We start from the raw sequence: 45,056 nt of genomic DNA on the forward strand, positions 1-45,056 counted from the left end.
GTGCTTTTGCCGTTACGCACCACCCCGTCAGTAGCTGAACAGGAGGGACAGCTGATAGAAACAGAAGCCACTGGAGCACCTCAAAAACACCATCATACACTAAATCAGTAAGTTGGCAGCATCACCCTGAATTTCGGGCAACATATAAGCAATTTGTGGACCTAATAACACGACATCGGCGACAGGACCTTTTTCTCCGGCCAGCGTTTCAGGAAATGCTTCAATAATAACCGGTACTTCGTATTTTTCGGCCTGAGCACGCATCTTCGAAACCAACAATGAAGTCGACATGCCCGCAGAACAAAACAGATAAATGTGTTTCTTTTCCATTAAAACGATCCTCATGTGCGATTATCTGTCAACCAGACACTCCGCAAGCCATAACCTGCATCCATGCTCTGGGTAACTTGCGTCAGCTAAATTACTTTTTTAGGTGGCTGAAATGAGTATACGGGATTGCACCGGTGGATGGTATTTCCTTGACCAACTAAATTGTCTCTCCTTGACCTGTCGTTATGACCCCCCTCACATTTCGGGTAAATAATTCGCGGCAATAAATAAGATCGTTCGGCACAAAAAAACCGGCACAATGGCCGGTTCTTCTGAATGCTCAGGCAATAAGCAGTTGTTACTTCTTCGCCGCCTGCGGGTCAGTGTCGTACTCTGCGCAGGTCTGGTAACCGGAGTTAATCACATGTCCGGTGTCGTCTAAAGCAACAAAATAGGTTTCAGCTTTACCATCTCGTTGACCCAGGATGTAGGTCTGGCATGTCCCTCGCGCATGAATCATGCTGACTTCAGAAGAAGGTTTACCGGCAATCTGCGCCACCTGCGCCCGGCTCATCCCTTTCTTCACATCTTTCACCACGGGCTGAACAAATTGGTCTTTAGTACGATCGTAGGCCGTACACCCTGCCAGCATAGTCAAAACAGCCGCTGCACTCAGAATTCCTGTTAGGTTCTTGTTCATATTCCGTCCTCTTGTATTTCAGCGTGTTATATAAGCCTGGAGCACAACAACACATTTTTCAAGCAATCAGATGATACTTAGGTCGTTTCGGAAAATTCTATTAAAACAAAATGATGTTAGATCAGGCCTGCATCCCTTGTCGTTTGGGTCCCAACGCGTTAGCTTTAACACATCATTTTTTTGATCATTTCATTTTTCGGAGGGGGTTAAATGACTCTGCAGCAAGAGATAATCCAGGCGCTTGGCGCAAAACCGCAAATTAATGCAGAAGAGGAAATTCGCCGCAGCGTGGATTTCTTGAAATCCTACCTGCAAACGTACCCTTTTCTGAAATCACTGGTATTAGGGATAAGCGGCGGACAGGACTCAACGCTCGCGGGAAAACTTTGCCAGATGGCTATTTCCGAGCTTCGCGAAGAAACGGGGACTGACGCGTTGCAGTTTATTGCCGTACGTCTGCCGTATGGCGTTCAGGCTGATGAACAGGACTGCCAGGATGCCATCGCCTTTATCCAACCTGACCGAGTGCTCACAGTAAATATTAAGGGTGCGGTACTGGCCAGTGAACAGGCCCTGCGTGAAGCGGGTATTGAACTGAGCGATTTTGTCCGTGGCAATGAAAAAGCCCGTGAACGTATGAAGGCCCAGTACAGTATCGCCGGAATGACCAGCGGTGTTGTCGTGGGTACCGATCATGCAGCAGAAGCCATCACCGGATTTTTCACCAAATACGGCGATGGCGGTACTGACATTAACCCTATTTTCCGTCTGAACAAGCGTCAGGGTAAGCAGTTGCTTGCCGCGCTGGGTTGCCCGGAGCATTTATATAAGAAAGCGCCAACCGCCGACCTCGAAGACGATCGCCCTTCTCTGCCGGATGAAGCCGCATTAGGCGTCACCTATGACAACATCGACGATTACCTGGAAGGAAAAACGCTGGCTGCCGACGTCGCGAAAAAAATTGAAGGCTGGTATCTGAAGACCGAGCACAAACGTCGCACACCGATTACGGTGTTTGATGACTTCTGGAAAAAAGCGTAATTCTTTTAGTCGCATATTGCCGGATAGCACTGGGATCACCGCTGTCCGGCCCCTCCTCCTGGCCTGATGCCGCTTTTTTAATCGGTTTCAAACTGCTATACTGGATGAATAACCAGCACCCGGAGTGAGAAGTGGTACGGCGTCAATCAGCCCCACGCCTGACATTTGAGGCAGCGGCAATCTATGAATATCCTGAACACCTGCGTCCATTTTTGAGTGCGCTTCCCACCGCACCAGGCGTCTATCTGTTTCACAGTGAAAGCGACACTATGCCGCTCTACATTGGTAAAAGTGTCAATATTCGCAGCCGCGTGCTGGCACACCTGCGTACCGCGGACGAAGCGGCAATGCTGCGTCAGGCCAAACGCATTAGCTGGATTTGTACGGCGGGAGAAATTGGTGCCCTGCTGCTGGAAGCGCGGTTGATCAAAGAACAACAGCCGTTGTTTAACAAACGACTGCGGCGCAATCGTCAGCTTTGCGCCTTGCAGCTTACAGACCGAACTGTTCAGGTTGTCTACGCACGAGATATTGATTTCTCCAATGCACCCAATCTGTTTGGCCTGTTTGCCAATCGTCGCGCAGCGCTACAAGCGTTGCAAAACCTCGCGGATGAACAACAGCTGTGCTACGGCCTGTTGGGGCTGGAACCCCTGAGTCGCGGGCGCGCCTGTTTTCGCTCCGCGCTTAAACGCTGCGCCGGAGCGTGCTGCGGGAAAGAGAGTCATGAAGCGCATCATTTGCGTCTGTTAGCGGCGCTGGAAAGAGTGAGAGTGATTTGCTGGCCATGGAGCAATGCCATTGCACTGCAGGAAACCGGCGCTGAAATGACACAGTACCATATCATCAACAACTGGCTGTGGCTGGGAGCTGTTTCAACGCTGGATGAAGCGACTACCCTGGCGCGTATGCCAGCAGGCTTTGACCATGATGGCTACAAAATTCTCTGCCGGCCTGTTCTGTCTGGTCAATATGACATTATTGAACTGCATCCGGAGAATGCCCCGGCATCCAGTTAATCTCGCTGAACAGCAATTTTCCCTCGCGTTCCAGCAGTCGTAATGTGTGTTTGCCGTCATGCCAGCTCGCACCCTGGTCGGCCGTCAGCAGTTTATCGCCCAGTTGCCATGCACCACTGATAACAAACACCACGCCGCCGCGTGAACCAAAGGTCGTAAAGGTGCGATCGGCCACTCTGACTTTTGCCTGGCAAACATCTCGTCGGGTCATGATATTAAAATCCATCGACATCTGCCCTTCCGTCAGCTTTGCTTTTACCACCTTGTCACCGGCAAAGGTAAAAGGCTGATGCTGTTTCAGGGTATGCGTAAAGATGTTCGTTTCTTCCAGGGTCACTTCTCCACCTTCCAGCAGAGTAATCACACGTTCTACGCCGGGATAAAGAGAAAACTCACCGTTTGCTGCAATGGAGGCGATACTCGCCCGCCAGTGAAAATCTCGTGTTGCTGGCGGAAAACAGCAAATCTCACGCGTTTCTCCCGCACCATTCCGCCAGAGGTTAACCGGCATTTTGCGGATATCAAAGTATTCCATCATCCCTCCAGAAAGGAGCAGCATGGCAGCCTGCCGTAAACAGACAGCCATAAATCATCATTATTATGTTCACCCTGCAGATTATTGTTATCGGCAGCAGAGTTGATTTGCCTTAGCGATGAACCCGGCATTTTGCAAAAAAGAATAACGCGCTGATCCAGGTAGAATTTTCGCGGGCTTCAGGAGAATAGCGTGTCGTGCGTCCGGTGCAATAGGCAGAAATGAAAAAACCGCCGATCCTGCCCACATCGTTATACGTGTTGTGGACAAGAGCGGCGGTCTTGAGTTTGGTTTCACACTGTGCGGCAATCAGCGCGACACAGTGTGAATGATTTAGTGTAGACGCTGATCGATTACTCGGCAGCTTCCGGCATTTTACCTTTCTGCGCTGCACGTTCTGTCAGACGCTTCTCAAAATTGGCATTAAACTGCTTTTTCTGTTCCGGGGTCAGAATGTTGTAAATTTTGTTCTGAGTTTCCATATGCGCCAGCATGTTGGCTTTGCGCTGTTCTTCCATCTTCGCAATCTGCGCTTCGGCTTTCGCTTTATCGAAGCTATCGCTGGCGATGATGTCGTGCATTGCACGGCGTTCTTCCAGCGGCGGACGTTTCATCTGATCGCGCTGGCCTTTCATGATTTCGCGGATCTGCTGTTTCTGTGCGTCAGTCAGGTTCAGGTCTTTAAACATCATGTCGTGATGCGGGGCAAATTTGCCGTTGTGATGCATCATCGGTTTAGCATCCGCTGGTGCAGCTGTTGTAGTGTCAGCAGCATGAGCCAGGTTCGCAGCACCCAGCGCCAGAGTAGAGGCAACAAACAGAGCAGTCAGTTTACGCATAATTTCTATCCTTTCTTTCAGTTATTTTTACGACACTCATGCGACTCTTATGCAATGTGATGTCGTGTTGACGAGATTAACTTTACCGGCTTAAGCGTCAATTAATCAGAGCAACGGTAAAACAGTGAAAGTGTAAAAAACAAACTTTCATCAATTATGAAGAAAAAAAGAATAAATTGCGGAGAGTTGCAATAAAAAATTACAACAGGATGATTTTGAACGGATTATGAAGAACTATACCTGAACCCTGTTTATTAAGAAAGCAATTCACCAGGAATAATCCGTAATAAATAAAAACAGCACGCAAAAATAAGCCCTAAAGGATAATCCTGCAGGGCGAATATATTGATCACAACTTTTCGAGCATCAATCCGGCACGTAAACCACAGGCCACGTTAGGGTTGGGAAAGAGAACGTATTCAACATCATGGGTGACGATAAAACGTTCATCTCCGTCCTGCGCCAGCAAGGTGCCTTCTTTAAAGGGGGTAAAGTTTAGCGTCTGGTTATCCATGTGGAGAATGAAATCATTGCTACGACGCGTGATTTGCGACACCACGCGATAACGCAGCGGGGATATTTCTCTCGTCGACACCCGTTCACCCCGCAGCAGTTTTTCCAGTGCGTCTGCCGTTTGTGCAAACTGGGTGAGATCGTTTTGTCCAAACGGCAGCGCTTTACCCAGTTCCAACGTACAGGCCAACGCACCAAAATGTTCCCCGCTAAAATGGGTGAACGTGCCGCCAGGCGTCTGATGGAAAACCAGCGCTTCCAGTCCCGCGTCTCCCAGCCATTCAAGGAAATCCTCGTCCCAGGCAACGTTGCGTTGTGGCAATACGCCAAAGCGCAGATGCTGTGAACCGCGAATCGCGGTGTGCAGATCCAGATGCCAGCGCACAGGCTCCTTTGCGCGCGAATAAAAATCTTCCAGACACAGCTCAAGCCCATGGGCTCGGTGCGTTTCTTCACTTGCGGTAAAAATCTGCCACCGACCGCCAAACATACGATTAAGGTCGCTATGACAATATCGTTTTCCCGCAGCCAGCGCCTGCGGGTTTCCCAGAATCACCAGCAGCCGCCATGTCAGTGTCAGCTCGCCGCTAAACAGCCTGGAAAGCAATGAATCGAGTATCTCTACCGGCGCGGTTTCATTGCCATGGATCCCCGCAGACAGCACCAGAGAATGTTCAACGGGTGCAAGCGGCGTCAGTTCCAGAATTCCGTGACCGATCCACTGCCAGTCAAAACCATGAGTGGTTCCTTGCGTTTTCTCTGGAGTGGCGCCTGCGAGCGTGATCGCCAGAAAGTTATCCATGGCGCATCCCCTCCTGCTGGAAAGGATACACTGAGCCGAGGTTGAGCAATTGCGTCAGCGTATCCAGCGCTTCACGCCCCTCGCGCAACAGTTGTGGGTCGGCAAGGTCGGCAGCGGTAAGACGATCGCGATAGTAACGGTCAACCCAGTTATTCAACGTGTTAAACAGCGTGTCGTTCATGATAACCGCCGGATTCACCGCCTGCTGTTCCTGCGGAGTGAGCACCACTCTCAGGCGCAAGCATGCCGGACCACCGCCGTTGGACATACTTTCACGCAGATCGAATACCCGCAGGTCATCGATCGGATTGTCTTCCTCGAGAAGCCGGTTCAAATACCGCCACACGCCAGCATGCTCCCGACACTCCTGCGGCAGGACCAGCATCATCGAACCGTCACTACGACTCAGCAACTGACTGTTAAACAGATAAGTGGTCACGGCATCCTGCACCGACACTTCCGCTGTCGGGACTTCCAGCGGGGTAAAACCTGCCACCTGGCTGCGCAACTGCTCTAACAATGCCTGCTGTCTGACAAACGCCTGCTGATGACAAAACAGCACCTGGCGATTCGACACCGCAATCACATCGTTATGGAACACACCAAGATCGATAACGTCCGGGTTTTGCTGAGCAAAAATGCGCTGATGTGGGTTGACCTGATTCAGTCGCGCGACCGCCTCGCTGGCCTCACGGGATTGCCTTGCCGGATAGCGCTTCGGTTGGGATGCATTGCCTTCTTCACGACCGTAAACAAACAGCTGTACGCCGGGGTCACCGTAATCTCCACCCAGGCGGTTATGGTTTGCCGCCCCTTCATCGCCAAATAGCGCAACCTGGGGTAACGCACCGTGGACCGCAAAGCTATTCTCATCACGGAAAATCGCCCGTAACAATGCTTCGGTAGTAGGCGCTTCCAGTGAACGGTGGAACTTATTATTCAGATTCGCCACCGTCAGATGCACTTTCCCGTCCAGCGAGTCTGCCGAAGGGCAAACCGTCGCCGCATTCGCTACCCACATAGGCGATGCGGAGCTGGCACTGGAGAGCCAGTGAGGCGCCTGACGCGACACTTTATCCAGCACCTGTTCGTCACTGCCGCTAAAACCCAACTGACGCAGAACCGGAATATAAGGCCGCTCGTGGGGCGGGATCACCGCCTGAGGAAATCCTGCATCCGCCAGTGCTTTCATCTTTAGCAGACCTTGCTTTGCCGCCAGACGCGGGTTCGACACCTGAAATCGATGTTTGGTTGAGGCCTCATTACCAAATGACAATCCAGCATAGTGGTGAGTCAGTCCCACCAGACCATCAAAATTTACCTCACGGGCTTTCATAGCTTATCCTCGCGAGAAAAATCCAGTCCGGGGCTAAGCGCCGTTGGCAGCGTTAGGGCCGGGGATTCCAGACTTGCCATCGGCCAGGCGCAATAATCTGCGGCATACCACGCGCTGGCGCGATGGTTCCCGGAAGCGCCTACACCGCCAAACGGTGCGGTACTCGCAGCGCCGGTTAACGGCTTATTCCAGTTGACGATCCCTGCCCGCGCCTCCAACAGTAGCTGTTCGAACTGGCCGCGATCGGGCGAAACTAACCCACACGACAATCCAAAGCGAGTGTTGTTCGCCATACGAATCGCATCATCAAAGCTGTCATAACGCCAGACGCCGAGCAGCGGACCGAAAACCTCCTCATCAGGTACGTTCCCCGCCCCGGTCAGTTCGATGATTCCAGGGGTCAGCAGTGACGTTCCGGCATTTACCAGACGTGGCGCTAACAGCGTACGGCCGCCCAACGACGCCAGACGCTGCCAGGCATCATAGACGTGTTGCGCTGCTTGTTCGGAAATTAGTCCACCCATAAATGGCTGCGGTTGTGCATCCCAGTTGCCGGGCATTAAACGCTGACTAACCTCCACCAGACGCGTCAGGAACGCATCACCCTGCGCGCCTTTTTTTACGAGCAGGCGGCGGGCACAGGTACAGCGCTGTCCGGCGGTGACAAATGCGGACTGAATGGTCAGATGCACTGCGGCATCAATATCTTCCGGATTCTCAATAATCAGCGGGTTGTTGCCCCCCATCTCCAGGGCAAGGATTTTTTCCGGCTGGCCGGATAACTGCTTATGCAGCTGATAACCGGTATTCGCACTGCCGGTAAACAGCAGGCCATCGAGGTCTTCCAGCGCACTCAGCGCCTGCCCCGTTTCACGTCCGCCCTGCACCAGATTCAGCACGCCCGGCGGCAACCCCGCCTGCTCCCACAGTTTTGTTACTGCTTCACCGGTCCACGGCGTCAACTCGCTGGGTTTGAAAATCAACGTATTGCCTGCCAGCAATGCCGGAACAATATGACCATTGGGTAAATGACCGGGGAAGTTATACGGACCAAAAACCGCCAGCACGCCGTGTGGGCGATGGCGCAACGTTGCCGCACCATCCGGTAGTTCACTGTGCTGCTCACCGGTACGGGCATGGTAAGCTTTGACGGAGATGGCGATTTTATTGATCATCGCCGTCAGTTCAGTCGCGGCTTCCCAATGAGGTTTTCCGGTTTCCTTGGCGATAATCTGAGTTAGCTCGGCTTTATTGCTTTCCAGCAATAAAGCAAACTTTTCAACAATAGTCTGGCGTGCGCTGAAAGGCTGTTTAGCCCAACCGGCAAAGGCTGCGCGTGCGGCCTGGCACGCTTGCGTCACCTGCGTTGCATCTGCATCATTACCGTGCCACAGCACATCACCGCTTACCGGGTTGGTTTTCACCCGACGCTCGCCCAGCCCCGTCACCCAGTCACCGTTTATCCATAGTGTCATGCTGTTTTCTCCTCTGCACAAAGACGTACAAAACGTACATGGTCGCCAGCGTGGCATTTTAGGGCGTCCAGTTGCGCCGCCGTCAGCACCAGACGTTGGGTATCCGGGTCTGCGCGAACCAGCATGACGCGGAAGTTTTGATAGTTTTCATTGGCAACCAGACAGGCCGGATATTCGCCGGTTGCTGGCTGACCTTCCGCCACTTCCACCAGCCTGCTTTTACGAATAGCCCGAACCCGGTCAATATCGCATTCCAGCGTTGGCCCGCCGTCGAAAATATCGACATAGTTGCGGTAGCGAAATCCTTCTTTCTCCAGCACCGCCCGCGCCGGGGCAGTTTGCGGATGCACCTGACCAATCACGCCTTGCGCTTCATCAGACAGAAAATGGGTATAAATAGGATGCTTGGGCATCAGTTCAGCAATAAAGGCTTTCTGTCCTGTCCCGCAGAGAAAATCCGCCCGGCTGAACTCCATTGAGAAAAAGCGTTTACCGAGGCTTTGCCAGAACGGCGAGTAACCGTGCTCATCAATCACGCCGCGCATTTCGGCCACGACTTTCTCATTAAATCGGTCGCGAAAGGCCGCCATAAACATAAAGCGCGATTTTGACAGCAAATAGCCGTTGCCTTCTTTTCGCCAGTCCGGATCGAGAAACAGAGTACAAAGCTCGCTGCTACCTGTGTGATCGTTACTCAGAAACAACGTCGGCAGCGCGTTATAGACATTCAGCTCTTTCGAGGCGTGGACCAGGGTACCAACCCGGTAGTTGTACCAGGGATCGTTAAGCCCTACCGCCACCTCAATGGCGCAAATCCCGGCCACGGTTCCGCTGGTACTGTCTTCAAGCACAAACACATATCCCTGCTCACTTTTTGGCAACTCACCGCGCCAGGTTTGGAGTGAACGTTCGATACGCGCCATCAGCGTAGCTTCATTCGCCGGTAGCGAGGTCAACCCGCCGCCGGTCTTACTGGCAAGCTGCATCAACGCGGTGATATCCGCGCGTTCAATGGGACGAATCACCATCATGATGAACCCCCTGCTTTAATGCGTTCGCAGGCCAGCGCAAAGCGATCCAGTCCGGTGGCGACTTCTTCTTCGCTGACGTTGAGCGCTGGCGCAAAACGCACCACGTTAGCGCCAGCGATCAGTACCATCACCCCGGCAACAGCCGCTTCTTGCGAGATGAGTTTCGCTTTCCCGGCAAATTTCGCGTTCAGCACGCAGCCGATCAGCAGTCCGAGTCCACGAATTTCACTAAACAGTCCAAAACGTTCGTTAATGGCGTTTATACGCTCCACAAACCAGTCGTGGCGCTGTTTTACTCCGTTGAGCACTTCTGGTGTATTCACAATTTCCAGCAATTTACCTGCCACCGCCGTCGCCAGCGGGTTTCCGCCGTACGTTGTACCATGTGTACCAACCGTCATCACACTGGCGCAACGCTCTGTCGCCAGCAGTGCGCCGATGGGGAAACCACCGCCCAGCGCTTTTGCTGTCGTCAGCAGATCCGGAGTCACGCCGTAGTGCATATAGGCATACAGCTCCCCGGTACGGCCAACGCCGGTCTGAACTTCATCAAAAATCAGCAGCGCATTATGGCGATCGCATAACTCACGTAGCCCCTGCAAAAAAGCTTTTGTTGCCGGTACCACACCGCCTTCACCCTGCACAGGCTCCACGATAACCGCACAAGTAGTGTCATCAATCAGTTGGCTGGCAGAATCGAGATCGTTGTATACGGCATGACGGATATCCGGCGGCAGCGGCGCGAAATCCTGTGAGTAGGCAGGTTGTCCTCCGGCGCTGACGGTAAACAGCGTGCGGCCATGGAAAGCATTTTTAAACGCTACAATCCCGCTCTTCTGGCTGCCAAAACGATCGTGGGCATATTTACGCGCCAGTTTTAGTGCCGCTTCGTTGGCTTCTGCGCCGGAGTTACAGAAGAAAATACGCTCGGCGAAGGTGGCGTCAATCAGCTTTTTCGCCAGACGCAGTACCGGCTCGTTGGTGTAGCCATTTCCCGTATGCCAGAATTTGCTCGCCTGGTCGTTTAATGCCTCGCGCAATGCCGGGTGGGCGTGACCCAGCGCGTTAACCGCAATGCCTCCCGCGAAATCGATATACTCTTTACCCTGTTGATCCCACAGACGTGAACCTTCACCCCGCACCGGAATAAAAGGGGCCGGAGCATATACGGGCATCATCCATTCATCAAAATTTTCACGCGTAATTGACAGAGACATAGCGACCTCAACAGTAAATAAAAGGTTATTTATATGTTAATAAATATAGTGTTTGCGGTGTAAATGTAGATTGCAGGGTTCGTGCCAGCCAGCGAAAAAAGTGCATAAACGGAGGTCGATGACGGAATATCAACAGGTTACAACGTGGCGATATTCACTGCATGTGCATATAAAGTGAATATGTTTGCGCATCAGGCGACTAAACAGAGGAAAAAACGCAGTTTTATTCAGTCGCCAAATATAATTCTGGAATTGTGATCGTATACGAAATTTTTCGGAAATTATTGCTCCATTCCGACGCGCTTCGCGCCAAAACGGTGCAGTTTTTGCTCCATCGTTAACACCATTAGCAATCATTGTTGGAATCAGGTGACAAGAAGCAGTCAGCCTGCAGAAATTCTGCTACCATCCTTGCACTATTCATCTTGCAAAGTGGCAGCGACTATGAAATTTGTCTCTTTTAATATCAACGGCCTGCGTGCCCGTCCCCATCAACTGGCAGCCATTGTCGAAAAACACCAACCGGATGTTATTGGCTTACAGGAGACAAAAGTCCACGACGATATGTTCCCTCTCGAAGAGGTAGCAAAGCTCGGTTACAACGTCTTTTATCACGGCCAGAAAGGTCATTACGGCGTGGCGTTGTTAACGAAAGAAACGCCAATTGCGGTACGTCGTGGCTTCCCGGGCGATGACGAAGAAGCGCAGCGTCGTATCATCATGGCAGAAATTCCGTCCCCTCTGGGCAGCATCACGGTGATCAACGGCTATTTCCCGCAGGGCGAAAGCCGTGACCATGAAACCAAATTCCCGGCCAAAGCCGCGTTTTATCAGAACCTGCAAAACTATCTGGAGACTGAACTGAAGCGCGACAATCCGGTATTGATCATGGGCGATATGAATATTAGCCCAACCGATCTCGATATCGGCATTGGCGAAGAAAACCGTAAACGCTGGCTGCGTACCGGTAAATGTTCCTTCCTGCCGGAGGAGCGTGAGTGGATGGAACGCCTGCTGGGCTGGGGTCTGGTGGATACTTACCGTCACGCAAATCCTGAAAAGAATGACCAGTTCTCGTGGTTCGACTATCGCTCAAAAGGCTTTGACGATAACCGTGGCCTGCGTATCGATCTGCTGCTGGCGAGCAACCCATTGGCGGAACGCTGCGAAGAAACCGGCATCGACTATGAAATTCGCAGCATGGAAAAACCGTCCGACCATGCGCCTGTATGGGCTAAATTCCGCGTCTGACCTTCTGCGTCTTTTTACTCTCCAGGCCCGGTCTGGAGAGTCTGTTTATTCTGTGCAAAATCAATAAAGTGACGGTAATACATTGTTACGGCCGGGAATTTATTATATCTTCGCGCGCGCTTTTCGCTGACGAAAATGCTCCATTGCACTCGGTTTTACAGGAGAACCCCCATGAAAAAGAAGTTCGCATAAAGCAGAATACCGGCTGCTGATTGTCGCGGTCCTGTTCTGCGTTCTGGCGGGAGTTTTCCATCATTATGGTCTGACAGACCTGATAACCAATTTCCATCATTTACAAGACGTCATCCGCCAAAGCGGTATGTTCGGCTATACGCTTTATATCCTGCTTTTTATTGTTGCTGCGCTGTGTCTGATTCCAGGCAGCATCCTGGTGATCGTCGGCGGTGTGCTGTTTGGCCCCGTGGCTGGGACGCTTATCTCGTTAGTGGCTGCAACCGTGGCCTCAGCGCTGTCGTTTTTGCTGGCTCGCTGGCTTGGACGGGATCTACTACTGAAATACGTTGGGCACACGGCGACGTTTCAGGCTATCGAAAAAGGCATTGCCCATAGCGGAGTAGACTTTCTGATCCTGACCCGGCTCGTGCCGCTGTTCCCCTATAATATTCAAAATTACGCCTATGGGCTGACGGCCATTCCGTTCTGGTCATTTACCGTAATATCGGCACTTACCACCTTACCCGGCATCTTTATCTATACGCTGATGTCGCATGAACTCGCCAGCGAAGGCATTACCCTGGTATTCATCGGTAAGCTCAGCGTGGCAGGGCTGGCGTTATTCGCCCTCGTTCAGGCAGCCAAAGCCTGGGCCCGATATAAGCATATCGATCCGTCAGCCAACCATGAGTGTACAGGTAAATGATAAAACGGAATAAAGCGCGGCTGGCTCGCTATTACCGGGTGGGTTTGATTGCTCTGCTACTGCTCGGGCTAATGGCATGGGCATGGATACCTGGCGTGAGTGATTTTCTCCACGGCGGCCTGGCAGCATTTACCACACTCGATCAGCATGCTCTGGAAAACTTTATTCGTTCTTATGGAACCCAGGCGGCGGTGGTGTCGTTCTTCCTGATGATCTTACAGGCCATCGTTGCACCGCTTCCTGCGTTTGTGATCACGTTTGCCAATGCCTCGCTGTTTGGCGCATTTTGGGGCGGCGTACTATCCTGGAGCAGCGCAATGGCAGGTGCGGCGCTGTGCTTTTTTATTGCCCGCATTTTAGGTCGCGGTGCGGTAGAAAAGCTGACCGGAAAAACGGTGCTGAACAATATGGACGCTTTTTTCGAGCGCTATGGTAAGCACACTATTCTGGTCTGCCGCCTGTTACCTTTTGTGCCGTTCGACCCGGTAAGCTACGCGGCAGGCCTGACCTCAATTCGTTTTCGCCATTTTTTCATCGCCACCGGCATCGGACAGTTACCCGCCACTATCGTCTACTCATGGGCGGGAAGCCTGTTAACCGGCGGCACATTTTGGTTTGTGACGGGTCTGTTTGTCCTGTTTGCCCTAAGCGTGGTGATATCGGTGGCGAGAAGCCTTTATCTTGAGCGCCAACGGAAAAAAAGCTGAGACCTTCCCCCATTTTTAACCATGGAGATATTATGCGTTACTGCTTATTGTGTCTGAGTTTGTTGCTCTGCCCGCTGGCGACGTTTGCCCAGGACGCCAGCTGGCAACAAATCAAAAATGACGCCCGTGGTCAAACGGTGTGGTTCAACGCCTGGGGTGGCGACAATGCAGTTAACCAGTATCTCGACTGGGTTAGCGGCGAGATGAAAACGCACTACGACATTAACCTGAAAATCGTGCGCCTGGCAGACGCTGCCGATGCCGTAAAACGCATCCAGACGGAAGCGGCATCCGGGCGAAAAACCGGCGGCTCTGTCGATTTACTGTGGGTTAACGGCGAAAACTTCCGTACGCTAAAAGAAGCCGGGCTACTGCAAACCCAGTGGGCGCAAACGCTGCCTAACTGGCGCTATGTTGATACACAAAAACCGGTGACCGAAGATTTCTCCGTTCAAACAGAGGGGGCTGAATCACCGTGGGGCGGTGCCCAACTCACTTTTATTGCCCGGCGCGATCTTACCGCGCAGCCGCCACAATCTCCGCAGGCACTGTTTAAATTCGCGCAGGCGCACCCTGGCACGGTGACCTATCCACGCCCGCCCGACTTTACTGGAACGGCTTTTCTTGAGCAGTTGCTAATTTCGCTCACCACCAAACCACAGGCATTGAAAGTTGCGCCAGATACAGCGACATTCGCCGAAGTTACCGCGCCATTGTGGCAGTATCTTGATACTTTGCATCCTGTACTTTGGCGTGAAGGCAAAGATTTTCCGCCCACGCCAGCACGAATGGATGCACTGCTCAATAGCGGTACCCTGCGTTTATCATTGACCTTTAACCCGGGCCACGCGCAGCAAAAAGTGGCGAGCGGCGAATTGCCTAAAAGCAGTTACAGTTTTGGTTTCTCACAGGGCATGCTCGGCAACGTGCACTTTGTTGCCATTCCGGCGAATGCCCACGCCAGTGCCGGAGCAAAAGTCGTGGCAAACTTCCTGCTTTCTCCTGAAGCACAACTGCGCAAAGCTGACCCGGCTGTCTGGGGAGATCCTTCGGTGCTTGATCCACAAAAATTGCCTGACGAACAGCGTGATGCGCTGCTGGCGCGGATCCCACAGGGGCTCCCTGCCGTGTTGCCAGAACCGCATGCAGCCTGGGTAAACGCTCTGGAACAAGAATGGTTACGCCGCTACGGTACGCATTAATTCTGCTACTCTGGGCCATCATGGCGGCAGTTTATCTGCCGTTGGCGCCAGCGGCATGGTCTCTGATAACACCGGCGCTTAGTACCACACACTGGCTGGCGCTCTTTGCCGATCCTCAACTCCCGCAGGCGTTACTGGCAACACTGGTTTCCGTCGGCCTCGCGGCTGGGGGCGCGCTGATCATCGCGCTGCTGGCGATCCTCGCCTTGTGGCCCGGCGCAGGCTGGGTACGTCTGTATACGCGTCTTCCGTGGCTGCTGGCAATTCCGCACGTTGCCTTCGCCACCAGCGTGCTGTTGGTTTTTGCTGAAGGCGGCATACTTTGGCAATGGCTCCCGTTCCTCAGCCCACAGCCGGACCGCTACGGCATTGGACTTGGCGTAACGCTGGCGGTGAAAGAGAGCGCTTTTTTGTTATGGATTCTCTCGGCCCTACTGAGTGAGAAACAACTTTCTCAGCAGGTTATCGTATTGGATTCGCTGGGTTACAGCCGACTGCAATGCCTGAACTGGCTGGTTCTGCCCGCTATCGGCCCGGCATTAGGTAAAGCTATGCTGGCGATTGTTGCCTGGTCACTCTCCGTTGTTGATGTGGCAATCGTTCTTGGCCCCGGCAATCCGCCAACGCTTGCCGTATTGAGCTGGCAGTGGCTCAGTCAGGGCGACGTAGAACAGCAGGCGAAAGGCGCACTTGCCAGTCTGTTACTGGTGCTGTTGCTCCTTGTTATCGCGCTGGTGGGTTATCTGCTCTGGCGTGCCTGGCGACATACTATTCCGGCAGTAAACGGTGAACGCCAGCATTTTTCATCTATGACAATCGCACGCCCGCTGGTACAGATTTTGCCCGTCAGCGGTGTGGTATGCGCGCTGGTACTGGCGCTTATCGCCAGCTATTCCTCGCTAAACAACGAGGCGCTCAACAATAGCCTGCAACTGGGGCTCCTTTCCAGCGTGCTGGCGCTACTGATACTTTTTGCCTGGCTGGAATGGGGTCCACAAACCGGACACCGCTGGGTCTGGCTACCGCTCATTTTGCCTGCGCTACCACTGGTAACCGGACAATATCTGCTGGCGTTAGATGCCGAACAAGATGGACTGATGACGACCATTATCTGGGGCCACCTGCTGTGGGTGATGCCCTGGATGCTATTTGTGCTTAAACCGGCTTGGCAGCGCATTGACCCACGATTAATTTTGATTGCGCAAACCCTGGGCTGGACGCGGGGGCGGATATTCTGGCTGGTGAAATGCCCGCAGCTGGCGCGCCCGGCATTGATTGCCTTCGCGGTTGGCTTCTCAGTTAGTATCGCCCAGTATATGCCAACGCTGTGGCTAGGTGCCGGACGCTATCCCACGTTCACCACCGAAGCGGTGGCATTAAGCAGCGGCGGTAGCAGTGCGATTCTGGCAACACAAGCGTTGTGGCAGCTGCTTTTACCACTGCTCGTTTTCGCACTTGCAGCCTTTCTCGCCGCGTGGATCGGCCGCTTTCGACAAGGACTCCGCTAATGCTTACCGTACGAGGCGTTTCGTTGTACCAGGGCGTGAAAGCGCTGGTGAAAGACGTTAATTTTCAGGTTAACAAAAGTGACATCGTCACAATTATGGGACCTTCCGGCAGCGGGAAATCTTCGCTGTTTTCATGGATGATCGGGGCGTTGCCTCCCCAGTTTCAGGCCTCAGGCGAACTGTGGCTTAATGAACGACGCATCGATACGTTACCTACCGCGCAGCGCCAGATTGGTATTTTGTTCCAGGATGCGCTGCTGTTTGACCATTTCAGCGTTGGGCAGAATTTACTGCTGGCCTTACCCGCCAGCCTGCAAGGTCCCGCCAGACGCCATGAGATTGAATGCGCTCTCGCACGCGCTGACCTGGCAGGTTTTTATTCGCGCGATCCGGCGTCACTCTCCGGCGGACAACGCTCGCGTGTCGCCCTGCTCCGTACACTACTGGCGCAGCCCCAGGCACTGTTACTCGATGAACCCTTTAGCAGGCTGGATGCGTCGCTACGCGATAACTTTCGCCAATGGGTCTTCACCGAGGTGCGTAAGCTGGGGATCCCGGTGGTACAGGTGACCCATGACGCGCAGGACGTGCCGCCTGCAGGCCGCGTATTTCAGATGGAAAACTGGGTGTGAATGTGGCGATATGCTGCATTAACGCAAGGTTTTTACGTAACTGGCGGCACAGAATGTCGTCTTCTTTTTTTCAATGTCGGGCTATTCGATGAAACGTGTTTCTCAAATGACCGCGCTGGCACTGGCTTTAGGGCTCGCTTGCGCTTCTTCCTGGGCTGCTGAAACAGCACAGGCGCTCACCCTCAACCAGTTACAGCAAAAGCAAGGCGCGGCAATCGATACCCGTCAGAGCGCTTTTTACAACGGTTGGCCACAATCGCTCAATGGTCCTTCAGGACACGAACCTTACGCACTGAATCTGTCTGCCGCCTGGCTCGACAAGATGAATGATGAACAACTCAGCGCCTGGGTTAAGTCACATCAACTTAAGACCGACGCTCCGGTGGCGCTGTATGGCCGTGATAACGACATGCAGGCCGTTAAATCCCGTCTGCAAAAAGTTGGCTTTAACCATATCTCAACCCTCAGCGATGCGCTGACAGATCCTGCGCGTCTGCAACGTCTGCCGCACTTCGAACAGTTGGTTTACCCACAGTGGCTGCACGAACTTCAGCAGGGTAAAGACGTGACTGCCAAACCAGCGGGTAACTGGAAAGTGATTGAAGCCGCCTGGGGCGCGCCGAAGTTGTATCTGCTCAGCCACATCCCCGGCGCGGGTTACATTGATACCAATGAAGTTGAAAGCGAACCGCTGTGGAATAAGGTTTCCGATGAGCAGCTTAAAGCGATGCTGGCGAAACACGGTATCCGTCACGACACCACGGTAATTTTATACGGCCGCGATGTCTATGCCGCCGCACGCGTGGCACAAATTATGTTGTACGCAGGCGTGAAAGACGTTCGTCTGCTCGACGGCGGTTGGCAAACCTGGTCCGACTCAGGTTTACCGGTCGAACGCGGCACTCCGCCAACGGTGAAACCAGAACCTGATTTCGGCGTGAAAATCCCTGCCCAGCCGCAGCTGATGCTCGATACGGAACAGGCTCGCGGTCTGCTGCATCGCCAGGATGCGTCTTTAGTAAGCATTCGTTCATGGCCAGAATTTGTCGGTACTACCAGCGGCTACAGCTACATTAAGCCAAAAGGTGAGATCGCAGGCGCACGTTGGGGCCACGCGGGCAGCGACTCCACCCACATGGAAGATTTCCATAACCCGGATGGCACCATGCGCAGCGCGGATGACATCGCCGCGATGTGGAAGCAATGGAATATCCTGCCGAATCAACAGGTCTCTTTCTATTGCGGTACCGGCTGGCGTGCTTCAGAAACGTTTATGTATGCCCGCGCGATGGGCTGGAAAAACGTCTCTGTTTACGATGGTGGCTGGTACGAGTGGAGCAGCAATCCGAAAAACCCGGTCGCCAGCGGTGAACGGGGTCCGGACGCCAGCAAGTAAGACTGGCATTATTGCCGGATGCGGTGAGAACGCTTTACCCAGCCTGGATATATCATCGTTGTAGGCCGGATAAGCGAAGCGCATCCGGCAACGCATTACCTTACGCCTGACGCTGAACGGTTTTCAGCGTCAGATATCCGCTCCAGATCCGGGTGAACGTTGTCATCCAGCACAGCGCGCCAAAGACCCACGCCAGCACGGCAAAATAGTCCGGGAACAGACACCCCAACACAAACAGCAAAATCGTCTCAGTTCCTTCGGTTAATCCACCCAGATAATAAAACGATTTATGCGCGTAACCGGGGTTATCAATCTGATGTTTTGCTGCCAGTGCGGCGAAAGCCAGAAAGCTGCTACCGGTGCCAATAAACGCGAACAACAGCCAACTGCCTGCCAGCGCATTCTGCGCCGGAGCGGCAAGAATAAAACCAAACGGCACAAGGGCGTAAAACAAAAAATCGAGCGAGATATCGAGAAATCCGCCGGCGTCTGATAGTCCTCTGCGCCGCGCCAGCGCCCCATCCAGTCCGTCAAACAACCGATTGAGTACAATGGCCACCAGCGCCGCCAGATACCAGCCTAACGCCAGAAATGGCAACGCCAGCACGCCAATGGCAAATCCGACCAGCGTAAGTCCGTCCGGGGTAATCGCCGGTTTATCGATAATACCTACGCACCGATGCAACAGCGGTTTTAATCGTGGATGAAGATGGCGGTCAAGCATGCGGGCGTCCTTTAAAACTGTCACACAGTCCCTGCGAGGGAATATCGAGAGCGGCATTAAAACGCGCCGAGAGATTTTGAAACGCAATCAGCGCGGTCATTTCCGTAATGGCAACATCGGTAAAATGCTGCTTCATCTGAGCTTTCAGCGCATCGTCAACCTGTGGAGGCGTTGCGGTAACCGCATCGGCATAGGCCAGCGCGACGCGTTCTTCAGCGCTAAACAGCGTCGAATCTTGCCAGTTGACAACCTGCATGACTTTATCCAGCGCGCCACAGCGTTCTGCCAGCCGTAAACTATTCGCATCAACACAGAAAGCACAGTGGCAGACCTGAGAAACGCGGGTCATCAACAGCGCGCGCATCACCGGCGTTAAGCGCGCCTTTTTACGCTCCAGAAACCCGACAAACAGCGCCACCAGCCAGAACAGAAACGGCATCCGCCCCCACCAGCGCGTGGGATGCAGCACATCGCCATAATGTTTTTTCTGCGTGGCAACGAGCGGTTTTAAACTGGAAGGGATACGCGTTAACGGCTTTACCCACGACTGAGGTTCGTTCAACGGTGACTCCTGAATACTTTAGATAAAACAAAGATAACGATAGTATGTCATTTTCTGCTGTTAGATCTTGATGAATATGATGAAAACCCTCGACGTGGTCGCCGCTATCATTGAACGTGATGGCAAAATTTTACTGGCTCAGCGTCCGCTTCATGCGGATCAGTCAGGCATGTGGGAGTTTGCCGGGGGTAAGGTTGAGCCGGGCGAAAGTCAGCCCGAGGCGCTGATCCGTGAATTGCGTGAAGAGTTGGGCATTGAGGCGGTCGTGGGGCGCTACATTGCCAGTCATCAACGCGAGGTTTCAGGCCGATTGATTCACCTACACGCCTGGCATGTACCGTCTTTTCAGGGGGAATTGAGAGCATTTGAACATCAGGATATCGTCTGGTGCTCACCCGAAGAGGCGCTGCGTTATCCGCTGGCACCCGCCGATATCCCGTTGTTAGAGGCGTTTATCCTTTTACACGCCGCCAGACCAGCGGATTCGTGCTGATCGTTTTATCATCGCGCTGGCACTGCAACAGAACGCCATCGGCTTTAATCACCGCCCCTTCAGAGTAGTTTTGATCCTGATAAATACAGCACTGGCTACAGGGCTGTGCCCGTTGACCGCTGGAACTGAACACTTCCGGCGGTACATTCACCTGCACATCCGGGCGATAAAGCTGATTTGCCAGCGTCGCGCTGGACACCAGAACCAACGCTCCTGCCATGATTAAACGGCGCATTGTGTTTCCTTTTTAACTGACATTTATGCTCAGTATAACGGTATAAATCGGCAGAAACTTTAGTCCCTTCCATCATCGTTTTTGGTTATGACCCACGGCGCAATATTAATTTACTTAGCGGGGTTAATTTTTTCTTGCGTCACGTCACACTGCTGATGGTATAGTCAAAAACTGCACAACACATAACATAAATATCAAAAATATAACCATATCAATACATAAGAGGTTCTTATATCTATGGATCAGACATGTTCTCTGGAGTCATTTCTCAACCATGTGCAAAAGCGCGACCCGAATCAGACCGAGTTCGCGCAAGCCGTTCGTGAGGTAATGACGACGCTGTGGCCCTTTCTTGAGCAGAACCCGCGTTATCGTCAGATGTCGTTGCTGGAACGTCTGGTTGAACCGGAGCGCGTGATCCAGTTCCGCGTAGTTTGGCTGGACGATCGCAATCAGGTGCAGGTCAACCGCGCGTGGCGCGTACAGTTTAGCTCTGCCATTGGCCCGTACAAAGGCGGTATGCGTTTCCACCCTTCCGTGAACCTGTCTATCCTGAAATTCCTGGGTTTCGAGCAGACCTTTAAGAACGCCCTCACCACGCTGCCAATGGGCGGTGGTAAAGGCGGGAGTGATTTCGATCCGAAAGGTAAAAGCGAAGGCGAAATCATGCGTTTCTGCCAGGCACTGATGACCGAACTGTTCCGCCATTTAGGTCCTGATACCGACGTCCCGGCGGGCGATATCGGCGTGGGTGGTCGTGAAGTCGGCTTTATGGCCGGGATGATGAAAAAACTGTCCAACAACAGCGCCTGCGTCTTTACCGGTAAAGGTCTCTCTTTTGGCGGCAGCCTGATCCGCCCGGAAGCCACCGGCTACGGTCTGGTGTACTTCACCGAAGCAATGCTCAAACGCCATGGTCTGGGCTTTGAAGGCATGCGCGTGGCGGTTTCTGGCTCCGGCAACGTGGCGCAATTCGCCATTGAGAAAGCCATGGAGTTTGGCGCGCGGGTAGTTACCGCCTCTGATTCCAGCGGTACCGTGGTTGACGAAAGTGGATTTACTAAAGAAAAACTGGCGCGTCTGTGTGCGATCAAAGACAGCCGTGACGGTCGCGTGGCGGATTACGCCCGTGAGTTTGGTCTGACCTATCTGGAAGGCAAACAACCGTGGTCGGTTCCGGTCGACATCGCCCTGCCGTGCGCCACTCAGAACGAACTGGATGTCGATGCAGCGCGCGTACTGATCGCCAACGGCGTGAAAGCTGTCGCCGAAGGGGCAAACATGCCGACCACTATCGAGGCCACAGATCTGTTCCTCGAAGCGGGCGTACTGTTCGCACCGGGTAAAGCCGCAAACGCCGGTGGCGTAGCGACATCCGGTCTGGAAATGGCGCAAAACGCCGCTCGTCTGGGCTGGAAAGCGGAGAAAGTGGATGCGCGCCTGCACCACATCATGCTGGATATTCACCATGCCTGCGTTGAATACGGCGGCGAAAGCAAGCAGACCAACTACGTACGTGGCGCCAACATCGCGGGCTTCGTGAAGGTTGCCGACGCGATGCTGGGTCAGGGCGTGATTTAATATTGTCTCTGCAGGCCACTAAGCCGGATTAGGTACGGGTGCCGCATCCGGCTAAGCCTGATGCGCTATGCTTATCAGGCCTACAAACTTACAGGCCCGCCTCTTCAGAAGGCGGGCTTTTTTTCGCCGGACGTTTACGTGGCGCGCTTTTTTTCTTATCGCTACCACTACCGCCAGGTGCAGCAATTCCACGAAAGCGTCGTACCGGTGTGCTGCGCGCCTGATCGATAAGCTGATACAGCGTCCCCACCAGCGGCTGCATGAAATCCTGATAGCGACACTGCTTTTCGCTGATTTGGGTCAGGATAGATTCCCAGTGCGCTGTCATGTCCGGGCGCGTCGCCATTTCTGGCAACGAGTGGAACAGCGCTTTTCCCGCGTCAGTCGAATGGATATAACGTCCTTTTTTCACCAGGAATCCACGCTTAAACAGCAGCTCGATAATTCCGGCACGCGTCGCTTCCGTACCTAAACCATCCGTTGCGCGCAGGATCTTTTTCAGATCTTTATTCTGCACGAATCGCGCAATCCCGGTCATCGCTGACAGCAGAGTTGCATCAGTAAAGTGCCGCGGGGGCTGGGTCTGACGTTCAACTACTTCGCCTTTTTCGCACAGCAGTTCGTCATCTTTTGCCACCACCGGCAGCGGCGTCCCGTCATTATCTTCGTCGCGCTCTTTGTTGCCGAGCAGCGTGCGCCATCCGGCTTCCGCCAGAAAACGCGCTTTAGCGACAAACTTACCTTTGGCGATATCCAGCTCAATAACGCACTTCCTGAATACCGCATCTGCGCAAAATTGCATCAGATACTGACGGGCAATCAGGTTGTAAATTTTCGCTTCGTTGTCATTCAGGTTGATGGACGAACTGCGCGCGGTAGGAATGATGGCGTGGTGCGCATCCACTTTTTTGTCGTCCCAACAGCGATTTCGCGTATCGGGATTGACCGCCGGCTGCGGGAGCAGATCCGGCGCATGGACGCTAATCGCGTTCAGTACCGCGTGACGCCCGGCAAAGTGTTCTTCCGGCAGATAACGGCTATCCGAACGCGGATAGGTAATCAACTTATGGGTTTCATACAGTTTCTGGCAGATATCCAGAACGTTTTGCGCACTTAAACCGAAGCGCTTCGCCGCTTCAATCTGCAACGCAGACAGCGAGAACGGCAACGGCGCGGATTCTGATTCCCGTTTATCGTTATAGCTGGTGACTATCGCCGGTTGACCGTTAATGCGGTTCACCACGTGTTCAGCCAGCGTGCGATTCAGCAAGCGCCCTTCTTCATCCTGATACGGCTCACACGCTTCGCTCGGCTGCCAGATAGCGGTAAACCGCTCATCGGCAGGCGTTACGATATGCGCTTTCACTTCGAAGAAGTCTTTGGCGACGAAGTTCTCTATCTCTTCATCGCGACGCACAACCAGCCCGAGCACCGGTGTTTGTACGCGCCCGACCGAAAGTACGCCCTGATAGCCCGCGTTACGTCCAAGAATGGTGTAAGCGCGCGTCATATTGATACCGTACAACCAGTCCGCACGCGCTCGCGCCAGTGCCGACACGCACAGCGGGATAAACTCACTGTTGGCGCGCAGCCGCTCAATAGCCCGCTCAACGGCCTGCGGGTTGAGGTCGTTAATCAGGCAACGCTGCACCTTCTGACGCTTTTCAGGTGCCAGTTGCAGGTAATCCAGCACTTCATCCACCAGCAGTTGCCCTTCACGATCGGGGTCACCGGCGTGAATAACTTCGCTGGCTTCATGCAAAAAGCGCTTAATGACGTTGAGCTGTTTGGTCACCGAGGGGCGCGGTTGCAGTTGCCACTTTTCCGGGACAATCGGCAGATCGACCAGACTCCAGCGAGCATAACGACTGTCGTAGGCATCCGGCTGCGCCTGTTCAAGCAGGTGACCAATACACCAGGTCACCACTTGTCCATTTCCGCATTCGATAAAACCATCGCCTTTGCGATGCGGCTTCGGCAGCACATCGGCGATAGCACGCGCCAGACTTGGTTTTTCGGCAATAAACAACCGCATCGAGTTAACGAATCTCAACCATGGCGCGACCGCCACGAGCTTCCACTAACTCACCAATGGCGGTGAGATCGATACCGAACTGCGCCGCTGCCGCTTTCACTTCGGCTTCAGCTTCCGGCGTTACCGCCAGCAACAGGCCACCGGAAGTTTGCGGATCGCACAGCAGATCGCGTACCGATTGCGGCATTTCACCCATCAGGTGTCCGTAGCTGGCAAAGTTACGTTGGGTACCACCCGGCACCGCGCCCTGCGCGATGTATTCTTCAACGCCTGGCAGCTTAGGAATATCCTGGTAGACGATCTGCGCCTGAACGCCTGCACCCTGACACATCTCACTCAGATGCCCCAGCAGACCAAAACCGGTAACATCGGTCATGGCTTTCACGCCATCAATATCGGCGAATGCCGCACCGGCAATGTTCATCCGGCACATCACTTCTGTCGCCAGTCCTTTGTGTTCTTCTTTCAGCAGTGATTTTTTCTCAGCAGTTGTCAGAACGCCAATACCCAGAGGCTTGGTCAGGAACAACTTACACCCTGCTTCAGCGGTGCTGTTTTTCTTCACGCGTTCGGTCGGCACAACGCCGGTTACCGCAAGGCCGAAGATTGGCTCTGGGGCATCGATAGAGTGACCGCCCGCCAGCGCAATACCCGCCTGACGGCAGGCAAAGCGTCCGCCTTCGGTTACTTCGCGGGCGATTTCCGGTGCCAGCTTATCCAGCGGCCAGCCCAGAATAGCAATTGCCATAATCGGTTTGCCGCCCATAGCGAAAATATCGCTGATGGCGTTAGTCGCGGCGATGCGGCCAAAATCAAACGGATTATCGACAATCGGCATAAAGAAATCGGTGGTGCTGATAACGCTGGTGCCGTTTCCCAGATCGTATACGGCCGCGTCGTCGCGGGTTTCATTACCCACCAGTAAGTTCGGATCAACAAACTTCGCCTGCTCGCTGTGCAGGATGGTTTCCAGCACTTTTGGGGAAATTTTACAACCGCAACCGGCTCCGTGGCTGTATTGCGTTAAACGAATAGCTTGCTCGCTCATGGACATCTCCTGTCATTGCAATCCGGATATGGTAGCGCTCATTCCATGATGTGGTAAGAGTGACTGTCTGAATTCGGGTGTCTTTGCTCAGAATCCAGACAGTTTTGCCGTTGATATCAGAAATAACGGACGAATGCGCTCGGATCGGCAAGGTTAATCGTCGTGGATGCTTTTAGCTGCGGTGTGCCCAGATAGAGGAAACCGACGATTTTATCTTGCGGGCGACAGTCGAATGCTTCGCGAACGACCGCACTTTCGGTTAATGCACCACTGCGCCAGATACCGCCAAAGCCCTGGGCAATTGCGGCCATCTGCATAGCCATCACCGCACAACCGGCAGACATTTCTTGTTCCCACAGAGGAACCTTGTCGTTTTCTTCACATTTCGCCACCACGGTAATAATTAGCGGCGCGCGAAACGGTGCGCTGCGGGCTTTGTCCTGGGCTTTCTCGTCACTGCCTGCGGCAATCGCCCCTTTTTCAAGCACCGCGCTAAAACGCTCACGCCCTTCGCCCTCAATGACAAAGAATTGCCACGGTTGCAGCGTTTTGTGGTCTGGCGCGCGCATACCCGCCCGCAGAATGTTTTGCAGTTGCTCTCCTGTCGGGGCCGGCTCGACGAGACGAGAGGCGCTACGACGGGTAATCAGTAATTCGAGTGCATCCATTTGCTTAACTCCAACAATGAGATTTGTTCACAAAATTAACACGTGAGCGGATTTTGTTACAGCACAGGCGGTGATTCCTGCTGACAAGTGCTTGTCGGGTCATTACGATAGCCTCATCTTATCGCCTTTCTCCGGAATTTCGGGGTGGCGTGTTGTTAATCGGTAGGGAGAATACATGCGAACCCTGTGGCGATTTATTGCCGGATTTTTTAAATGGACATGGCGATTACTCAATTTCGTCCGTGAATTTGTGCTTAACCTGTTCTTCATCTTGTTGGTACTGGTGGGTGTGGGCATCTGGATGCAGGTCAGCAGCAGCAATACCAGTGAACACGCTGAGCGAGGCGCACTGCTGCTGGATATCTCGGGGGTGATTGTCGATAAGCCTTCGAGCACCAGTCGTTTAAGCGTTATTGGTCGTCAGCTGTTTGGCGCCAGTTCCGATCGTCTGCAGGAAAACTCCCTGTTCGATATCGTGAATACTATTCGCCAGGCAAAAGATGATCGCAACATCACCGGCATTGTGATGGATCTGAAAAATTTTGCCGGGGCCGACCAGCCTTCCATGCAGTATATCGGTAAAGCGCTGCGGGAATTCCGCGACAGCGGCAAGCCGGTCTTTGCCGTAGGCGATAACTTCAGCCAGGGGCAGTACTACCTCGCCAGTTTCGCCAATAAAATTTATCTCTCTCCGCAGGGTTCCGTTGATCTGCACGGCTTTGCCACCAACGGTTTGTACTACAAGTCCCTGCTCGACAAGCTGAAAGTTTCCACGCACGTGTTCCGTGTCGGAACTTATAAGTCTGCCGTAGAACCGTTTATCCGCGATGATATGTCTCCTGCCGCGCGTGAAGCCGACAGCCGCTGGATCGGCGAGCTGTGGCAGAACTATCTCGACACAGTCGCTGCCAACCGCCAGATCCCTGCCCAGCAGGTGTTCCCGGGCGCACAGGCCATGCTGGACGGTTTGACAAAAGTCGATGGCGATACCGCGAAATATGCGCTCGACAACAAACTGGTGGATGCACTCGCTTCCAGCGCTGAAGTCGAAAAAATGCTGACCAAACAGTTTGGCTGGAGCAAAACGGATAAAAATTATCGCGCCGTCAGCTATTACGATTACTCGCTGAAAACGCCAGCGGATACTGGGGACAGCATTGGCGTCGTCTTCGCGAATGGCGCAATTATGGACGGTGAAGAAACCCCTGGGAATGTGGGCGGGGACACGACTGCCGCGCAGATCCGCGAAGCGCGTCTTGATCCGAAAGTGAAAGCAATTGTCCTGCGCGTGAACAGCCCTGGTGGCAGCGTCAGCGCTTCCGAAGTCATTCGCGCTGAGCTGGCTGCGGCAAAAGCGGCAGGCAAGCCGGTTGTCGTGTCCATGGGCGGCATGGCGGCATCCGGCGGGTACTGGATCTCCACCCCAGCAAGCTACATTGTGGCAAACCCCAGCACGCTGACCGGTTCAATTGGGATCTTTGGCGTGATCAACACTGTGGAAAACAGTCTGGATTCCATTGGTGTACACACCGACGGCGTGGCGACATCCCCACTGGCGGATATCTCCATTACCAAGGCGTTACCACCTGAAGTGCAGCAAATGATGCAACTGAGCATCGAGAACGGCTATAAGCGCTTTATCACGCTGGTCGCAGATGCGCGTAAGACAACGCCTGAGCAGATTGACAAAATCGCGCAGGGCCACGTCTGGACCGGCCAGGATGCGAAAGCCAATGGTCTGGTAGACAGTTTGGGTGATTTTGATGACGCCGTGGCGAAAGCGGCTGAGCTGGCCAAACTGAAGCAATGGCACATTGAATATTATCAGGACGAACCGACATTCGTTGATATGGTGATGGACAGCATGTCCGGTTCCGTTCGTGCCATGCTGCCTGAAGCGATCCAGGCGATGCTCCCGGCGCCGCTCGCTTCTGCGGCGAGTACGGTTAAAGCAGAAAGCGAAAAGCTGGCCGCGTTTAACGATCCGCAAAACCGCTATGCGTTTTGCCTGACCTGCGCCAACGTTCGCTAACTATTGACCCCTCTTCGGGATGAAGAGGGGTTTTCTTTGAGACAGAAGAAAAGTCATGCAAAAGAAATCGATTTACGTTGCCTATACCGGCGGTACCATTGGTATGCAGCGCTCAGAACAGGGTTATATTCCTGTTTCCGGTCATCTCCAGCGTCAGCTGGCACTGATGCCTGAATTCCACCGCCCAGAGATGCCAGACTTCACCATCCATGAATACGTTCCGCTGATGGATTCCTCCGACATGACGCCAGAAGACTGGCAGCATATTGCGGAAGACATTAAAGCGCACTACGACGATTACGATGGTTTTGTCATTCTGCACGGCACTGACACCATGGCGTTTACGGCTTCGGCACTCTCATTTATGCTGGAGAATCTGGGCAAGCCAGTCATTGTGACAGGGTCACAAATCCCATTAGCAGAGCTACGTTCTGACGGACAAATCAATTTGCTGAATGCGTTGTACGTTGCAGCAAATTATCCGATCAATGAAGTTACCCTGTTTTTCAACAATCGATTGTTTCGCGGCAACCGGACCACTAAAGCGCATGCTGATGGTTTTGACGCGTTTGCCTCACCCAACCTTGCACCACTGCTGGAAGCCGGGATCCACATTCGCCGGCTGGGAACACCGCCCGCACCTCACGGCACAGGTGAGTTGATTGTGCATCCTATCACTCCGCAACCGATTGGCGTGGTCACTATTTATCCTGGGATCTCCGCTGATGTAGTGCGCAACTTCCTGCGCCAGCCGGTAAAAGCATTAATTTTGCGCTCCTACGGCGTGGGCAATGCGCCGCAGAATAAAGAGTTCCTGAAAGAACTTGAAGATGCGAGCTCGCGTGGCATTGTGGTGGTGAACCTTACGCAGTGTATGTCCGGCAAGGTGAACATGGGGGGCTACGCGACAGGGAATGCGCTGGCGCATGCTGGCGTGATTGGCGGCGCGGATATGACCGTCGAAGCCACTCTCACCAAACTGCACTATTTGCTGAGTCAGGGACTGGATACGCAGACAATTCGTGAAGCAATGACGCAAAATCTGCGTGGTGAGCTCACACCTGACGATTAAAGGAGTCTATGCCCATGGCCCGAGCCTTACTGTTGGTCGATTTACAAAATGACTTTTGTGCCGGTGGTGCCCTCGCGGTCCCACACGGTGACAGCACAATCGATATCGCCAACCGCCTGATTGACTGGTGTGCCATACGCGGCGACACGGTCGTTGCCAGTCTGGACTGGCACCCGGCGAATCATGGTAGTTTTGCCAGCCAGCATCAGGTCGAGTCCTACAGCCAGGGACAACTCGATGGCCTGGCGCAGACGTTCTGGCCCGATCATTGCGTACAAAACAGCGAAGGTGCTGCCCTGCATCCGCTGCTGAACCAGCGTGCGATAAGTCAAACGTTCACTAAAGGTGAGAACCCGCTGGTCGACAGTTACAGCGCGTTTTTTGATAATGGTCGTCGTCAGGCTACCGCGCTGAATGCATGGCTACTCGAACACCGCATTGCCGAGCTCATCATCATGGGTCTGGCTACCGACTATTGCGTTAAATTCACCGTTCTGGATGCGCTCGATCTTGGCTACACTGTCAGCGTTATAACCGACGGCTGCCGTGGCGTTAATATTCAACCCCAGGACAGTGCAAACGCCTTTATGGAAATGGCAACTGCGGGCGCAACGCTGTATACGTTGGACGACTGGCTGGAAACCCAGCCGTAAGCGATGCCGATAGGGTCTCTCCTGTCGGCGCGTTATCTCAGGCCAGCGCTGAAATCTCTTCCAGTGATACTTTGCGCGTTTCGATGCCGAAACAAAAAAGAATCAGCGCACATAGCACCAACATTACTCCTAGCACGATAAAGACCGTAACCGAGCCATAGCGGGTCAACAAAATAGCGACGCCATAAGGCGTAAACACAGCGACAATCCTCCCCACAGCATTCACAAAACCCGATCCTCTCAATCTAAGATGCGTGGGCCATAGTTCCGGGACATAAACTGCAGAGGCAAAGCAGACATACATATACAGAAAAAAAATCATCACCAGCCCGTAGCTCAGAATTGCCCACTCTTCAGTTTGAAGCGAATAGAAATACCCAAGCAAGGCGATAACAATCAACAAGAATGAGCCAAACAATCGCCGAGGAAAGTGATCGATAATTAACGCGGCAATAAATATCCCAACCGGCGCGCCAATCATAATTATCGCGGTCATAAATATGGATTTCGTTACATCGATTCCCGAATTAACAAATATCGTCGGGATCCATACCGTAATGGTATAGAGCGAAATATTCATTGCGATAAGCACCGTGATCGCCACCAGTGTACAGCGTAACATTGGCCCCTTAAACAAGAGCCAAAATGAACCACTTATCGTGCTTAAATCCGCCGACGAGCATTCGCTCCGGCAGGATGGTAAAGTGATGTTTTTTTCTTTCTCAATTTGCGATTCCACCTGCATTAGATGTTTTTCAGCTTCGCTTCTCTGCCCTTTGCCAGCCAGCCAACGCGGGGATTCAATATAGTATTTTCCCGACAGATACCAGGCCAACAGCATTGCCATGCCGCCGAGCAGAAACATCACCCGCCAGCTTAAAAGTGCAATAATCACGACGCCAATTGCCGCAGATAGCATTGGTGCCCAGTTGCCGACAAATGACAGACGGGCAGACCATTTCCCACGAACCGCGGGTGGAATGAATTCTGTAAATGAGGCATAGCCCACCATAATTAGCGCCCCCATTCCAATCCCCATCAGACAGCGGAAGAAAATAAGCCAGTACATGTTGGGCACAAACGTTGCAGCGCAGGCTGAGGCCCCGACGATTAACAAATTGACGCGGAACGCTTTGCGTCGACCGAGATAATCACCAATAAAGCCACCGGCTAGCGAACCGATAAAGTAACCAAACATCAGCGCTGAGGTAAACGCGGCATTTAGATAATTGTTTGACCAGCCTGTGCTGACTAGTTTTGCTAATACCACATTTCCGGAATAGCTGAGAAAACCAGTGATTAACAAACTAAAACTAATAATTCCAAAAATACGAAAATGAAATCGAGATAAAGGTAAGCGATCTAATCTTGCGCCGATAGGGTCAAATTGTTCCATCTGGATGCCTCAAATTCAGCTAAATAGAAAGTATGACGATCGCGGCAGAAAAATTTTGCCGCGCCATCCATCATCATTAGATTCTTATGGCATTTACCAGGTGCAAACTTAAAATAATATCGACACAACCCTCGTTATAGCTAATAAACGAGTTGAATATTATTCTCTTGGCAAAATGCAATCCACTCTGCACCCGGTGCCTTATTGGTTATTAGGTAATTAATATGGCTAAAGTCCACGAGCTGAACGAAAGCTTTACGGTCAAACTTTGAGTGATCAACTAACAGGGCCACCTCAGTCGCCTGGCGGATCATGGTTTTTTTAATTTCCGCTTCCGCTTCATTAGAATCAAGCGCCCCACTCTGCATATCCAAACCTTTGCAGCTCATCACCATGATATCAACATGATAACGGCTGATAATCTCCTTGGTGATTCTTCCCTGCAGCGACAGCGTATTCTTATTCAGCTCACCGCCGGTAGAAACCACGTTAATTTCTGACTGCGCCAACTCATGAAATGCTTCAGCCGAATTGGTAAGCAACGTCAGATCGTTTCTTTCCTTCAACAGCTTTAATAATTCCATCGCGGTACTGCTGGAGTCGGCAGCCATTGTGGTCTTATTTTTAATAAACGGTAATGCATTACGGGCAATGATCTGCTTTTCTTCGAAGAAAGATTTTGCACGCTTATAAAAATGAATATTGTCGGACAACGCGTTGGTATTGAGCACTGCACCGCCATATGTTCGGGTCAAAAAACCTTCATCTTCCAGTTTTTCAAGATCGCGGCGAATCGTTTCCTCAGTCACCTGAAAGATTGAACTTAAATTAGATACCACCACTTTCTTATCGTTAGCCACCATTTGCTTAATGGCTTGAATCCTGTCTTTTGCCGCCACGATGACACCTCTGTTTCCTGCAAAGTAATAATAAGACCCTAGTATCTCACAGGCTATGTTTATTTTCAAAAGAACATGTCTGAATCACAGATTTCAATACTTTTTTACGCAGAAACAGAGGTCAATTCTATCCGACTTAATTTATATCCAACGCTTCCGCCATTCGCCTCATCAATAATGAATCATCATCTGTCAGGGGAATGGTTAACGCCTCGACGTTCTCGCGAACCTGTTCAGGTGCGGTTGCACCACTCAGTAAGGTGATCAAATCGCTTTGCTTTAAAATCCACGCCAGAGCTAATGCGGGGATTGTGCAGCGGTATTTTTCACACAGTGGCTGCCACTGCTCTAGCATATCAATCACCCGCAGCATATTTTCCCGCTGAAACCAAACCTTGTTAGCCCGTGCGCCGCCAGGAACGTAATCTCGGGCGATAGTACCGGTCAACAACCCCTGCTCAAGTGGTGAATATACCTGCACGATGATGCCATTCTGCTGGCATAGCGGCAGCAGATCAGCTTCCAGCGCCCGGTCAAGAATGCTGTACTTGGCCTGGATGATATCCAGCTCACCGTGTTTGAGATACTCTTTGATATGCCCGGCATCGACGTTCGCCGCACCAATCGAACGGATTTTCCCCTCTTTTTTCAGTGCATTCAGCGTGTCTACGGTTTCCGCAATCGGCGTAAAACAGGGTTCAACCGACTGCCAGTGGGTCATATAGATATCAATACTGTCGATACCCAATCTTTGCAGGCTGGCATCAACCTCCTCACGAATAGACTCAGGCGTGAGGTTTTTATACAGCTGGCGATCGCCCACTTTGTTAAACAGGCTGCCTGTTCGCTCCCAGACGATGCCGCATTTGGTTTCAACAACTACCTCGCTGCGCTGCAGCTTTTTCAGCGCCTGACCGACAATCACTTCACTGTTGCCAAAGTTGTAGCCTGGCGCGGTATCAATCAGATTAATACCGCAGCGATGCGCCTCAACAATGGTATCAATACAAATCTGCAAATCGAGATCGCCATTCCATGCCGGACCGCCGCCAATGGCCCATGTACCTAATCCCATGCGGGAAAGCGTAATATCCGTACTGCCTAAAGGAATCATTTTCATCTGCTGCTATTACCCTTCGTATTCGTCAAGAAGTTGTTCAACCAGCTTTCTGTTCTTCACACCCGTCGTCGCGCCCACGCTCAGTACCGATATTGCCGCCGTTGCATTAGCAAACAGCGCGCAGTCGCGAAGCGGCTTACCTTCAAGCAGCGCGGAGATAAATCCTGAAGCAAAGTTATCCCCCGCGCCGATGGTGTCGATGGCGGTAATCCCCGACACGGCCGGGACTACCATTTTCATATCGACACGTTTGATAAAGCAGCCTCTTTTGCCGGTCTTAATCACGACGGTTTTCACACCACAGTTCAGGAAACTGTCGGCAATCTCATCCAGCGTATCTTTCCCGGTGAGCAGTTTTGCCTCTTCAAAATTGGGAAACAGATAATCCACGTAGCTCAGCGCTTCACGGATGTCGTCCAGCGTTTCATTCAGTCGCGGTTTAATCATATCCGCGCAGATAATGAGCTTATGCGCTTTCGCCTGTGTGAAAATTGCCGTCAGTGCATCACCATCCAACAACGGGCTATTAAAAATACTCGCTAGCGACAGCAGCTTTGCCTGAGAAAAACGGTCGAAATCAACATCGTTTATATTCAGTTTCCATAAACTGCCGTTACGGTTAGTCACAAAGGTGCGTTCGCCATCAGCGGTGACTAAACCTACGTTAATGGAAGTATCAATATCAGCATCCTGCTTCAGGCTTTTAATATCAATATTCTCCCGATGGCAGTGGTCGACAATAAAATAACCGGCTGCATCATTACCTATCCGACTCATTAACGCCGTGCGATGGCCAAGGCGAGAAATAATCGTCGCCTCATTAATAGCGTCACCTCCCGTGGTCATTGCTATTCGTTCTAATGGATAAGAGTCAACATCAAAGATATTTTTACTCACTGGTTGCAAGGGAATATCAACAATTGCCGCCCCTATACAAATAACCTCGATATTATCCATATTGTCATTCCGCTTTACCGTCAGAGCCAAACAGTTTGATTTTCTCCAGCGCGCGCTCTTTTACCGCTTTGCGAACTTCACGCTCAACGTGCAGGAACGGCTGATTCTGGTTCTCCTGCACCGCCGCCATTGCCGCCTGGCACAGTTCGGTATGAATATTGATTTTCGAAATACCTAATGAAATGGCTTTTTTGATATCCGCATCGCTAATGCCGGACGCGCCGTGCAGCACCAGCGGAACGGATACCGCCTCGCGCACGCGTTTGACCACATCGAAATTCAGTTTCGGCTCAGAGGTATAAACGCCGTGCTGGTTACCAATCGCCACCGCCAGAGAATCGCAGCCGGTACGCTCGACAAATTCCGCCGCCTGACTCGGGTCGGTATAGTGATAGCCCGCCAGCGCTTCTTCATAAACCGTTTCATTCCCCACGTGGCCCAGCTCCGCCTCAACCGGAATACCCAACGGATGGAAGAAGTCCACCGCCTCTTTAGTCAGGCGAATATTCTCTTCGAAATCAAAAGCGGAGGCATCGCGCATCAGTGAATTCATGCCGTGAGTCCAGGCGTTATGAATAATTTCCATGCTGCGCCCGTGATCCCAATGGGTAATAACCGGCACCGAGGCTTTTTTCGCCATCGAAACCATCATATGTGAAAAATCTTCAAACGAGGTATTACCCACAAAACCGGTGCCGAATGAGATAATCACCGGCGATTTAGACTCTTCCGCCGCATCCATCACCCCCATTAACATTTCCGCATTCCACACGTTAAAGTGGGCAATCGCATAATGTTTATTCTGGGCATCATTTTCCCAATATTTAATATCTGCCAGCATAGTTGTTTCTCCCTTTTCAATAAATTAATGGTTAACTTTAATAACGCCTTTGATAATTTCACGTTTGTTGTTAACTGACTCATCAAACGCGCGCTGAACATCTTCATAATCATAAATATGCGTCACCATCGACTTGACATCGAAACGCCCGGAGGAAATGGCTTCAATAGTGACCGGATAGCGGTTGGCGTAGCGGAAAACAGTCTGAATGGAGACTTCACGGTTAATTTTGAGGAAATTAATTGCCGAATCACCAGGAACCGTCCCAACGATCATGATTTTCCCACCGCGCATCACCAGGTACGGAGCCTGCTTAACGGTGATTGCCGAGCCGGCAGTTTCAAAAACAATGTCAGCCCCCATATCGCCGGAGAACTGCTGACAGCGGGCAACGGTGTCCTCTTTCGCCCCGTTGATCACAGTCGTCGCGCCAAGCTGCTCGGCCATGGCCAGACGCTTTTCCAGGACATCAACAACGGCGATGTCGGTAGCACCCAAACATTTACAGGCTTGCAGGGTCATTAAACCAATACAGCCCGCCCCCAAAATGACGATTTTCTTGCCCGGTTTAACGTCCGCCAGCATTGCGGCATGCATCCCTACCGCCGCAGGCTCTACCAGCGCGCCTTCCATGGTGTCCATGTTATCGGGCAGCTTGTAAGTGAAGCTCTCCGGATGGCACAGATAGTGGGTTAGCGCGCCGCGATAATTAGGCTGCGTGGCCATAAAGTCGACATCAGGACAGATGTTGTATTTGCCCTCCAGACAGTAGCGGCAGTGACCGCACGGCACGCCGGGTTCAATGTTCACCCGGTCGCCCGGTTTAAATTTACTGACGCGATTTCCTACCGCCACCACCGTACCGGCACATTCATGTCCGAGGCCAATTTCCTGGTTCGGGTCTTTTGGCGGAATAAAGGGACCTGATTCGAAACCGTGAACATCTGAACCGCAAATACCTACGTATTCAATTTTGATCAGTACTTCATGCTCTTTGGGTACCGGGATATCGGCGGCAATAATTTTCATCGTGCCCGGCGTTTTTAATATCGCTTTTGAATTTTTCATTTTATTTCCCATCAATATTATTTGCTGGTAACTGCATCAATACCGAGACTTTCGACAGAGACGCCTTTGGTTTCAATTCCGATGGTAGCAATGGCGACAGCGACAATAATGGAGACCGCACCCAGCAGTACAAATACACCCGTCACTCCATAACCGTTAAGCAATACCGCGACCGCATAAGGCGCGGCGATACCGCTGATACGCCCTACCGCATTCGCCAGACCAGAACCGCGAAGTTTCGCTTCGGTCGGCCATATTTCCGGAACATAGACTGCCGAGGCGTAACAAACGTACATATAGACAAAAGTAATCAGGAAGAAACCAATTAGCGTAATCAGTAGCATGCTGGTTTGCAGTGAATAGATATATCCCAGCACGGCAATTAACACTAATAATCCCACACCCATTGTCTTTCTGGGAATTTTATCCATTACCAGCATGGCGATAAAAATCCCAAACGGCGCGCCGAACATACTCATGGTATTTAAGACAATGGAGTCTTTCAGATTAATACCCTGAGTCATAAATATTGTCGGTAGCCAATTAATTAAGGTGTACTGGACGACGTTCATGGCAATCAGGACAAAGGAACCTAAAATAACTCGCTTGAGTAACACACCCGTTAATAAGGCCGAGTAAGGAACTGTGCGCGGGGCTTTGCCGTCATCTTCAAATACCACAGGCGGCAGTGGCTTGCCGGTCTGCTGAACAACCCCTTCTTCAATGGCCCGCATCACCTTTTCAGCTTCGGCGTAGCGTCCGCGGGATTCCAGCCAACGAGGCGACTCTGGGAAACTACGCCAGGCAATAATGGTCGCCACCAGCGACAGTACGGCCGGGATCAGCAACTGCACGCGCCAGTTCCATTCGGCGCTGATTAACGGCGTCAATCCCATCGCGATCAGCGAACAGAGCGGATAAGACCAGTTACCGATAAACGAGACCCGGCTTGACCAGGTGCCGCGATTTCTGCCTGGCATATATTCGGTGAACCCGGCAAACAGAGTCACCAACAGCGCGCCTAATCCAACTCCCATTACAAAACGGCAGGCGATCAGGAAAGTCATATTGGGTGAAAACGCGCCAACGATCATAGAAATAATATGAATCGCTTCATACAAAATAAATGCGTTTTTACGTCCGGTTTTATCGCCGATAATTCCCCCACCGAGCGCGCCGAGAAACATTCCCGCCGTCGTAATGGCAGAAAACGTGGCGGTGGTGGAATTATCGGTCCAACCAAGCTCTTTTAACTGCGCGAGAATTAATCCGCCAACGGCATTACTCCAACAAACCAGTAATCCAAAGGCAACCATCGCAAACATCGACGTGTGCCAACGGCAGTCAGGTAGCCTGTCCAGCCTGGCGCCGCAGTGCGGTTTTGCTATTTGTTCCATGCGATAACGTCCTTTTAATAAACATGTTATTCATCAAAGTCGTAAGTCATGATGACTTTAATCGCGGTTTTATCGACCATGGCGTCAAACCCTTCGCGCCATTGCGACAGGCCGATACGGTGAGTGATCATCGGTTTAACGTTGATTGCGCCGCTGGCCAGCAGGCGTATAGCATTGCGCCAGGATGTGGAATCGTAGGCCATATGGCCAATGATGCTTTTATTCCACGCGGTGATATCGTTGATGGAGAAATCGAGAGGTTTAAAGCCCATACCGACGCGAACGACTTCACCATTCGGGCGCAGCATTTCGATCGATTGTTTTAGGGCGATATTGGCACCAGAGCATTCGATGACCAGCCCCAGATTGTCTTTACCGCAGATTTCCTGGCAGCGTGCAACCACATCTTCGGTCGAACCGTTAACGACAGCTGTCGCACCCAGCTCTTTGGCGATCGGGAAGCGTACGGCAACATCCTCTTCCAGCCCGACCATCACAATATTAACGGCCCCCATAATGCGCGCCATTTGAACGGAAAAGAGTCCTAATGGACCGGTACCAAAGACCACCACATCCTGGCCTGCAAGAAATTTGGATTGCTGAGCGATAGATTTGTAGGCATTGCATATAGGATCCAGTACAGCCGCCTCTTCATAATCTACCCCTGCCGGGATTTCCCACAGAGCATGGCGGTGAATTTTGAGTATTTCCCCAGGGACCAGACAATATTTAGAAAACCCACCGCCCCAGGTATTGTTGTCCAGACCTAAATTCACCTTTTCTGTACAACAAAGAAAATCGCCCTGTTCACAGGCCGGACAAACGCCGCAAACGTGCCCGCTGTTGTCAGACACAACTCGCTGTCCCACCTTCCAGTCCTTAACCTTGTCGCCAACCTGCACAATTTGACCCGCAAATTCATGACCACGAATCGAATTAAACTGCTCGGATCCACTGTCGACATTGTAGTGTTTCATGTCAGCGCCGCAGATAGCAGCAGCCTTAATTTCAATCACAACGTCATCCGGACCACATACCGGTTCCGGAACATCAATCATCTTGTAGCCGCCAAAGGCCTTGCCAAATCTTGCCAGTGCTTTCATGAAATTTTCCTTTGTGTTTAGTTTTGCATCAGTGACCATCATACTTATCCATATAATTTTTGAGGTCAACACCAAATCTTTAAAACACAGATTTTGATCTGTATTTCACAACCAAGATCACAAATAAATGCAAAGTTGAACTGAAACCCAAGTGAACGTGGCTGCCGCTTCGCTAAAATGGCGTGAACCCCTTCGCATTTTTCCTGTTATGAAACTGTTAACCTGTGGGTGCTGTTTTTTTCGCCACGCCATTTCCGTGGCGTGTTTGCTTGTTTAAATGTCAAAGAGGAACACCGATGAAACTATTGCCTTTGTTGGCAGCACTACCCCTGCTCTGCGCCAGCGTTGTTTCCGCCAGTTCACTGATGTCAGTTGGCTACTTTAATGGTGGCGGCGACGTCACTGCCGGTCCCGGTGGCGACATCAATAAACTGGATGTTCGCCAGATAACCCATCTCAACTATTCGTTTGGCCTTGTCTATAACAACGAAAAAGACGAGACCAATGACGCCTTAAAAGACGCCAGCAAACTGCATCAGATTTGGCTTTCACAGAAAGTGCAGGGTGATTTGCTGAAAATTCCACAGCTGCGTAAACAAAATCCAAACCTGAAAGTTTTGCTTTCCGTCGGCGGTTGGGGAGCGCGTGGATTCTCTGGCGCGGCAGCAACGAAGGAAACACGCGCAGTGTTTATTCAGTCTGCGCAGGAGATAATTGCGAAATATGGTCTGGATGGCATCGATCTCGACTGGGAATATCCGGTTAACGGCGCCTGGGGACTGGTCGAAAGCCAACCGGCTGACCGCGCTAACTTCACCGCGCTATTAACAGAGCTGCGCGCCGCATTGGGGCATAAAAAACTGCTGACCATCGCCGTGGGCGCAAATGCAGAAAGTCCGAAAAGCTGGGTGGATGTCAAAGCCATTGCACCATCGCTCGACTACATCAACCTGATGACCTACGACATGGCTTACGGCACCCAATATTTCAACTCGAACCTGTATGATTCGACGCAATGGCCGACGGTCGCCGCAGCGGATAAGTACAGCGCCGATTTTGTGGTCAATAACTATCTCGCCGCCGGTCTGAAACCGAGTCAAATGAATCTGGGCATTGGCTTTTATGGCCGCGTACCAAAACGCGCCGTTGAGCCAGGTATTGACTGGAGCAAACCTGACGCGCAGAAAAACCCGGCTACCCAGCCCTATTTCGAGTCAGCTCAAATTGAGTTGTTCAAATCACTGGGCATCGACCTGAGCAAAGATACCTACGTGAAGTACAACGATATTGTGGCGAAGTTGATTAACGATCCGCAAAAACGCTTTAGCCAACATTGGGATGATGAAGCGAAAGTGCCGTGGCTGTCGGTACAGTCTGCGGATGGAAAAAAACTCTTTGCCCTCTCCTATGAAAACCCGCGTTCAGTGGCGATCAAAGCCGACTACATCAAAAGCAAAGGGTTGGCAGGCGCCATGTTCTGGGAGTACGGCGCAGATGACAATAATCAGTTGGCGAAGCAGTTAGCCGATTCGTTAGGCATCAAACACTGATCCCAACACCTGACACAATAGGTTATGATTAACGCATTCCGCTGCGCCAGCTTTTGGCGCAGCTCTTCATTTCTACTGGAGGCATGAGCTTTATGGCTTTTATCCCTAAAAATTACGCCCATCTGGAAGTCGGTTACCGGGAAAAGGCGCTTAAACTCTTTCCCTGGGTCTGCGGACGCTGTTCCCGTGAGTTCGTGTATTCAAATTTGCGCGAGTTGACGGTACACCATATCGATCACGATCACTCGAATAACCCGGAAGATGGTAGCAACTGGGAAATGTTGTGCCTGTACTGCCACGATCACGAGCATTCCAAATATACGGAAGCGGACCAGTATGGTTCAACGGTGGTTGCAGGAGAAGATGCGCAAAAGGCCGTAGGCGAAGCGAAATACAACCCATTCGCCGATCTGAAGGCGATGATGAACAAGAAATAATATCAACTGCAGGCCCGACACAGATGTTTGCCGGGCCTGGGTAATTAGGATTTAAACGTCGCAATCGGTTCTGGCGTAATACCAAACTCGACCTTCAACTGCTGCTTGCTCTTCATAACCATCTCACCGTTGGTATCAATCGTCATATGCTGTGCGTCAATATTGTTTCGCGCCTGCCATAACATCACCAGCTGTAAGCTATTCTCTTTTTGTTCTGCCGTTAGCGCTACGCCATCCGGCCATTTCCCTAGCTCAACGGCAGTCGATAAGCGCTGATAAACTTCCGGCGTCATGCTGTTGATCATCTCATCAAGATTCATGTTAAATCCACTCTCCGTAGAATAATTTGCTGAATCGTTTCTTCAACCCTTGGTTTGCTCACCGTTTTCACCATCGGTGAAGTTCAAAGACGCTGAGTTAACGCAGTACCGTTCACCGGTAGGTTTCGGACCATCCGGGAAGACGTGTCCCAGGTGCGCATCACAGTTTCCGCAGCGGATTTCAATGCGCTGCATGCCGTGTGACGTATCTTTTATGTAACGGATAGCCTCATCGCTGACAGGCTCGTAAAAGCTGGGCCAGCCGCAGCCAGAGTCATATTTTGTCTCGGAACGAAATAGCGGATTGTCGCAGATCAAACAGTGGTAGATGCCGTCACGCTTGTTATGTAGCAAACGTCCGGTAAATGGCGGTTCTGTCCCGTGATTCTGCGTTACGTAGAACTGCATTTCGGTTAAATTTTTTTTCAGTTCTTCTGGAGAAGGTTGATTAGCCATTTGCTCACATCTCGCTTTATCTAAACTCACATCACGAGACAGATTCTAACAAAACATTAACACCGGAGTGCGAACTTTTGTTCTAAACTTGATCCTTGCGAAATGGCAGCCTGCAATTCGTGATCAGAATCACGTTTTTATCTTGATTGCCCTTTAAAATTCGGGCCGCCGACCCCATGTGGTTTCAAGCCCAAAGGAAGAGTGAGGCGAGTCAGTTGCGCAAAGCTTAGGCAGCAGATTGATTTGTCGCAATGATTGACACGATTCCGCTTGACGCTGCGTAAGGTTTTTGTAATTTTACAGGCAACCTTTTATTCACTAACAAATAGCTGGTGGAATATATGACTATCAAAGTAGGTATCAACGGTTTTGGCCGTATCGGTCGCATTGTTTTCCGTGCTGCTCAAGAACGCTCTGACATCGAGATCGTTGCAATCAACGACCTGTTAGACGCTGACTACATGGCTTACATGCTGAAATATGACTCCACTCACGGCCGTTTCAACGGTACCGTTGAAGTGAAAGACGGTCATCTGATCGTAAACGGTAAAAAAATCCGTGTTACCGCTGAACGTGATCCGGCTAACCTGAAATGGGACGAAGTTGGTGTTGACGTAGTAGCTGAAGCTACTGGCCTGTTCCTGACAGATGAAACCGCTCGTAAGCACATCACTGCTGGCGCGAAAAAAGTGGTTCTGACTGGTCCGTCCAAAGATAACACTCCGATGTTTGTTAAAGGCGCTAACTTTGACAAATACGAAGGTCAGGACATCGTTTCTAACGCTTCCTGCACCACTAACTGCCTGGCTCCGCTGGCTAAAGTTATCAACGACAACTTCGGCATCATCGAAGGTCTGATGACTACTGTTCACGCGACCACCGCTACTCAGAAAACCGTTGATGGCCCGTCTCACAAAGACTGGCGCGGCGGCCGCGGCGCATCCCAGAACATCATCCCGTCCTCTACCGGTGCAGCTAAAGCTGTAGGTAAAGTACTGCCAGAACTGAACGGCAAACTGACTGGTATGGCGTTCCGCGTTCCTACCCCGAACGTATCCGTTGTTGACCTGACTGTTCGTCTGGAAAAAGCTGCTTCTTACGAAGAAATTAAGAAAGCAATCAAAGCTGCTTCCGAAGGCCCGATGAAAGGCGTTCTGGGTTACACCGAAGACGACGTAGTATCTACCGATTTCAACGGTGAAGTTTGCACTTCCGTGTTCGATGCTAAAGCTGGTATCGCACTGAACGACAACTTCGTGAAACTGGTATCCTGGTACGACAACGAAACCGGCTACTCCAACAAAGTTCTGGACCTGATTGCACACATCTCCAAATAAGTTGAGATGAAATAGTAATCTGTAAGAGCGACTCAGGTCGCTCTTTTTTTTGCCTGAAGAAAGGATTGCGTAATGATTAATAAAATTTTTGCACTTCCGGTAATCGAACAAATTACCCCTGTCCTCTCCCGCCGTCAGCTTGATGAGCTTGAGGTTCTTGTTGTCGATCACCCACAGGTTAAAGCTTCTTTCGCACTGCAGGGCGCACATCTTCTTTCCTGGAAACCAAATGGTGAAGAGGAAGTCCTGTGGCTAAGTAATAATACCCCGTTTAAAACCGGCGTAGCGCTGCGTGGCGGCGTACCAATTTGCTGGCCGTGGTTTGGTCCGGCTGCTCAGCAGGGCCTGCCTTCGCATGGTTTTGCCCGCAATCTGCCATGGACGCTGAAAGCTCACAACGAAGACGACAATGGCGTGGTGCTGACGTTTGAACTGCAGAGCAACGCTGAAACGCGTCAGCTTTGGCCACACGAGTTTTGCCTACTGGCCCGCTTCAAAGTGGGAGCCACCTGTGAGATGGAGCTGGAAGCTCATGGTGAGTTTGAAACCACCTCGGCACTGCATACCTATTTCAACGTTGGTGACATTGCGGCAGTGAAAGTCAGTGGTCTTGGCGATCGCCTGATCGATAAAGTGAATGATGCTAAAGAAGATGTGCTGGCTGATGGTATCCAGACCTTCCCGGACCGCACCGATCGCGTTTATCTGAATCCGGAAGCGTGTAGCGTGATTCATGATGATGCTTTGAATCGCAATATCGACGTTGTCCATCACCACCACCTGAATGTCGTTGGCTGGAACCCTGGCCCGGCGCTGTCCGTCAGCATGGGCGACATGCCGGATGATGGCTACAAAACGTTTGTTTGTGTAGAAACGGCTTACGCGACCGCTCCGCAGAAAAGCACCGAAGAAAAACCATCTCGCCTCGCGCAGACTATTCGTGTAGCTAAACGCTAACACAGCTCTGCGCACCGTGCCGGATGCGGCTAACGCCTTATCCGGCCTACAAACTACATGCAGCCATAGGCCTGATAAGCACAGCGCCATCAGGCAGTTCCGCGCACCGTGCCGGATGCTGCCAACGCCTTATCCGGTCTACAAACTACACGCAGCCATAGGCCTGATAAGCACAGCGCCATCAGGCAGTTCCGCGCACCGTGCCGGATGCTGCCAACGCCTTATCCGGTCTACAAACTACACGCAGCCGTAGGCCTGATAAGCTGTGGGAACATCGGCATTTGGCAAATCAGGCCATATCCAGCGCGGTTTTACCTTTTGGCGCCGGATACGCCTTATCTAACTGCTTCAACTCATCTACAGAGAGCGTTATCTCCAGCGCGGCGGCATTTTGTTCGACATGCGCTACGCTTGCGGCTTTCGGAATTGCTATTACACCCGACTGGCGAATCACCCATGCCAGCAAAATCTGCGCAGCGCTAACATTGTGCGCGTGCGCGATGTCATTCACCACAGAGTTAGAAAGCAAATCGCCACGCAGTCGTCCCGCCTGGGCCAGCGGACTGTATGCCATGACCGGCATCTGCTGCTGCTGGCACCACGGCAGTAAATCATATTCAATACCGCGCGAGGCTAAATGATAAAGCACCTGATTAGTTGCACACTCTCGTCCACCGGGTACCTGCCATAACGCCTGCATATCATCATAATCGAGATTTGAGACGCCCCAACGGCGGATTTTCCCCTGCGCAATCAGTGTTTCCATGGCATCGACGGTCTCTGCAAATGAAAAATCGCCCATCCAGTGCAGCAAATAGAGATCCAGATAATCAGTTTTCAGTCGACGCAGGCTCGCTTCGCAGGCGGCAATGGCTTTCTGTCCGCCGGCATTCCATGGGTAAACTTTCGAGACTAAAAAAGCGCTATCACGCCGCCCCGTTAATGCTTCACCCACTACCTCCTCCGCTGCACCATCAGCGTACATTTCTGCGGTATCAATCAATCGCAGGCCTAGATCCAGTCCGGCCTGCAGCGCAGACACTTCATCCCGGCGTCGGCTTGGATCCTCGCCCATGTACCATGTTCCCTGCCCAATAGCAGGAAGCGATACCTGGTTTGTAAACGTCACCTGTTTCGCTGTCATCGCACCCTCCTGTGTTAATGCACCACAGTAAAGCAAAACAACGCGCATGTGTCCTGTTAGGGTGCACAAATTGCACCATCATGGATTGGAAACCGATCGTTAAGGCGAGCGAAATAAAAAGCCCGGGAACAGCAGATGTTCCCGGGCCGAAATAATACAAAATCTTAACTACGAAGTGGTTATTTTAACCGACCTAGATATTTTCCCTCTTTCATGGCGTTGATTTTTCCGTTTTTATAGACGATGACGGAAATCAAACCTGCGCTATAAGACTGAGCTTCTGCACTATTCTCATCATTTGCCGCAGGTTTGCCATTAATATAAGCAATGCCATCAGCACCACGTTTAAAGTCCACTCCAAGTTTATTCACATGCACGGGCGTGATTTTACTGGCGTGTACCGGAGCATTCGCGTCACTGACCATGGTTTTATGTTCATGCTGTAACTGCTGGCGGTAAGCCTCGCTAATGGCATACGCAGGTGCAGCAGAGGAAGCCACCAACGCAGCGATAATAATTAATTTTTTCATACGTTACACCGGTGATGCTGCCAACTTACTGATTTAGTGTATGATGGTGTTTTTGAGGTGCTCCAGTGGCTTCTGTTTCTATCAGCT

The 45,056-nt window shown here is 51.9% G+C and carries 44 protein-coding genes and 2 pseudogenes (1 of these 46 only partly in view); 18 read left to right on the forward strand and 28 right to left on the reverse strand.

The features are described from left to right. From OGX92_RS03400 to osmE, 3 genes and pseudogenes are all read right to left on the reverse strand, one after another. Window positions 1-71, reverse strand: a pseudogene (locus OGX92_RS03400) (IS1-like element transposase); its annotated part reaches 224 nt to the left of the window's first position; the annotation flags it as partial. Between the two features lie 55 nt (window positions 72-126). Then, window positions 127-330: pseudogene (chbB, locus tag OGX92_RS03405) on the reverse strand (PTS N,N'-diacetylchitobiose transporter subunit IIB); the annotation flags it as partial. 298 nt (window positions 331-628) lie between these two features. Then, window positions 629-970 carry an osmotically-inducible lipoprotein OsmE gene (gene osmE, locus OGX92_RS03410; RefSeq protein ID WP_003030621.1) on the reverse strand — a complete coding sequence of 114 codons (342 nt, stop codon included), beginning with the start codon at window positions 968-970 and terminating at the stop codon, window positions 629-631. Between the two features lie 210 nt (window positions 971-1,180). Between osmE and nadE the strand changes: the two genes are divergently transcribed. Continuing rightward, window positions 1,181-2,011: an NAD(+) synthase gene (nadE, locus tag OGX92_RS03415; protein WP_149335784.1), complete on the forward strand. Its 831-nt coding sequence runs from the start codon at window positions 1,181-1,183 to the stop codon at window positions 2,009-2,011. Between the two features lie 131 nt (window positions 2,012-2,142). Next, a complete protein-coding gene (cho, locus tag OGX92_RS03420) occupies window positions 2,143-3,030 on the forward strand; it encodes an excinuclease Cho (RefSeq protein ID WP_063941490.1) in 888 nt (295 codons plus the stop codon). Here cho and ves read toward each other — a convergent pair. The 7 genes from ves to astC form a co-directional block, all read right to left on the reverse strand. After that, a complete protein-coding gene (gene ves, locus OGX92_RS03425; RefSeq protein ID WP_286586251.1) occupies window positions 2,990-3,565 on the reverse strand; it encodes an environmental stress-induced protein Ves in 576 nt (191 codons plus the stop codon). The two genes, cho and ves, sit on opposite strands and share 41 nt — an antisense overlap. 353 nt (window positions 3,566-3,918) lie before the next feature. Next, on the reverse strand, window positions 3,919-4,404 hold the full coding sequence (gene spy / locus OGX92_RS03430) for an ATP-independent periplasmic protein-refolding chaperone Spy (protein WP_003832537.1): 486 nt from the start codon (window positions 4,402-4,404) through the stop codon (window positions 3,919-3,921). A gap of 349 nt (window positions 4,405-4,753) precedes the next feature. Continuing rightward, window positions 4,754-5,719: a succinylglutamate desuccinylase gene (astE, locus tag OGX92_RS03435; RefSeq protein ID WP_063941489.1), complete on the reverse strand. Its 966-nt coding sequence runs from the start codon at window positions 5,717-5,719 to the stop codon at window positions 4,754-4,756. Beyond that, window positions 5,712-7,055, reverse strand: a complete 1,344-nt coding sequence (gene astB, locus OGX92_RS03440; protein ID WP_003832532.1) for an N-succinylarginine dihydrolase — start codon at window positions 7,053-7,055, stop codon at window positions 5,712-5,714. Before astB ends, astE begins: the two co-directional genes overlap by 8 nt. Continuing rightward, complete coding sequence (gene astD, locus OGX92_RS03445; protein ID WP_126318345.1) at window positions 7,052-8,530, reverse strand: succinylglutamate-semialdehyde dehydrogenase; 1,479 nt, start codon at window positions 8,528-8,530, stop codon at window positions 7,052-7,054. The genes astB and astD overlap by 4 nt, the downstream gene beginning before the upstream one ends. After that, entirely contained in the window at window positions 8,527-9,561 is a 1,035-nt protein-coding gene (gene astA / locus OGX92_RS03450; protein ID WP_003832529.1) for an arginine N-succinyltransferase, read from the reverse strand. The genes astD and astA overlap by 4 nt, the downstream gene beginning before the upstream one ends. Further along, window positions 9,558-10,778, reverse strand: coding sequence for a succinylornithine/acetylornithine transaminase (gene astC / locus OGX92_RS03455; RefSeq protein ID WP_286586243.1), 1,221 nt, complete (start codon window positions 10,776-10,778; stop codon window positions 9,558-9,560). Before astC ends, astA begins: the two co-directional genes overlap by 4 nt. 444 nt (window positions 10,779-11,222) lie before the next feature. Here astC and xthA point away from each other — a divergent pair, with 444 nt between their 5' ends. The 7 genes from xthA to OGX92_RS03490 all read left to right on the forward strand — a co-directional run bounded on the left by xthA (window position 11,223) and on the right by OGX92_RS03490 (window position 18,354). Continuing rightward, window positions 11,223-12,029: an exodeoxyribonuclease III gene (gene xthA, locus OGX92_RS03460; protein ID WP_003030642.1), complete on the forward strand. Its 807-nt coding sequence runs from the start codon at window positions 11,223-11,225 to the stop codon at window positions 12,027-12,029. A 223-nt stretch (window positions 12,030-12,252) separates the two neighbouring features. Beyond that, window positions 12,253-12,909: a TVP38/TMEM64 family protein gene (locus OGX92_RS03465; RefSeq protein WP_170974252.1), complete on the forward strand. Its 657-nt coding sequence runs from the start codon at window positions 12,253-12,255 to the stop codon at window positions 12,907-12,909. Further along, window positions 12,906-13,616, forward strand: coding sequence for a TVP38/TMEM64 family protein (locus OGX92_RS03470; protein WP_126956095.1), 711 nt, complete (start codon window positions 12,906-12,908; stop codon window positions 13,614-13,616). Before OGX92_RS03465 ends, OGX92_RS03470 begins: the two co-directional genes overlap by 4 nt. A 32-nt stretch (window positions 13,617-13,648) precedes the next feature. Further along, entirely contained in the window at window positions 13,649-14,818 is a 1,170-nt protein-coding gene (locus OGX92_RS03475) for an ABC transporter substrate-binding protein (RefSeq protein WP_286586244.1), read from the forward strand. After that, complete coding sequence (locus OGX92_RS03480; RefSeq protein WP_063941484.1) at window positions 14,791-16,326, forward strand: ABC transporter permease family protein; 1,536 nt, start codon at window positions 14,791-14,793, stop codon at window positions 16,324-16,326. Before OGX92_RS03475 ends, OGX92_RS03480 begins: the two co-directional genes overlap by 28 nt. Then, the gene (locus OGX92_RS03485; RefSeq protein WP_149335788.1) at window positions 16,326-16,958 is read left to right on the forward strand and encodes an ATP-binding cassette domain-containing protein; all 633 of its coding nucleotides are present in this window, start codon (window positions 16,326-16,328) and stop codon (window positions 16,956-16,958) included. Before OGX92_RS03480 ends, OGX92_RS03485 begins: the two co-directional genes overlap by 1 nt. Before the next feature lie 88 nt (window positions 16,959-17,046). Next, complete coding sequence (locus OGX92_RS03490; protein ID WP_286586245.1) at window positions 17,047-18,354, forward strand: sulfurtransferase; 1,308 nt, start codon at window positions 17,047-17,049, stop codon at window positions 18,352-18,354. A gap of 100 nt (window positions 18,355-18,454) precedes the next feature. On the opposite strand, the gene OGX92_RS03495 is transcribed toward OGX92_RS03490, so the two are convergent. Together OGX92_RS03495 and OGX92_RS03500 are read right to left on the reverse strand one after the other, a co-directional pair. Then, entirely contained in the window at window positions 18,455-19,078 is a 624-nt protein-coding gene (locus tag OGX92_RS03495; protein ID WP_008784544.1) for a CDP-alcohol phosphatidyltransferase family protein, read from the reverse strand. Continuing rightward, a complete protein-coding gene (locus OGX92_RS03500) occupies window positions 19,071-19,640 on the reverse strand; it encodes a carboxymuconolactone decarboxylase family protein (RefSeq protein WP_003832506.1) in 570 nt (189 codons plus the stop codon). The genes OGX92_RS03495 and OGX92_RS03500 overlap by 8 nt, the downstream gene beginning before the upstream one ends. Before the next feature lie 79 nt (window positions 19,641-19,719). Between OGX92_RS03500 and OGX92_RS03505 the strand changes: the two genes are divergently transcribed. Continuing rightward, window positions 19,720-20,133, forward strand: coding sequence for a pyrimidine (deoxy)nucleoside triphosphate diphosphatase (locus tag OGX92_RS03505; RefSeq protein WP_103285981.1), 414 nt, complete (start codon window positions 19,720-19,722; stop codon window positions 20,131-20,133). Here the strand turns inward: OGX92_RS03505 and OGX92_RS03510 are convergent. Beyond that, window positions 20,093-20,353, reverse strand: coding sequence for a YnjH family protein (locus OGX92_RS03510; RefSeq protein ID WP_170974251.1), 261 nt, complete (start codon window positions 20,351-20,353; stop codon window positions 20,093-20,095). The two genes, OGX92_RS03505 and OGX92_RS03510, sit on opposite strands and share 41 nt — an antisense overlap. Before the next feature lie 252 nt (window positions 20,354-20,605). Here OGX92_RS03510 and gdhA point away from each other — a divergent pair, with 252 nt between their 5' ends. Next, window positions 20,606-21,949, forward strand: coding sequence for an NADP-specific glutamate dehydrogenase (gene gdhA / locus OGX92_RS03515; RefSeq protein ID WP_003832501.1), 1,344 nt, complete (start codon window positions 20,606-20,608; stop codon window positions 21,947-21,949). Between the two features lie 88 nt (window positions 21,950-22,037). On the opposite strand, the gene OGX92_RS03520 is transcribed toward gdhA, so the two are convergent. The 3 genes from OGX92_RS03520 to OGX92_RS03530 form a co-directional block, all read right to left on the reverse strand. Then, window positions 22,038-23,984, reverse strand: a complete 1,947-nt coding sequence (locus tag OGX92_RS03520; RefSeq protein WP_286586252.1) for a DNA topoisomerase III — start codon at window positions 23,982-23,984, stop codon at window positions 22,038-22,040. Between the two features lie 4 nt (window positions 23,985-23,988). Further along, complete coding sequence (gene selD, locus OGX92_RS03525; RefSeq protein WP_003832497.1) at window positions 23,989-25,032, reverse strand: selenide, water dikinase SelD; 1,044 nt, start codon at window positions 25,030-25,032, stop codon at window positions 23,989-23,991. A gap of 116 nt (window positions 25,033-25,148) precedes the next feature. Further along, the gene (locus tag OGX92_RS03530; protein WP_003832496.1) at window positions 25,149-25,700 is read right to left on the reverse strand and encodes an NAD(P)H nitroreductase; all 552 of its coding nucleotides are present in this window, start codon (window positions 25,698-25,700) and stop codon (window positions 25,149-25,151) included. Window positions 25,701-25,875: 175 nt separating this feature from the next. Between OGX92_RS03530 and sppA the strand changes: the two genes are divergently transcribed. From sppA to pncA, 3 genes are read left to right on the forward strand one after another with little or no spacing between them, the layout of a single operon-like run. After that, window positions 25,876-27,732, forward strand: coding sequence for a signal peptide peptidase SppA (gene sppA, locus OGX92_RS03535; protein WP_003832494.1), 1,857 nt, complete (start codon window positions 25,876-25,878; stop codon window positions 27,730-27,732). Window positions 27,733-27,787: 55 nt separating this feature from the next. Further along, a complete protein-coding gene (ansA, locus tag OGX92_RS03540) occupies window positions 27,788-28,804 on the forward strand; it encodes an asparaginase (RefSeq protein ID WP_003832492.1) in 1,017 nt (338 codons plus the stop codon). 14 nt (window positions 28,805-28,818) lie between these two features. Then, a complete protein-coding gene (pncA, locus tag OGX92_RS03545) occupies window positions 28,819-29,457 on the forward strand; it encodes a bifunctional nicotinamidase/pyrazinamidase (protein ID WP_422387844.1) in 639 nt (212 codons plus the stop codon). A gap of 37 nt (window positions 29,458-29,494) precedes the next feature. On the opposite strand, the gene OGX92_RS03550 is transcribed toward pncA, so the two are convergent. From OGX92_RS03550 to OGX92_RS03585, 8 genes are all read right to left on the reverse strand, one after another. Then, the gene (locus OGX92_RS03550) at window positions 29,495-30,853 is read right to left on the reverse strand and encodes an MFS transporter (RefSeq protein WP_003832490.1); all 1,359 of its coding nucleotides are present in this window, start codon (window positions 30,851-30,853) and stop codon (window positions 29,495-29,497) included. 140 nt (window positions 30,854-30,993) lie between these two features. Further along, on the reverse strand, window positions 30,994-31,752 hold the full coding sequence (locus OGX92_RS03555; RefSeq protein WP_003832489.1) for a DeoR/GlpR family DNA-binding transcription regulator: 759 nt from the start codon (window positions 31,750-31,752) through the stop codon (window positions 30,994-30,996). Window positions 31,753-31,888: 136 nt separating this feature from the next. Further along, entirely contained in the window at window positions 31,889-32,872 is a 984-nt protein-coding gene (ydjG, locus tag OGX92_RS03560; protein WP_003832488.1) for an NADH-dependent methylglyoxal reductase, read from the reverse strand. 9 nt (window positions 32,873-32,881) lie between these two features. Beyond that, window positions 32,882-33,829: a carbohydrate kinase family protein gene (locus OGX92_RS03565; RefSeq protein WP_126318370.1), complete on the reverse strand. Its 948-nt coding sequence runs from the start codon at window positions 33,827-33,829 to the stop codon at window positions 32,882-32,884. 4 nt (window positions 33,830-33,833) lie between these two features. Next, a complete protein-coding gene (locus tag OGX92_RS03570; RefSeq protein ID WP_003832486.1) occupies window positions 33,834-34,670 on the reverse strand; it encodes a ketose-bisphosphate aldolase in 837 nt (278 codons plus the stop codon). Between the two features lie 24 nt (window positions 34,671-34,694). After that, window positions 34,695-35,738 (reverse strand): NAD(P)-dependent alcohol dehydrogenase, encoded by a 1,044-nt coding sequence (locus OGX92_RS03575; protein WP_003832485.1) that lies wholly within the window; start codon window positions 35,736-35,738, stop codon window positions 34,695-34,697. Between the two features lie 17 nt (window positions 35,739-35,755). Next, entirely contained in the window at window positions 35,756-37,135 is a 1,380-nt protein-coding gene (locus OGX92_RS03580) for an MFS transporter (protein ID WP_126956083.1), read from the reverse strand. 26 nt (window positions 37,136-37,161) lie between these two features. Next, window positions 37,162-38,238: a zinc-binding dehydrogenase gene (locus tag OGX92_RS03585; RefSeq protein WP_286586248.1), complete on the reverse strand. Its 1,077-nt coding sequence runs from the start codon at window positions 38,236-38,238 to the stop codon at window positions 37,162-37,164. 296 nt (window positions 38,239-38,534) lie between these two features. Between OGX92_RS03585 and chiD the strand changes: the two genes are divergently transcribed. Then, the gene (gene chiD, locus OGX92_RS03590; protein WP_286586249.1) at window positions 38,535-39,788 is read left to right on the forward strand and encodes a chitinase ChiD; all 1,254 of its coding nucleotides are present in this window, start codon (window positions 38,535-38,537) and stop codon (window positions 39,786-39,788) included. A gap of 92 nt (window positions 39,789-39,880) precedes the next feature. Beyond that, complete coding sequence (gene yajD, locus OGX92_RS03595; protein ID WP_286586250.1) at window positions 39,881-40,225, forward strand: HNH nuclease YajD; 345 nt, start codon at window positions 39,881-39,883, stop codon at window positions 40,223-40,225. A gap of 44 nt (window positions 40,226-40,269) precedes the next feature. On the opposite strand, the gene OGX92_RS03600 is transcribed toward yajD, so the two are convergent. Further along, the gene (locus tag OGX92_RS03600; protein WP_003030693.1) at window positions 40,270-40,545 is read right to left on the reverse strand and encodes a YeaC family protein; all 276 of its coding nucleotides are present in this window, start codon (window positions 40,543-40,545) and stop codon (window positions 40,270-40,272) included. Window positions 40,546-40,587: 42 nt separating this feature from the next. Beyond that, window positions 40,588-41,001 carry a peptide-methionine (R)-S-oxide reductase MsrB gene (msrB, locus tag OGX92_RS03605; protein WP_003832475.1) on the reverse strand — a complete coding sequence of 138 codons (414 nt, stop codon included), beginning with the start codon at window positions 40,999-41,001 and terminating at the stop codon, window positions 40,588-40,590. A gap of 341 nt (window positions 41,002-41,342) precedes the next feature. On the opposite strand from msrB, the gene gapA reads away from it, so the two are divergent. Further along, a complete protein-coding gene (gapA, locus tag OGX92_RS03610) occupies window positions 41,343-42,338 on the forward strand; it encodes a glyceraldehyde-3-phosphate dehydrogenase (RefSeq protein ID WP_003030697.1) in 996 nt (331 codons plus the stop codon). Between the two features lie 72 nt (window positions 42,339-42,410). Further along, the gene (locus tag OGX92_RS03615) at window positions 42,411-43,295 is read left to right on the forward strand and encodes a D-hexose-6-phosphate mutarotase (protein ID WP_003832473.1); all 885 of its coding nucleotides are present in this window, start codon (window positions 42,411-42,413) and stop codon (window positions 43,293-43,295) included. A 289-nt stretch (window positions 43,296-43,584) separates the two neighbouring features. Here the strand turns inward: OGX92_RS03615 and OGX92_RS03620 are convergent, their stop codons facing one another. Next, window positions 43,585-44,439 (reverse strand): aldo/keto reductase, encoded by an 855-nt coding sequence (locus OGX92_RS03620; RefSeq protein ID WP_257661658.1) that lies wholly within the window; start codon window positions 44,437-44,439, stop codon window positions 43,585-43,587. A gap of 179 nt (window positions 44,440-44,618) precedes the next feature. After that, window positions 44,619-44,969, reverse strand: coding sequence for a hypothetical protein (locus tag OGX92_RS03625; RefSeq protein WP_003832469.1), 351 nt, complete (start codon window positions 44,967-44,969; stop codon window positions 44,619-44,621). Window positions 44,970-45,056 lie beyond the last annotated feature (87 nt).

Origin of the sequence: Citrobacter sp. Cpo089, from assembly GCF_030332695.1 — a bacterium.
GTDB lineage: Bacteria > Pseudomonadota > Gammaproteobacteria > Enterobacterales > Enterobacteriaceae > Citrobacter > Citrobacter portucalensis.

What these genes read in the sequence shown, in the direction of transcription:
- OGX92_RS03480 (WP_063941484.1), top strand. Translation starts at nt 14,791, where the DNA reads ATGGTTACGCCGCTACGGTACGCATTAATTCTGCTACTCTGGGCCATC.
- OGX92_RS03490 (WP_286586245.1), top strand. Translation starts at nt 17,047, where the DNA reads ATGAAACGTGTTTCTCAAATGACCGCGCTGGCACTGGCTTTAGGGCTC.
- astC (WP_286586243.1), bottom strand. Translation starts at nt 10,778, where the DNA reads ATGTCTCTGTCAATTACGCGTGAAAATTTTGATGAATGGATGATGCCC.
- OGX92_RS03510 (WP_170974251.1), bottom strand. Translation starts at nt 20,353, where the DNA reads ATGGCAGGAGCGTTGGTTCTGGTGTCCAGCGCGACGCTGGCAAATCAG.
- OGX92_RS03575 (WP_003832485.1), bottom strand. Translation starts at nt 35,738, where the DNA reads ATGAAAAATTCAAAAGCGATATTAAAAACGCCGGGCACGATGAAAATT.
- pncA (WP_422387844.1), top strand. Translation starts at nt 28,819, where the DNA reads ATGGCCCGAGCCTTACTGTTGGTCGATTTACAAAATGACTTTTGTGCC.
- nadE (WP_149335784.1), top strand. Translation starts at nt 1,181, where the DNA reads ATGACTCTGCAGCAAGAGATAATCCAGGCGCTTGGCGCAAAACCGCAA.
- OGX92_RS03550 (WP_003832490.1), bottom strand. Translation starts at nt 30,853, where the DNA reads ATGGAACAATTTGACCCTATCGGCGCAAGATTAGATCGCTTACCTTTA.
- OGX92_RS03565 (WP_126318370.1), bottom strand. Translation starts at nt 33,829, where the DNA reads ATGGATAATATCGAGGTTATTTGTATAGGGGCGGCAATTGTTGATATT.
- astD (WP_126318345.1), bottom strand. Translation starts at nt 8,530, where the DNA reads ATGACACTATGGATAAACGGTGACTGGGTGACGGGGCTGGGCGAGCGT.
- OGX92_RS03600 (WP_003030693.1), bottom strand. Translation starts at nt 40,545, where the DNA reads ATGAATCTTGATGAGATGATCAACAGCATGACGCCGGAAGTTTATCAG.
- OGX92_RS03620 (WP_257661658.1), bottom strand. Translation starts at nt 44,439, where the DNA reads ATGACAGCGAAACAGGTGACGTTTACAAACCAGGTATCGCTTCCTGCT.
- OGX92_RS03520 (WP_286586252.1), bottom strand. Translation starts at nt 23,984, where the DNA reads ATGCGGTTGTTTATTGCCGAAAAACCAAGTCTGGCGCGTGCTATCGCC.
- osmE (WP_003030621.1), bottom strand. Translation starts at nt 970, where the DNA reads ATGAACAAGAACCTAACAGGAATTCTGAGTGCAGCGGCTGTTTTGACT.
- astE (WP_063941489.1), bottom strand. Translation starts at nt 5,719, where the DNA reads ATGGATAACTTTCTGGCGATCACGCTCGCAGGCGCCACTCCAGAGAAA.
- xthA (WP_003030642.1), top strand. Translation starts at nt 11,223, where the DNA reads ATGAAATTTGTCTCTTTTAATATCAACGGCCTGCGTGCCCGTCCCCAT.
- gdhA (WP_003832501.1), top strand. Translation starts at nt 20,606, where the DNA reads ATGGATCAGACATGTTCTCTGGAGTCATTTCTCAACCATGTGCAAAAG.
- ves (WP_286586251.1), bottom strand. Translation starts at nt 3,565, where the DNA reads ATGGAATACTTTGATATCCGCAAAATGCCGGTTAACCTCTGGCGGAAT.
- gapA (WP_003030697.1), top strand. Translation starts at nt 41,343, where the DNA reads ATGACTATCAAAGTAGGTATCAACGGTTTTGGCCGTATCGGTCGCATT.
- OGX92_RS03470 (WP_126956095.1), top strand. Translation starts at nt 12,906, where the DNA reads ATGATAAAACGGAATAAAGCGCGGCTGGCTCGCTATTACCGGGTGGGT.
- OGX92_RS03485 (WP_149335788.1), top strand. Translation starts at nt 16,326, where the DNA reads ATGCTTACCGTACGAGGCGTTTCGTTGTACCAGGGCGTGAAAGCGCTG.
- chiD (WP_286586249.1), top strand. Translation starts at nt 38,535, where the DNA reads ATGAAACTATTGCCTTTGTTGGCAGCACTACCCCTGCTCTGCGCCAGC.
- astA (WP_003832529.1), bottom strand. Translation starts at nt 9,561, where the DNA reads ATGATGGTGATTCGTCCCATTGAACGCGCGGATATCACCGCGTTGATG.
- astB (WP_003832532.1), bottom strand. Translation starts at nt 7,055, where the DNA reads ATGAAAGCCCGTGAGGTAAATTTTGATGGTCTGGTGGGACTGACTCAC.
- ansA (WP_003832492.1), top strand. Translation starts at nt 27,788, where the DNA reads ATGCAAAAGAAATCGATTTACGTTGCCTATACCGGCGGTACCATTGGT.
- OGX92_RS03585 (WP_286586248.1), bottom strand. Translation starts at nt 38,238, where the DNA reads ATGAAAGCACTGGCAAGATTTGGCAAGGCCTTTGGCGGCTACAAGATG.
- selD (WP_003832497.1), bottom strand. Translation starts at nt 25,032, where the DNA reads ATGAGCGAGCAAGCTATTCGTTTAACGCAATACAGCCACGGAGCCGGT.
- sppA (WP_003832494.1), top strand. Translation starts at nt 25,876, where the DNA reads ATGCGAACCCTGTGGCGATTTATTGCCGGATTTTTTAAATGGACATGG.
- OGX92_RS03530 (WP_003832496.1), bottom strand. Translation starts at nt 25,700, where the DNA reads ATGGATGCACTCGAATTACTGATTACCCGTCGTAGCGCCTCTCGTCTC.
- OGX92_RS03475 (WP_286586244.1), top strand. Translation starts at nt 13,649, where the DNA reads ATGCGTTACTGCTTATTGTGTCTGAGTTTGTTGCTCTGCCCGCTGGCG.
- OGX92_RS03615 (WP_003832473.1), top strand. Translation starts at nt 42,411, where the DNA reads ATGATTAATAAAATTTTTGCACTTCCGGTAATCGAACAAATTACCCCT.
- spy (WP_003832537.1), bottom strand. Translation starts at nt 4,404, where the DNA reads ATGCGTAAACTGACTGCTCTGTTTGTTGCCTCTACTCTGGCGCTGGGT.
- ydjG (WP_003832488.1), bottom strand. Translation starts at nt 32,872, where the DNA reads ATGAAAATGATTCCTTTAGGCAGTACGGATATTACGCTTTCCCGCATG.
- OGX92_RS03625 (WP_003832469.1), bottom strand. Translation starts at nt 44,969, where the DNA reads ATGAAAAAATTAATTATTATCGCTGCGTTGGTGGCTTCCTCTGCTGCA.
- OGX92_RS03495 (WP_008784544.1), bottom strand. Translation starts at nt 19,078, where the DNA reads ATGCTTGACCGCCATCTTCATCCACGATTAAAACCGCTGTTGCATCGG.
- msrB (WP_003832475.1), bottom strand. Translation starts at nt 41,001, where the DNA reads ATGGCTAATCAACCTTCTCCAGAAGAACTGAAAAAAAATTTAACCGAA.
- OGX92_RS03570 (WP_003832486.1), bottom strand. Translation starts at nt 34,670, where the DNA reads ATGCTGGCAGATATTAAATATTGGGAAAATGATGCCCAGAATAAACAT.
- yajD (WP_286586250.1), top strand. Translation starts at nt 39,881, where the DNA reads ATGGCTTTTATCCCTAAAAATTACGCCCATCTGGAAGTCGGTTACCGG.
- OGX92_RS03580 (WP_126956083.1), bottom strand. Translation starts at nt 37,135, where the DNA reads ATGGAACAAATAGCAAAACCGCACTGCGGCGCCAGGCTGGACAGGCTA.
- OGX92_RS03505 (WP_103285981.1), top strand. Translation starts at nt 19,720, where the DNA reads ATGAAAACCCTCGACGTGGTCGCCGCTATCATTGAACGTGATGGCAAA.